Raw genomic sequence first — 57000 nt, forward strand, 5'->3', positions numbered from 1 at the left:
CCCCCCCCCCAGCTTGAGCAACCGGTGCCCCACGGTCGGTTGACGAAAAGACGTGTCTACCTCCACTTCGCTCGCTGACACCGTCAGCACCCTCGGTCCGATCCGACAGACGTACGCGCGCAAGGAAGACTTCCCCCCGGTCGCCCGTGCGTACACCCGCTTGGCCGAGGTGATCCGCGAGGCGGGCCTGCTACGGCGCAGCACCGGGTTCTACCTGCTCACGGGAGCGGCGATCGCGGTCGGTTTCGGCGGTGCGATCACCGGGTCCATCCTGCTCGGCGAGAGCTGGTTCCAGCTTCTGATGGCGGCGGCGTTCGGCATCCTGTTCACTCAGGTCGCGTTCTTCGCTCACGAGGCGGGACACCGTCAGATCCTCTCCAGCGGACTGACGAACGACCGCCTCGCGCGGGTCCTCGCCGCCTTCGTCGGCCTGAGCTATTCGTGGTGGGACTCCAAGCACAGCCGCCACCACGCGAACCCCAACCGTGTCGGCAAGGACCCGGACATCGAGGTCGACACGATCTCGTTCCTCGATGAGGACGCCGTCCAGGCGCGCGGACTGCGCCGCCTCATCACGCGCAAGCAAGGGTGGTTCTTCTTCCCGCTTCTGACCCTCGAAGGTCTGAACCTGCACATGCACTCATTCCGGCACCTGTTCTCCCGTGGTCCGGTGAAGGCGCGGTGGGCCGAGCTCGGCATGATCGTCGCCCGCTTCGCACTCGTCCTGACGCCGATGTTCCCGAGCATGGCTCGCCCGCAGCTCGCGCAGACCCGTGAGATCGTCCGCGAGTACTGCGCCACGCACGGCGTCCCCTACGCGGAGACCTCGCTGTGGCGCTCCTACGCCATCGTCATCGACTACCTGAACACCGTCGGTCTCACCGCCCGCGACCCGTTCGACTGCCCCATGGTCTCCGAGTACCGCCGCGCCTGACCCGCCGCCGAAGGCCACCGAACACTCCGATCACACGGATCGCGCACGCGCGGGCAGGAATTGCCGACCAAGTCTTGCGCTCGCCACACGTGAGTGCTTACAGTCACTTAATCGATTAAACGATCAAAGGAGATCGCATCGTGAAAAGAACAGCTCGAGCGCCACGGGGAGCCCAGGCCGCAGGCGCCTGCCGGACCTCACACCGTCGAGCCCGCGTCCCGGAACCGAGCCCGCAGTCCTCCTCCCCGCTCCTGAACTTCGTCCACTGACAACCCGAGAGATAGGAATCACCGTGAAGTACAAGGCCCTCGCAGCCGGCGCACTGACGCTCGCTGTCGCACTCGCCACCGCTGGTTGCTCATCAGGATCCGGCTCCTCCTCGTCGTCCGGCGGCGCGGGCGGTGGCGACGTGACGCTCACCTTCTCCATCTGGAACGATCTGCAGCAGCCCGCCATGCAGAAGATCGCTGACGCGTTCCACGCGGAGAACCCGAACGTCACCGTTCAGATCCAACTCACCCCGTGGGACAACTACTGGAACAAGCTGCAGACCACGGTCGCCGCCGGCAGCGGACCGGACGTCATCTGGTTCACCGGACAGTACTTCGGTCTCTATGCCTCGGAGGGCCAGCTCGCGCCGATCGAGGGCGTGGACCTCAGCAAGTTCCCGAAGGAATCCGTCTCGATGTACGAGTACGACGGCAAGCAGTACGCCGTCCCGAAGGACTTCGACACCGTGGCGCTCTGGTACAACAAGAAGCTCTTCGCCGACGCCGGCCTCCCCGTCCCGGGAAAGGGTTACACGTGGGAGCAGATGCAGAAGGACGCCAAGACCCTCACGAAGGGCGACGTCAAGGGGTTCGCGGCCTCGTCGGCGGCCCAGCAGAACTGGTACCCGGCGATCTACAGCGCCGGCGGCACGATCATCGATGACAAGGGCAACGCCGCCTACAACTCGCCCGAGGCGAAGGAAGGCGTCAGCTTTCTGAAGTCGTTCATCGACGACGGGAGCTCCCCGACGCTGCAGCAGATGACGGACACCCCGCCGTCCGATGCCTTCGGTTCCGGCAAGATCGCCATGCTCTGGACGCAGAACACCAATGCCCGAACGATGGCGATGAGCGCGGCGGCGAAGGACATCGATGTGGCCCCGGTGCCGGCCGGACCTGCGGGCAGCATCACGGTGCTGAACTCCATCGGTCTCGGCGTGAACGCCAAGAGCCAGCACCTGGAAGAGGCGCAGAAGTTCGTCGCGTTCGCGACCGGGCCGGAGGGTGCGAAGATCCAGGCCGAAGCCGGTAACGCCATCCCCTCCTATGAAGGCACGCAGGCCGAGTGGTTGAAGTCCTACCCGCAGTTCGACCTGCAGGTCTTCCTGGATGCGGCCAAGACCGCCAAGGGCTACCCGCAGTCGGTCGCGATGTCGAAGTGGGTCGATTCCGAGACCACGCAGCGCACCGCGATCTGGTCCGGTAAGGAAAGCGTCTCCGACGGCCTCGACAAGCTCAATTCCGAGGTGCAGGCAGCGATCGACGCGACGAAGAAGAAGTAGTCATGACCACCGTTTCCCGCCCCGCCGCCGTGGCCGCGTTGCCCGGCGCGCGGGGCCGGGGGGCAGCTTCCCGCGGCCGCAGGAAGTCCGCCCCCGGCCGCGGCCGCCCTCCCGGAGGGTCGAACGCGCTGTGGCCTGTGCTGTTCGTGGGGCCTCTGACACTCGGCCTGCTGATCTTCTACATCTGGCCGATCATCCGGACGCTGTACCTGTCTTTCACCGAAACGGGAGTCTTCGGCGGCTCGACCTGGGTGGGCGCCGCGAACTACGCCACCCTCTTCCAAGACCCCGAGCTTCCCCAGGCCCTCCTGAACACCGCGTTGTACACGGTGTTCTCGCTCATCGGCATTCCGCTCGCGATGATCGTGGCGTCGCTGCTGAACACCCCGAACCTGAAGTTCCGCAGCGCCTACCGGGTGCTGTTCTTCCTGCCGGTCGTGACCATGCCGGCCGCCGTCGCGCTCGTCTGGAAGATGATCTACAACGGTGACTACGGAATCCTGAATCAGTTGCTGGGCTACGTCGGGATCACCGGAACCTCGTGGCTGAACAACCCGGCCACGGCCCTGGTCGCGGTCGCTGTGGTCGGGATCTGGAGCAGTCTGGGATCGAACATCGTCATCTTCATGGCGGCGTTGCAGGGCGTCCCGCAGTCGCTGTATGAGGCGGCTGAGCTCGATGGGGCAGGACCCGTGCGGCGATTCGTCTCCGTCACGGTCCCGATGATCTCACCGAGCGTCTTCTTCATCACGGTGCTCTCCGTGATCGGTTCGCTGCAGATCTTCGACCTGGTCTACGTGATGGTGGGGCCGGACAGTTCGGCGTTGCCGTACGTGAAGACGATCGTCTTCCTCTTCTACCAGAAGGGCTTCATCCAGCATGACCAGGGTGCGGCGGCAGCGATCGCGTTCGTCCTCCTGATCATCATCCTGATCCTCACGGTCCTGCAGTTCTCGCTCCAGAAGAAGTGGGTGCACTATGAGTGACACGCGCACCGAAACGGAAGTCCTCGTGACGGCCGGAAACCAGCGAAGCGACCGTGGCAACGGCCGGCGGTCACACCGGCAGCCGATCCTGGTCCACGTGGTGCTGCTGCTCGGCGCCATCGTGATGGTGTTCCCGTTCATCTGGCAGGTGCTGTCTTCGCTGAAGAACTTCGCCGGGGCTACGGCGGTGCCACCGCAGTGGATCCCGAACCCGTTCGACTTCACGAACTTCGCCAAGGTCTTGGACTCGATGCCGTTCGCGCAGATGATGCTGAACAGCGTCATCATCACGGTCGTGACGACGATCGGCCATGTGGTGCTGTGCACCATGGCGGGCTACGCGTTCGCGCGCATGCACTTCCGCGGTCGCGGACCGCTGTTCATCCTCTTCCTGTCCGTGCTCATGGTGCCGAACCAGCTCTTCCTGCTGCCGCAGTACGAGATCGTGCAGGGGTTGGGGTGGTTGGACTCGGTGCAGGGCATCATCCTGCCGGGCCTGTTCTCCGCATTCGGGACCTTCCTCATGCGCCAGTTCTTCATGAGTCTCCCGGTCGAGCTCGAGGAGGCCGCCCGTCTGGATGGCGCCAATCAGTGGCAGATCTTCTACCGCGTCATGCTTCCGCTGGCCATTCCTGGGGTGATCGCGCTCACAGTGTTCTCGGTTCTGGGAGCATGGAACGCGATGCTCTGGCCCCTGATCGTGACGTCGACGCAGGAACGCATGCCTCTTTCGGTAGGCCTGTCTCAGATGGTGGGATTGAACTTCACGGACTTCCCGACCCTGATGGCCGGGTCGCTGATGGCGACGATTCCGATGATCCTGGTGTTCATGTTCCTGCAGAAGCAGTTCATCGCGGGCATCGCATTCACCGGAAGCAAGGGGTAGGGACATGGCGAACGACGCACCATCCAGGATCGCCTCCGGCACCGCACTCGTGGCGTGGCGCAGGGGAGCACTCTCCGTCGAAGGTGCCCGTTCGTGACCGCGGCGGCCGATCGCCCCTCGGCCAAGCGACCGACGATCCGCGCGGTGGCGGAGGCGGCGGGTGTCTCCACGGCGACCGTCTCGTACGTCCTGCGCGGATCGGACCAGCAGATCTCGGAGTCCACCGCGGACCGCGTGCGCGCCGCGGCCCGGAAGCTGGGGTACGTCGCCAATTCCGCGGCGCAGGCCATGCGGACGGGCCAGAACGGTCTCCTCGTCCTCAATGTGCGGGTGCCCAACGACCCGTGGAGCATCTCCTTGCAGGAGAGCGTCAGCCGGCGCGCGCACGCCGGCGGCCTGATCCCCCTCGTCCAGTCCTACGGCGACTGGTACGAGACGGCACTGCGCGTCCAGCCGAATCTGATGTTCGTCGACGAACCACCTCTGAGCGACGCGCCGCGGTTGGACTCCCTGGTGGCGGCCGGGCAGCGGGTGATCGTCTTCAGCGAGCGTCTGCCGGGCGGGGGGTATGGCGTGATCCGGTCCCCCGCGCTCTCCGGCGCTCGCCAGATCGTCCAGCATCTGGCCGAGTTGACCCCCGATGTGGCCTTCCTGTACCCGCGGGATCAGACCTCCCAGCAGCAGCGGCTGGACGCGTACCGCGAGGCCGTGGCAGACGGGCGCGTCCGGAGCGAGCGGGTCATCACGTACGACGGTTCCGCTTCCGGCGCCTTCCGCGCCGCGCACGAGTCTCTCGCCGCGTCCGACCGTCCGCGAGCGCTCTTCTGCAACACGGACTATGCCGCGATCGCCGCCACCCAGGCCGCCTACGCGGTGGGATTATCGGTTCCGCGGGACGTCTACGTGGCGGGGCTCGGCAACACACCGCAGGCGGCCAAGAACGATCCGTCCGTGACGAGCGCCGGTCCTCCGGACTTCTTCGAGAACATCGCGGAGATGCTCGTCACCGCCGCTCTCGATCCGGTCCCGCCGACCGCCGTGCATGAGTTCGAGTGGCGGGGCTTCCCCCCGCGCCCCCCGGCGCCTTCTGCCTTTCAAATATTCAGGCCACCGCCCCTACAGAGGGTGCACCCTCCTAGGCAGTGATGTCCATCTTAAAAGAAAACTAATCACCCTCGAACTTGGGGGGGCCGGCCACCCCCCCGCGGGGGGCCAAGACCGGCCCGCCGGGCGCGGCCCCCGGCCCCCCGGCTTTCTGGGGAACCCCGGGGGGAGCCGCGCCCCCGCCGCTCTCGATCCGGTCCCGCCGACCGCCGTGCATGAGTTCGAGTGGCGGGTCTTCCCGCGGCGCTCAACGGAGCAGGTGCCCCCGAGCTCGCCTCAGCCGTAGTGGCGGCGGTAGGCGCGCGCGGCGGCGGGGTGCAGCGGCACGGGCGCGGTGTCGATGAGATTCGAAGGCGTGAGGAACTGCACCCCGACGCTCGGCTGCGGCACGAGGGCGGCGGCGTCCTCGATGAGCCGGTCCACCAGGGCCGTCACGAAGGCGTCCGAGGCGTCCGGGCGCACCAGCAGCAGGTTCGAGACCCCGATGGCGGGTAACGACTCCATGAGGTCGTACACGCCGGCCGGGATCACGGTCGGCTGATAGACGCCCCGGTGGGCCAGGGTCAGAGCGGGCAGCGCCGCGGTGAGATCGATCAGCGTGAGACCGGTGGCCGGCTGCAGCCGTTCCATCTCCGGCAGGGCCACCCCACCGGACCAGAACACGGCGGACAGCTCGCCCGCCTCGAATCGATCGACGGCATCCGCCAGTCGCATCTCGTGGATCCGCACGCCGGTGTCGTCCAGCACCCCCGCGGCCTGCAGGAGTCGTCGCATCGTGAGCGCCGTGCCCGATCCGGTCGCCCCGATCGACACGTCACGTCCGCGGAGGGCGTCCAGCGTCGTCAACCCGCTGTCCCCACCCACGATGCACTGCAGGTAGTTCTGGTAGACCCGCCCGACCGCCACCACGTCGTCATCCGCGATCGCGTCGGCGAGGGAGATCGCCAGGTCCGCGTCGCCGTTCTGCAGCAGCCGGACGTTCTCCACGCTGCCCGCGGTCGTCATCACGTCCAATGATCCGGCCGCACCGGAGCGCACGAGAGCGGCGCCGAGCAACTCCCCGAAGCGGACGTAGGTTCCGCCGGGCTCACCGCCGGCCATCCGCAGCGACGGTGCCGGAACCGGCGTGCAACCCGTGATCGTCGACGCGGCGACGGCCGCGGTGCCGACCAGGGCGGCGCGCAACAGCGTGCGGCGAGTGATCGAGATCGTCACGAGTCCTCCGCCGGCCTGGACGCGGACGTCCCGACGATCGTGGTGCCGAACGTCCTGCTCGTGAAGGACGACATGGACGACGCCACCGCCTGCGCGATCACCACCGCCATCTGGTCCAACGCCGACCGCATCGAGGCCGTCCACCCGGCCGGCGCCTCGCTCACCCCGGACACCGCTGTCCAGACCCACCCCATCCCGCTCCACCCCGGCGCGAAGATGGCCCTGGACGAGCTGGGCTGATTCGCCGCCTGACGGGACGAAACCCCCGCGATCCCAAGGGATTGCGGGGGTTTCTCTGGCGGTGACGGTGGGATTTGAACCCACGGTAGGGGTGAACCTACACAACATTTCGAGTGTTGCACCTTCGGCCGCTCGGACACGTCACCGGGATCGAGTTTACGGTACGGCGACGGGAGCGCAAAACCGAGTCACACCTCCGGCGGCCCGGGCGCGTCCGGAGGCGTGGACAGAGCCACACGACGCGGGAGAAGAGACGTTCTGCACGCCCCTGGGTTCATAAGAACGGAGAATCTTGCCGAAATCGCCCAGGCACACATGATCTTTCCACCTGAAATGGCGGGGGACACCCCCGCGGGGTCCGCCACGATGGACATACCGCACGACGTCGTATCCACGCACGCATCCGCTCCACAAGGCTGGCCGCGCCCGTACCCGCACCGCCTCACTGGAGAGAGCACCCGCATGGCCATCCTCGATCTGCCGCGTTCTTCCGCGTCCGAGAACCCCACCGAGACCACCACCACCGAGACCGCCGGACACGCGATCGTCCGGACGCTGGAGGAGCACGGGATTCGCCGCGCCTTCGTGGTGCCGGGTGAGAGCTACCTCGAAGTGCTGGACGGACTGCACGAGTCGCAGATCGACACGATCGTGTGCCGCCACGAGGGCGGGGCGGCGTACATGGCCGAGGCCAACGGAAAGCTCGGCGAGCTGCCCGGCGTCGCGATGGTCACCCGCGGACCGGGCGCCGCGAACGCTCTCGTCGGAGTCCACACCGCGTGGCAGGACTCCACGCCGATGATCCTGTTCATCGGCCTGATCCCGCTGGATCACCGCGACCGGGAGGCGTTCCAGGAGTTCGACATCCGCGGCTGGTTCGAGGCCGGCGCGAAGCGCGTCATGGTCCTGGACACCGCCAAGCGCGCGGCCGAGACCGTCGCCGAGGCCGTCTTCGCGGCCCGATCCGGACGTCCGGGTCCCGTCGTCGTCGGCCTGCCCGAGGACGTGCTGCGCGAGGTCGTCCCGGTCGAGACGCACCCGATCATCCCGGTCGCCACCGGCGGCCTCGTCAGCGACGACGGCGAGCGCCTGCGCGCCGCGCTGCAGAACTCCGAGCGGCCGCTGTTCGTCACCGGCGGCAACGACTGGACCCCGGAGGCCTCCGCCGAGTTCACCGCATGGCTGGAGCGAAACGGCATCGCAGCCGCCGCCGAGTGGCGCACCGAGGGTGTGGTCGGCTTCGACTCCCCCAGCTACGTCGGTCCGATCGGCTACGGCCGCCCCCGTCCGACGTACGACCTCCTGGAGGAGACCGACCTGCTGATCTTCGTCGGCACGCTCCCGGGCGACGTCCTCACCGGCGGCTACATCGCCCGCCAGGGTTGGAATCGCGAGAACTTCCTGGTCAGTATGGACACGGGCATGCGCGGACGTTCCGGTGCCGTCTCGCACCAGATCGTCGCCAAGCCGGCGGCGTTCGTCCGCGGCCTCGCCGAGCTCGACCTCGAACCGCGTCCGGAATGGGCGGCGTGGACCGCGCGCATGCGCGGGCAGCAGGAGGAATTCGCCGCACTGCCGGACGCCGGCACCGAGGGTCAGGCGCGCATGAACACGCTCATGGCGACGCTCGTCCCGCAGCTGGACGATGATGCGATCGTCACCTTCGGCGCGGGCGAGCACACGAACTGGGCGCACCGCTACTTCCCGACGCGCGCGTACCCGTCCATGGTCAGCTGCGGCAACGGGTCGATGGGCTACTCGGTTCCCGCGGCCGTCACCTCAACGCTGCGCTATCCCGGCCGCCAGGTCGTCACCGTCGCCGGCGACGGGGAGTTCCTGATGAACGGTCAGGAGCTCGCCACGCTCGCGCAGTACGGGCTCGCGCCGCTGATCGTGGTGATGGACAACCAGGAGTACAGCACGATCCGCACCCACCAGGAGCGCCACCACCCCGGACGCATCTCCGGCACGCAGCTGCGCAACCCGGACTTCGCCCTCATGGCGCAGGCCTTCGGTGGCGTCGGCATCCGGGTCACGGACGACGCCGACGTCCCTGCCGCGGTCGCGCAGGCGCTGCAGGTCACCCGCGAGGAGGGCCGCTTCGCCCTCATCCACCTCATCGTCGACCAGCGCGAGCAGGCCTACTGACGCGGTCCCGACTGGGCGTCAGCGGAAGTAGACGGCCAGGGGGTAGGGACCGTCGGAGCGGACGTCCATCTCGGTGTCGAAGACGTCATGCAGCACGGACGGCGTCATGAACTCGGACGGCGTGCCGACGTGCACCACCTCACCGCCCCGCAGCGCGACGATCCGGTCGGCGTAGGCGGAGGCGAAGTTCACGTCGTGCAGGACGATGATGATCGTCTTGCCGAGCTCATCCGCCGCCCGCCGCAGCTGCTGCATCATGGCGACGGCGTGCTTGACGTCGAGGTTGTTCAGCGGCTCGTCCAGCAGCAGGTAGTCGGTGTCCTGAGCCAGCACCATCGCCACGTACGCGCGCTGGCGCTGCCCGCCGGAGAGCTCATCGAGCTGCCGGTCCGCGAGCGCCTCGAGACCGAGGAAGGACATCGCCTCCTCAACCGCCGCCCGGTCAGCGGGCGTCAGGCGCCCCTGCGAGTACGGGAACCGGCCGAAGCCGACCAGCTCGCGGACGGTGAGCCGCGTGATGAAGTGGTTCTCCTGCCGCAGGATCGACACCGTGCGAGCGAGGTCGCGACTGGGCGTCTTCGCGACATCGAGACCGCCGACGGTCGTGGACCCGGTCGTGGCATCGGCCAGGCGTCCGGCGATCGTCAGCAGCGTGGACTTGCCGGCACCGTTCGGTCCGACGAGGGCCGTGATGCCGCCGGCCGGAATCTCCAGGTTCACCGGGCCGAGCACCCGGTGTCCGTCGTACGTCTTGGTGACGTCGGTGAACGAGATCACAGCGTTCCCTTTCGGAGCAGGATGATGACGAACGCCAGTCCGCCGACGAATTCGATGATGACGGTGACGAGCCCCGCCGCGGAGAACACGTTGCGCAGCACGAAGTAGGCGGACAGCAGCGTGGCGATGCCGAGCAGCACCGCGAACGGCAGCACGCGGCGGTGCTCGGCCGACCCGCACAGCTGATACGACAGGGTCGCGACGATGAAGCCGAAGAACGTCATCGGACCGACCAGCGTGGTGGAGATCGAGATGAGCATCGCGACGAGGACGAACAGCGCCATCACCTCGCGCTTGTACGACAGCCCGAGGTTCGTCGCCGTATCGCGGCCGAGCGCGAGCACGTCCAGGCGGTGACGCCGGAAGAACACCACCACGGCCACGATGACGATGATCGCGCCAGCCCACGGCAGGTACTCGGCGTTGGAGTTCGCGATGCTGCCGAACAAGCGGGCGGAGAGGATGTCGAACTCCCCCGGGTCCAGCATCCGCTGCATGAACGTGGACAGCGTGCCGAAGCCGACGCCGAGAACGAGGCCGATCAGCAGCGTGATGTGCAGGTTGCCGCGCTTCCCGCCGAACAACCAGCCGTACAGCCCGGTCGCGAAGACGACCATCAGCGCGCTCTGCGCGAGCACCTTCGGGACGCCGTCCGTTGCGGTCAGCGACTGCGCACCGAAGAAGAACACCATGCTCGTCTGGATCACGACGTAGAGCGCGTCGAAGCCCATGATCGACGGCGTCAGGATGCGGTTTCCGGTCGCGGTGTGGAACAGCACGACGGCGATGGCCTGTGCTGTGGCGACGAGAGTGATGGTCACCACGGTGATGGCGCGCCGATTGACCAGCAACCAGAACGCGTTCGAGCCGGGTTCGGACGCGATCCCCCAGGTCAGCACGAGAACGGCGGCCACCACGGCGATCGCCGCGACGATGCCGAGACGCGCCGCGTACGGCAGACCGCGACGCGTGGGCGTGGCGACGGGGGCGGCGGTCAGGGTATCAACCACGAGCACGCATCCTCAGCAGCATGGTGATGAACACGGCGGCACCGATCACGCCGAGGATCATGGAGACGGGCACCTCGAACGGGAACCGGATGACTCGCCCGACGATGTCGCAGACGAGGATCAGCGCGGTTCCGGTGACGCACACCCACGGGATGTTCGAGCGCAGATTGTCACCGCGGATCATGGAGACGAGGTTCGGCACGACGAGGCCGAGGAACGGCAGCGCACCCACCACGACGGTGGTGACACCGGTGGCGACCGCGACCAGCGCGGTGCCGAAGAACACCACGCGCTCGTAGTTCATGCCGACGGAGGTGGCGATGTCCTTGCCGAGGCCGGCGACCGTGAAACGGTCCGCGACGATCCACGCGAGGACCACGATGATCGCGATCACCCAGAGCGTCTCGTAGCGTCCGCGCATCACCATGGAGAACGAGCCCATGAACCACGTCCCGAGCATCTGCAGCATGCTCGTGGACACCGCCAGGAACGTGGAGAACGCCGAGACGACGGCCCCGAGCATCATCCCGATCAGCGGCACGACGAGCGAGGAGCGCAGGCGAATGCGTCGCAGGACCGTGAGGAAGATCATGGTGCCGACGAAGGCCGCGATCGAGGCGGCGACCATCTTCACCGAGGTCGTCGCAGTCGGGATCAGCAGGGTGACGGCGAGGAGACCGAGACCGGCCCACTCGGTGGTTCCGGTGGTGGTCGGCTCGACGAAGCGGTTCTGGGTCAGCAGCTGCATGATCATGCCGCTGACGCACATCGCGCAGGCGGCGAGGACCAGGGCGAGCGTGCGCGGCACGCGGGTGATCCAGAACATCTCGGCACCGAAGTCATCGGAGCCGAGGTCGTAGGCGCCCACGGAGAGCGAGAGCGCCATGAGCCCGAGAACGCCGATGAGCGCCAGGGCAAGAAGCAGCCCGGACGACACACGCCGGCGCACGGGGGCGGACGGAAGGAGAGTCTGAGTCATGAACGGAGCGCCGGCCGGACCCGATGCGGGTCCGGCCGGTCAGAGGTCACTTGGCGGCTGCGAACGCGTCGGCGAGGCTCTGGTACAGCTCGGTGTACGCCTGGATGCCCTCGGTCAGGTAGAAGTTCGAGTTCAGGTAGATGATCTGGTTCTTCTTCACCGCCGGGACGTTCTTCAGCGCCTCGTTGGCGGCGACGATGTCGGCGGCCGGGACGTACTCGGCGGTGTCCGAGGCGACGGCACCGTCGCGGTCCAGGACGATCAGCCACTCCGGGTTCGCGGCGGCGATGGCCTCGACACCGATCTCGTCACCCTTGTGGTCGGCGGACTCGCCCTCGATCTCGCGGTCGATGCCCGGGACCAGCTTCAGCTCCGTGTACAGGGAGCCGATGCCACGGCCCTCGCCGGGAGCGGAGAAGCCGAGCTTGCCGCCGGACGCGATCAGGCCGATGACGGTCGACTCGCCGTCGTAGTTCTTCTTGGCGGCGGCGATCGCGTCATCCAGAGCGCTGTTCAGCGCGGCGGCGTCGTCCTCGCGGGCGAAGATCTGTCCGAGGGCCGTCGTCTGACGCTTGAGCTCGGCCGAGATGGCCTCACCGTCGCGCGGGTCCAGCTCGATGACCGGGTCGGCGAGCGTCTTGATCTCGTCGTAGTGGGAGGCGAAGCGGTAACCGCCGATGACGAGGTCCGGCTCGGCCTCGACGATCTTCTCCAGGTCGGGCTCGCGGTGGCTGCCGACGTTCAGCACGGCCTCGTCGTCGATGTACTTCGGCCACACCTTGCCCATGACGGGCTTCGGGGCGGCGACCAGCGTGACGTCCCAGTCGTTCAGCGTCTGCAGTGCCGTGTTGTCCAGCGCGACGACACGCTCCGGGTTCACCGGAACGGTCACCTCGCCGTGGTTGTCCGTGAAGGTCACCTCGGTGGCGGCGGGGGCGTCGGTCGTGGCCGCGGCGTCGGGCTCGGCGTTCGCGGAGCCGGCGCAACCGGTGGCGAGGAGAGCCAGGGCGGTGAGGGCCGCTCCGGCCACGAGCGGACGGCGGATGGAAGGTCGTGCGGACACGGTGGCTCCTGTCGTCAGGGGGAGGTCGGGAAAAGCGGGGAGGTCCCGCTCTTCCAACCTAGGTAAGCCTTACCTAAGAAGCAAATCCACCTCGCGCGGCGTCACGTCGCAACCCCAGCCGTGCTTCCGCCCCGAGCACGACGGCGGGGATCACGCTCGGCACGCCGGAGGAGCCGCAGGGCGACACGGCGTGTCCGGTGCGCGCCCCGCCGCTGTGCCCGACGACGTCACCAGGCGGCGGAGACCTCGGCGTGGATGCGGAGCAGCGGCTCGGTCGCGTCCTGAGGCGAACGACCGCAGCCGCACTCCGTCGCGACGCCGAACACGTCGGCGTGCGCAAGCGCGGCGGCGATCCGGCGACGCGCTCCCTCGGCTCCGTCCTCGCGGTGCACCAGGCCGAGGTAGAGCTCCGTCTGGGCACCAAGCTCAAGCATGTCCAACGGCGCGAAGTACGCGTCATCGTCGCGCTCGATCGGCACCGGGAGGTGCAGGAACGTCAGCGGACGACGCGCACCGGACTGCAATGCGTTCGCCATCCGCACCAGGTTGCCGGTGTCCGCCGGCTCCACGAAGTGCTTCTCCGCGACGTCGCCGTAGCAGAGGTGAACGCCGACTTCGACGTCGTCCGGGACGGCGTCGACCAGACGCGATACCCGCGCGGCGAGCTCCGGCAGCGGATCGCCATCCCACCACGCGACCATCGGCTGGCCCCAGATCTCGGCGCCCTCGATGATGCCCATCTCGGGTGCCACATCCCACTGGATCGCCAGGTCGGCGTGCGGGACAGCAGCGAGGATGCGCTCCAACTCCTCGCCCAGCGCCGCCGTGTACACCGGGTCGATCGCGGCCCGATCTGCCAGGGGGAAGAAGGAGTTGACCACGGCGAGAGGCGTCGGCAGGGCGACGAGGAAGCGGACACCGGCCGGGACCGCGCCCTCCTCACGCAGGCGCGTGAACACGCCGTACGACGCGATCGCGGCGTCCGCGTAGCCGAGCGACGGCAGCACGATGGAGGCGGCGTCGACACCGTCCGCGAGGCGCAGGGGACGCGCGTCGATCCCGGCCGGGAACGGCACCGGCTCGTCACCGACGCGCTCGATGCCCTCCGCCTGCCCGAGGATGTCCGGCTGGAACATGATCCAGTGGAATCGCTTGCCGACCTCGCCGTCCGGAACGCGACGCAATCGTCCGTCGAGCACGGACAGAGCCGTGCGCATCGTGGTCTCGGCGTCCGGGTAATTGACGCTGCCGACGAGGTGGGCGCCCTGGGGCTCGGTCATGACGATCCTCTCCGCCCGCCGGGATGTACGGGACACCTCCATGATCCCACCCGGCCTAGGGTGGAGTCGTGATCGATGGTCTGGAACTCCCCACCGAACTGGCTGCCGCGTCCGGGACTCTCACGCTCCGGCGAGCCACGGACGATGATCTCGATGAGCTGATGCGGTTGCTCTCGGACGACCCCATCAGCGCCGGCCGTGGGGACCGGGCACGGCCCGAGGACCGTGAGGCCTACGCCAACGGACTGCGCGATGTGACGACCACCCCGGGCAACGACCTCTTCGTGGCCGTGGACGATTCCGGCGTGATCGGCACGTTCCAGCTGACCGTCCTGCCGGGCATGGCCCGACGCGGCGCGCGGCGAATGCAAGTGGAGGCCGTCCGGGTCGCCTCCGCCCGCCGTTCGAGCGGCGCCGGAACGGCGATGATGCGCTGGGTGTCCGATGTCGCCGCGCCCGCGAGCGGATGCGCGCTGATCCAGCTCACCTCGGACAGCGCTCGCGAGGACGCGCATCGGTTCTACGATCGGCTCGGGTACGTCGCATCGCACGTCGGCTTCAAGCTGTCCCTCCCCCGCGCGCGCTGACGACGGCGGTGTCGGCGCTCGCGCCTAGGCTTGACCCATGCCCACCAAGCGTCCCGTCTCCGCCGGCTACCGGTGCACCGAGTGCGGCTGGACCGCTCTGAAGTGGGTGGGTCGCTGCGGCGAATGCCAGCAATGGGGCACGGTGGTCGAGGTGACCGAGCAGACCGGGATCGCCCGACCGCAGGTGGCCCCCGTCGCACCGCGTGACGAGCGCGCGGCGCGTCCGATCACCCACGTCGACACCCGGGAGTCCCCGCGTCGGTCCACGGGGGTGGCCGAGTTCGATCGCGTCCTCGGGGGCGGACTCGTCCCCGGCGCCGTGATCCTGCTCTCCGGCGAGCCGGGCGTGGGTAAATCGACGCTGCTGCTGGAGGTCGCCGCACAATCGGCGCGCAGCGGCGGCCGGGTCCTGTACGCCAGTGGCGAGGAGTCCACGTCCCAAGTGCGGCTGCGCGCGGAGCGCACCGGTGCCCTGCACGACGAGCTCTACCTCGCCAGTGAGACCGACCTCGGCACGATCCTCGGTCACGTCGATCAGGTGAAGCCGGACCTGCTGATCGTCGACTCCGTGCAGACGGTGTCCTCCGCGCTGTCCGAGGGCGCCGCCGGACTCCCGGGACAGGTGCGTGAGGTCGCCGCAACGCTCGTGCGGCTCGCCAAGGACCGCAACCTGCCGGTGATCCTGGTCGGTCACGTGACCAAGGACGGTCAGGTCGCCGGACCTCGCCTGCTCGAGCACCTCGTCGACGTGGTGTGCCAATTCGAGGGTGACCGGCAGACCACCCTGCGCTTCGTTCGGGCGCTGAAGAATCGCTTCGGCCCCACGGATGAGACGGGCTGCTTCGAGATGCACGGCGACGGCATCGTCGAGGTTCCGGACCCGTCTGCGCTGTTCCTCTCCGGCGGCGAGCCGCAGCCGGGCACCTGCATCATGATCGCGCTCGAGGGTCGCCGCGCGATGCCGGTGGAGGTCCAGGCTCTGGCCGTGAAGACCACCGCCCCCAACCCCCGCCGCATCGTGCACGGTGTGGACGCGGCCCGGGTGGCCATGGTGCTCGCGGTCCTGGAGAAGCACGTCGGGCTTCGCATGAGCGAGCATGACGTCTACGTGTCCACCCTCGGCGGCGTCAGCGTCACCGAACCCGCGGCGGACCTCGCGATCGCCGTCGCCGTCGCGGGCTCGGTCATGAACTGGGCTCCGGGCGCGGTCACCGCCGCCATGGGCGAGCTCAGCCTCGCCGGCGAAGTGCGAGCGGTGACGCAGGCGGACCGCCGGCGCAACGAAGCGCGTCGCCTCGGCTACCGTCACGTCGTCGACGACGGGAGCAAGAAGATCACCGACGCGATCACCGAGATCCGCGCGCGCGTGACCCCGCGCCGCGACGAGGAACCGCCGGCCTTCTGACCGGGTCAGCCGGCGAGCGGTGCCATGAAGAACGTCCGGCCGTGGTCGCAGTCCGCGGGGATGTACGTGACCGGACCGGTCAGTCCGTTGTCGACGTAGGAGCCCGTGAGGGTGATCGGGTCGCCGTCGCCGTAGTGCTCGTCGCCGAAGGTGATCGCGCTGCCGTCCCACGCCACCTGACTGACCGGGAAGACCGGCAGCACCCGCGCCCCGTCCTCGAGTGTCACTACGACGCACCCGCCGGTCGTGGTCAGCGTGCCCTCGAGCGTGTCCTCGCCACCCTCGGAGGGAGTCGGGTAGAACGCTACGGGTCCGTCCGTGGGCACCAGCTGATCGGTGTCCGAGCCGTCCACCATCGAGCAGCCACCGAGCGCACCCGCCAGGAGCACGACGGCGAGGGACGCCGCCGCCCGCCGCGGACTCACAGCTCCAACGCCTTGATCAGCTCGGCCGGGGAGGCCTGCATCGGATGGGGGCCCGCGATGTCGAAGAACACCGTGGTGATCGTGTCCCGGTGAGAGATCAGGAAGTCCCGCAGCCAGAGCGGAGAGAACACCCCGACCGCCGGCGGGAGATTCGTCGGCTTGTTCTTCGCGTCGCTGAACAGCAGCAGCGCGACGTCCCCGGTGCTGCCGTCCCGGTACGTCCAGACCTCGCCGCCGTCGAGGGGATCGTCCTTCGCGCCGGGCTTGAGCAGGGGCACCACGGTGTTGCCGTTGCGCAGCGCCAGCGCGAGCGCGGCCATGTCCTGCTTCTCCAGCGCGAGCGCCAACGCCTCCGACCGGAAGTCCTTCGCGACCATCTTCTTGCGTCCACCCGCCATGTCTCCAGCGTACCGAGCGCGCATCCCCCGGGTGAACGAGGGCGGGCCCTCTCGGACGGCCCAGTGGGGGCTGGGTGGTTCGAGAGGGCCCTCATGCTCGCCACCGCGCCGGGAGCCGCGCCGTGCTGGGGACTGACGGCTCTATGCGGCGGACACCGTGGGGACGGCCCGGATCGGCGGGAGCTGCACTCAGCATAACCGCACGATGCACATCAGAACACGCGTGGAGGGAATGGGCCGCAGGAAGCAGTAGTCCGTCGTCGATCGGCCTCAGTAGAGCATGAAGGAGGCGTTCGCGGCGGAGCTGATTCCGGCGATCTCGACCGACAGGTTGTACGTCGCGCCGCCGCCCGGAGCGACCGGACGGTCCTTGGCGTCGCAGGTGTCCGGCGAGGAGCGCGTGCGATCCCACACCAGCGGTGCCTGACTGGTGACGCTCTGCGCGGCGGTCAGGGTGACGATCTGGTTCGTGGGGTTCTTCTGGCAGTCGGTGGATCGCCACCACACGTCACTGCCGCTGGTGATCGTGAACACCTGCTGAGCGGTGCCCACATCCAGCGTGCAATCGACGGCGGACGTGTTGGTCAGGGAGATCGACAGCTGCGGCTTCTGCCCGGCCGAGTAGGTCTCCTTGTCCGTGCGTGCCTCCACGGTGATGGCGTCCGGATCGCACGCGGTGATCTCCGGGGTACCGCTGGGTGCCGCGGTCGCCACGGGCGATGAGGTCGGCGCCACGGTGGGCCCCTCCCCCGGCAGTGGAGTGATCACGGCGTTCTCCGACGGCCCCGTCGACGGGGTCACGGGAGCGGCGCCGGGGTCTCCGATCGTCCGCCAGGGCTGCCAGATCGCGACGGCGATGCCGGCCCCGATCACGAGCAGCGCGATCAGGACGACCGCGAGCCGACGCCGACGGTAGACGGCGGCCGAGTGGCGGCGACGACGGGGTGCGGTGGACATCTCCCCCAGGCTACGACGCGCGGCGTCGCGCCGGGCGAGGGCGCACCGGAGGAGCCGTCACGGGAGGGCGATCAGTCGACCGCGAGCCGCTTCAGCATGCGCGTATTGCCCAGCGTGTTCGGCTTGACGTGCGCGAGGTCGAGGAACTCGGCGACACCGGCGTCCGGGCTGCGCAACAGTTGCGCGTAGACCTCGTCGCTGACCACGCGCTTCTCCCCGATCGGCTCGAAGCCGTGGCGCGCGAAGAACTCGACCTCGAACGTGAGACAGAACAGGCGCCGCAGTCCCAGATCGACCGCACGACCCTCGAGCGCGGCGACGATGCGTCCGCCGATCCCGTGTCGCAACCAGTCCGCACGGATCAACAGCGTGCGGATCTCGCCGAGGCCCTTCCACATCACATGCAGGGCACCGCAGCCGATGACCTCCCCGTCCGCCTCGGCGACGACGAACTCCTGGACGGCCTCGTAGAGGTACACGAGTTCCTTGCCGAGCAGGATGCGCTGTCCGACGAGGGGCTCGAGGAGCCCGTGGATGGCACGCACGTCGGAGGTGCGCGCGGGGCGGATGGCGATCTCGGGCACGACACCAGCGTATTGCGCGCAGTCGCCCCCGTCCGCTCGCCGCCCGGTGTTCCGCCGGGAATGACGAAGGCCCCGCCACAGGGCGGGGCCTTCGTCGGATGCGGTGTCAGTCACCGAGGAGCATGTCCGGGGTGGACGCGATCTCCGGCGTCGTGTTCGCGCCGATCGCGACCTTCTCGCCACGCGGCTTCGCGTCGAACGTGAACTTGCCGCCGTCGATGTCCACCTTCACGTGGTCGCCGGGGTTCAGCTCACCGTGCAGGATGGCCTCGGACAGCTGGTCCTCGACCTCGCGCTGCATCGCACGACGCAGCGGACGTGCACCGAGCGTCGGGTCGAAGCCGAGGTCGATGAGGCGGTCCTTCGCGGCGTCGGAGAGCTCGACGGTCATGTCCCGGTCCAGCAGGCGGTCGCTGAGGCGCTTCGTGAACAGGTCCACGATCTGGCGCAGCTCTTCCTTGTTCAGCTGCGGGAAGACGATGATGTCGTCCACGCGGTTCAGGAACTCGGGCTTGAAGTGGCGCTTCAGCTCCTCATCGACCTTGCCCTTCATCCGCTCGTAGGTGGTCTGGCTGTTGCCCTCCACCTGGAAGCCGACGGGGCCACCGGCGATCGCCGACGAACCGAGGTTCGTCGTCATGATGATCACGGTGTTCTTGAAGTCGATGACGCGTCCCTGACCGTCGGTCAGACGACCCTCCTCGAGGATCTGCAGCAGCGAGTTGAAGATGTCCGGGTGGGCCTTCTCGATCTCGTCGAACAGGACGACGGAGAACGGCTTGCGACGGACCTTCTCGGTGAGCTGGCCGCCCTCCTCGAAGCCGACGAACCCGGGAGGGGCACCGAACAGGCGCGAGACGGTGTGCTTCTCACCGAACTCGCTCATGTCGAGCGAGATCAGCGCGGCCTCGTCGTCGAACAGGAACTCCGCGAGCGCCTTGGCGAGCTCGGTCTTACCGACACCGGTGGGGCCGGCGAAGATGAACGAACCGGACGGACGCTTCGGGTCCTTCAGGCCGGCGCGCTGGCGGCGGATCGTGCGGGACAGGGCCGCGATGGCCTCGTCCTGACCGATGACACGCTGGTGCAGGGCCTTCTCCATGAAGACGAGTCGGCTCGACTCCTCCTCGGTGAGCTTGAACACCGGGATGCCGGTGGCCTGCGCCAGAACCTCGGCGATCAGACCCTCGTCGACGACGGCGTGCGTGGCGACGTCACCCGAGCGCCACTGCTTCTCCAGGCGCAGACGCTCGGCGAGCAGGGACTTCTCCTCGTCACGCAGCGACGCGGCCTTCTCGAAGTCCTGGTCCTCGGACGCCTTCTCCTTGTCCTCGCGGACCTTGGCGATCTTCTCGTCGAACTCGCGCAGCTCCGGCGGGGACGACAGGATCGACAGGCGCAGGCGGGCGCCGGCCTCATCGATCAGGTCGATGGCCTTGTCCGGCAGGAAGCGGTCGCTGACGTAGCGGTCGGCGAGGTTCGCGGCGGCGACGATGGCGCCGTCCGTGATCTGCACCTTGTGGTGCGCCTCGTACCGGTCGCGCAGACCCTTGAGGATGTTGATGGCGTGCGGCAGCGACGGCTCGGCGACCTGGATCGGCTGGAAGCGGCGCTCGAGCGCGGCGTCCTTCTCGAAGTGCTTGCGGTACTCGTCCAGCGTCGTGGCACCGATGGTCTGCAGCTCACCGCGGGCGAGCAGCGGCTTCAGGATCGACGCGGCGTCGATGGCGCCCTCGGCGGCGCCGGCACCCACGAGCGTGTGGATCTCGTCGATGAAGACGATGATGTCGCCGCGCGTGCGGATCTCCTTGGTGACCTTCTTCAGGCGCTCCTCGAAGTCACCGCGGTAGCGGGAACCGGCGATGAGCGAACCGAGGTCGAGCGAGTAGACCTGCTTGTCCTTCAGCGTCTCCGGGACCTCGCCCTTGACGATCGCCTGCGCGAGGCCCTCGACGACGGCGGTCTTGCCGACGCCGGGCTCACCGATCAGGACCGGGTTGTTCTTGGAGCGACGGGAGAGGATCTGCATGACCCGCTCGATCTCCTTCTCGCGCCCGATCACCGGGTCGAGCTTGTTCTCTCGCGCGGCCTGCGTGAGGTTGCGGCCGAACTGGTCCAGCACCGCCGAACCGCCCTGCGGTGCTTGCGCGTTCTCCTGCGCGGCACCGGACACCCCGACGGGCTCCTTGCCCTGGTAGCCGGACAGCAGCTGAATGACCTGCTGGCGCACCTTGTTCAGGTCCGCGCCGAGCTTGACGAGCACCTGGGCGGCGACGCCCTCGCCCTCGCGGATGAGGCCGAGCAGGATGTGCTCGGTACCGATGTAGTTGTGGCCGAGCTGCAGCGCCTCGCGCAGGGACAGCTCCAGCACCTTCTTCGCACGCGGCGTGAAGGGGATGTGTCCGGTGGGCTGCTGCTGACCCTGGCCGATGATGTCCTGAACCTGCTCGCGGACGGCGTCCAGCGAGATGCCCAGCGACTCCAGCGCCTTGGCTGCGACGCCCTCACCCTCGTGGATGAGGCCGAGCAGAATGTGCTCCGTGCCGATGTAGTTGTGGTTGAGCATCTTCGCCTCTTCTTGGGCGAGCACAACCACGCGACGGGCTCGGTCGGTGAATCTCTCGAACATCGTTCACTCCTCGGGGCGCGAGGGAATGCGCCTTACGTCGAGGGTAACCAGGCCTGCGGGCCCGAACGGCGGTGTTCGCCGTCGGCATACGGATCCAGCCTGCCGCGACCCCCTTGACAACGAAAAACGATATGCATATCGTTTTTCGATAACAACGATCTTCGATATGGTTCGGGATCGGAAGGGGATCGAGATGGACATCATGCTGATCGTGCTGATCGCAGCGGTGCTGCTGACCTTCGTGATCGCGATCGCCGTGATCCTGCGTCGGGCCCGGCCCGCCGCGGAACTCGGGCTCACGCCGGGCGACCGCGTCGGCGCGGTGCTGACGGGGGCCGGCGCGGTCGCCGTGGCCGCGGGCGCGCTGGTGACCAGCGTCGTCGCCGTGATCGGCTGGTCCCCCTCGCGGAACCTCGTGGTCCCGGACGTGCCGCTCCAGACCACGCACGCCGTCGAGGGGATCACGGGCACGGGCGTGACCGCCGCGATGACGGAGACCGTGAACCTGGCCCTCACCGAGGCTCCCGCCCACATCGGCACGCTGCTGCTGCTGGCCGGACTGATGACGCCGGTCGCCACGATCGCCCTCGCCGGCGTGACCGCCTGGCTCGCCATCGGTCTCCTGCAGGGTCAGCCGTTCGGTCGCCGGTTCGTGATCGCGCTGACCGTGTCGGCGGCGACGCTCGTGCTGACCTCCGGCGTGCAGACGTTCGCGAACGCGATCGCGCGCGGCGATGCGGCGTCCTTCGCGGACCCGCAATTCACCACCTTCCAACCGCTGGTCATTCCGCTGGATCTCGCGCCCTGGGGCGTGGCGTTCCTCCTCGGCCTGATCGCCGTCGCGTTCTCGATGGCCGGACGCATGCAGAAAGACGTCGCCGGGCTCGTCTGAGTCTGCCGAACACGGAGTCACGATGAACACAACCGAGAAATCCCAGCAGCTGGACCTGACCGCGACCCTCGTGGTCGGCCCGGCCGCCGCCCTCATCGCCCTCCTGGTCGCCGGATTCCGCTTCGCCGCGGCGTTCACCGCGGACGGGGTACGCGTCGCCGTCCCGCTGACGAACGCGCGAGCCGACACCACGCTGGCGGGCGGCGAGGTCGTCGTCGGATCTCCGGACGTTCTGACGCTGACGGTCCCTGACCTGAACCCGACCTCGTCGATCGCGCTGGGCGTGTCCATCGCGCTCACCGCGGCGACCTGGATCGCGGTCTCCCTGCTGATGGTCGTGCTCGCGCGCGAGCTGTTCGCCGGACGCCCCTTCAGCCGCCGCGCCACGCGCGCCGTGGTCAGCGCGTCCTGGATCACCTTCGCCGCCACGTGCGTGATCATGTTGGCTGACCGGTTCGCGCAGAACGGGGCCCTGGCCGCCGTCGCCCCGGAAGCCACGCTGGACACCGGTTATTCGTCGCTGCTGCCGTACGTCCTGGGCTGGGCGTTCGCGTTCTGCCTCGGCCTGCTCGGCCTCGCGTTCACGCGCGGAGCCCGACTGCAGAAGGACACGGAAGGACTGATCTGATGAACACCGCAGACTCCACCGCCGAGCGCGCCGACCGGCGCGACATCATCACCACGCTGATCACCTGCGGAGCCGTCGCGATCGGCGTCGTGATCGCGACCGTCAACCGCTTCTTCGCCCTGTTCGACGCCTCCGGACTCACCATGGAAGTGCAGGTGCCGCTGCAGGACGGGAACGTCGCGGGAGAGTCCGGCGATGTCCCGGTCGGCGTCTGGCATGCGTTCGTGACGGTCCCGGATCCCTCCGTGAAGCTCGTCGTCTTCGCGGTGCTGGCCGTGCTCGCCGGAACCATCGGCTGGCTCTCGGCTCTCGGATGTGTGACCGTGCTGGCGTTGGACTTCAGCCGCGGTCGGGTCTTCGGGTCGCGCTCCGTCCGGATGCTGTCACTGCTGACCACGTCCATCGCCGTCGGAGTGATCGCCAGCTACGTCCTGACCGTGTTCGCCACGAACGTGCTGCGAACCGAGGCCGGGATCGGTGCGGTGAACATGTCCCTACCGCCGGAGTACTGGCTCGGCATCGTCGCGGCGGTGCTCGCCGGCGTGCTGGCCGTCGCGTTCCGTCGCGGCGCGAAGCTGCAGAAGGACACGGAGGGTCTGGTGTGACTCCCCCGAACGAGGACGGACCCACCGGGGTCCACTGTCGCCTCGACGAACTGCTCGCGCAACGCGGGATGACCCTCACCGCGCTCAGCGAGATGGTCGGGGTCAGCGTGGTGAACCTGTCCGTGCTGAAGAACGACCGCGCCAAGGCGATCCGCTACTCGACGCTCTCCGCGATCTGTCGTGCCCTGGACTGCGAGATCGGCGACCTCCTGGTCCGTGCGGACTGAGCGGGGAATGAACCGGCGGCGACGGTGTTGGATGAAGACATGACTGACGCCACTGCGACCGAGCCCACCACCGACAGCAAGCGCCTGAAGGTCGACGTCTGGCTCGACGTCGCGTGCCCGTTCTGCCTCCTGGGTGACAAGCGCCTGGAGAACGTCCGCAAGGAGCTGCCCTTCGGCGACGACATCGACGTGGTCTACCACTCGTACCAGCTCGACCCGTCCGCTCCGGAGCACGCCGAGCCGGGATCGCAGGAGGCCATGCTCCTCGCCCGCGGCTACGACCCGGCCCAGCTGGAAGCGTCGCACCGCAACCTCAGCGAGCAGGCCGTGGCCGAGGGCTTCCGCTTCGACTTCGACGCCGTCGCCCCGTCGAACACCTACACCGCGCACCGCTTCATCCAGGCCGCCGCGTCCGAGCGCGTGCAGCAGCAGGTGCTGGACGCCATCTTCGCGGCCTACTTCACCGACGGCGTCGATGTCGGTGACACGGCGGCCCTCGTCGAGCTCGCCGTCGGTGCCGGCCTCAGCCGTGAGCTCGCCGAGCGCGTCGCCGCGGATGAGCGCACGTTCGACACCGAGGTGCGCCAGGACATCGCTCAGGCCGCGGCCTACGGCATCCAGGGAGTGCCCTTCTTCGTCCTCGACGGTCGGTACGGCGTCTCCGGCGCGCAGCCGTCCGACGCTTTCCGCCAGGCACTGACCCAGGTTCACACGGAGCTCAACGCGTGACGACCGCGCTCTCGGTCCTGGACCTGGTGCCGGTGCGCACCGGGCAGACGAGTGCACAGGCGGTCAGCGCTTCCCTGGCGCTGACCGAACTCGCCGACCAGCTCGGCTATCGGCGGTACTGGTTCGCCGAGCACCACAACATGCCGGCCGTGGCATCCACGTCCCCCGCGGTGCTGATCGCTGCGGCGGCGAGCCGGACGCAGCGCATCCGCGTCGGTTCCGGCGGCGTCATGCTCCCGAACCACGCCGCGCTCATCGTGGCGGAGCAGTTCGCGGCGCTCGAGGCTATGGCCCCCGGACGCGTCGATCTCGGCCTCGGCCGGGCACCGGGCAGCGACCCGGTCATCACCCAGTTGCTGCGGCATAGCGGCACCACCGGGGATGTCGAACGCTTCCCCGAGCACGTGCGCGACATCATCGCGATGCTCGGCGCGGAAGGTGCCACGGTCCGCTTCACGAGCGGCGGCGAATACGCGGTGCGCGCCACCCCGGTGGCAGCCGACCGCCCTGAGGTGTGGTTGCTCGGTTCCAGCGACTACTCCGCGCAGCTCGCGGCGTCATTCGGCCTGCCGTACGTCTTCGCGAACCACTTCTCCGGCCAGGGCCTGGAACGGGCGCTCGAGCTGTACCGCACCCAGTTCCACCCGTCCGAGTTCGCCGACGCCCCACGGACCTTCGTCACCGCGAACGCGATCGTCGCCCCGACCGCCGCCGAGGCGGAGGAGCGCGCGCTGCCGCAACTGCGGATGTTCGCCAAGATGCGCACCGGCAAGCCGCTCGGCCCGCTGGAGAGCGTGGAAGACGCCCTGGCCGCGCAGGCGGCCGAGGCGGACCCGATGGCCGCGGAGTTCATCGCGTCCGCACGTTCGCGCTGGTTCGTCGGCGAGCCCGCCACGGTCCGGGCGGACTTGGACGCCTTCGCCGCCGCACACGGTGTGGACGAGATCATGATCTCCCCCGTCGCCGGTGCCTACGCCGCCGAGGACCCCACCACGTCGCCGGGACGAACGCAGACGCTGAGCCTCCTGACCCCCTGATCGCGAGACACCCAGGCACGTCCGAAACTCCCCGCATCGCGCGGTGTCTCGGACGTGCCTGGGTGTTTCGCGGAGAAGGTCAGCCCTTGACGGCGCCGCCCATGCCGGCGGAGCGGAGGAAGACGGACTGGAACGCCAGGAACATCGCGATCGGGATGAGCGTGGCGATCGCCAGGGCGGCCAGGAACACATCCAGCTCGGTCTGCGACTGCACGGCGGGCAGGCGGACCGACAGCGGCTGCACGGCCGGGTCCGGCAGCACCAGCATCGGCCAGAGGTAGTCCTTCCACGCCGCGATGATCGCGAAGATGCTGACCACGCCGAGGATGGGCTTGGACATCGGCAGAACGATCGACCAGAACAACCGGAACGGCCCCGCGCCGTCGGTCTTCGCGGCCTCGAACACCTCGCGCGGCAGCGAGTCGAAGAAGCGCTTCACCAGCAGGATGTTGAACGCGTTCGCGGCCATCGGCAGCCACACCGCGAGGTAGTTGTTCAGCAGCGAGTGCCCGATCAACGGCGGATGCACGATCGTCAGGTACAGCGGCACGAGCAGCACGACGCCGGGGATGAACAGGGTCGCCAGGACCAGGCCGTTCAGGATCGGCGCGTACTTCGGCTTCAGCACGCTCAGGCCGAAGCCGGCGGTCGTGGCGATGAACAGCTGGAAGAACCACGCGCCCAGCGCGATCAGGATCGTGTTGAAGAAGTAGTGCGAGATGCCGATGTCGTTCCACGCCGTGGACAGGTTCTCCCAGTCCACCCCGTTCGGGAACAGCGCGAACGGCTGCGACAGGGTGTCCTGCGTCGGCGTTATCGCCGCCTTCGCGAGCCACAGGATCGGACCGAGCCCGGCGATGATCAGGGTGATCAGCAGGAAGACGTGGGTCAGGCTCATTCCGAGCCGGACGGAGGGCTTGCGCCGATCGGCGGCGGAGACGATGGTGCGGTCGTCGGCCTCGACGGGCTTGCGACGCCGACGGGTCGGGACGGTGTCCGCGCTCATCACTGGCTCCATCGGTTCGTGAGTTTGAAATACAGCCAGCTCAGGACGCCGAGGGCGATCGCCAGGATCACCGACACCGCGGTCGCCTCCCCGTACGCGCCACCGAGACTGTTCGTGAAGGCCTTGTTGTAGATGTAGAGCAGGATCGTCGTCGTCGACCCCGCGGGTCCACCCTTGGTGAACAGGAACGGTTCCAGGAACACCTGCGCGGTGGCGATCACCTGCAGGATCAGCATGATGAAGAGGATCCCGCGCAACTGCGGGAGGGTGACGTGCCAGATCTTGCGCCAGATGGACGCGCCGTCCACCTCGGCCGCGTCATAGAGCTCCGGCGGAACCCCGAGTAGAGCCGCCAGGTAGATGATGATCGATCCGCCGGCGCCGGCCCACGTCGCCTCCAGGACGAGCGAGGGCATCGCCTGGATCGCGTCCTGGATCCAGGGTTGCGGGGGGATGCCGACCCAGCCCAGCACGGTGTTGAACACGCCGTTCGCGTCCGCCGAGTAGAAGAACTTCCACAGCAGCACCGCGACCACCGGCGGGATCACGACCGGGAGATACGCGAGGGCCGAGTACAGCCCCTTCATCCGGCGCACCTCGCTCATCAGCACCGCCATCAGCAGCGGGATGGGGAAGCCGAAGATCAGGGCGAGCAGCGCGAAGTACAGCGTGTTCAGGACCGCCGCGCCCAGGGCCGGGTCGGTGAGGACCTTGGCGTAGTTGTCCAGCCCCACCCACTGCGCGGTGATGAGGTTGGTCTTCTGCAGACTCATCACGACCGACTGCACGATCGGCGACCAGCTGAACACCGCGAACACGATGATCATCGGCAGCAGGAAGAGCAGGTTCCACAGTCCCCCGCCGCGATACCAGGTCAGCGGGGTGCGACGTGGCCGGCGCCGGGTGGGCGATGCGGTCGGCCGCGGGAGCGTGTCGGTCATGGTTCGTTTCTTTCCGAGGGGAACGATCGGGGCCGCCGGGACACAGGCGACCCCGACCGGGTCTCACTGGTCCAGGAGCGCCTGGGCGTCGGTCTGCGCCTGCTTCAGCAGGGCCGGGATGTCGGCGTCCTTCTTGGTCAGGACGGTCTGCACCACGTTGTCCAGCAGCGCGTAGACCTCCTGCGTCTTGGCCTTCGGCTCGCCGACCGGGGTCTGCTCCCAGATCGTGTCGATGAACGGCGCCATCTGGTCGCGCGGCACGTTGATGTACTGCTCGATCCAGGTCAGCGACTCCTCGTACTGCTCACGGGAGAGCACCGGCAGCAGCGGCGTGCCGACAGCCTGGCCGGACTCGTTCAGCGTCTTCGCGTCGGCGACGGCGGCGTCCTTGTCCATGAGCTTCTGCATGTAGTACCAGTCGATCCACTCGACGGCCGCGTCCGCGACCTCCTTCGAGGCGGTCGGGCTGATCACGGCGACGTCGCCGCCGCCGAGGGTGCCGGGGTCCTTGCCCTCCGTCGGCACGACGCCGAGGCCGTACGTCTCCGGCTTCATGCCGAAGTCGCGCACCAGCGCGGTGTAGACGTCCGATCCGGACACGTACATGCCGACGTTTCCGGCGGCGAACTCCTGGTTGATCGAGCCCCAGTCCAGGTCGAACTTGGAGCCGAACGAGTTGTCCTCCCAGCGCACGTCGTGCAGGAACTGCAGCGCGGCCGCGGTGGCGTCGTTGTCCACGGTCGAGGTGGCGCCGCCGTCCTCGTTGTCGGTCTGCGTCCGGCCGCCGCGTGCGACGGTCGCCGCGGTCAGCTGCCAGCCACCGGTGTTGCCGGCGGCCATCTCCGCGAAGCCGGCCTTACCGGTCTTCTCGGTGATCTGCTTGGCGAACTTCCGGACCTCGTCCCACGTGGTCGGCGGCGTGTTCGGGTCGAGGCCCGCGGCGGTGAACAGGTCGCGGTTGTAGTGCAGACCCATCGCGTAGGCCTGGCGCGGGAAGCCGTACAGCTTGCCGTCCGACCCGGTCACGCCGTCCAGGATCACCGGGTTGAACTTGTCCGCGTACCCGAGCTTCTTGATGGCGTCGGTGACGTCGGTGAGCTGACCGTTCTCGAGCAGCGTCTTGGTGTCCGTGAACGGGACGGTGAACACGTCCGGCAGGCTGCCGCCGGCGAGCTGCACGGCGAAGGTCGGACCCTTCCACTCGTACTCGACACCGATGATGTCGATGTTCTTGTGCTCGCTCTCGAACTGCTTCTCCTGCTCGGCGAACGCCTTGTAGGCGGCCTCGTCCGCACCGGGCGGGAACGTGGCCACGCGCAGCTCGATCTTTCCGTCCGCATTCGTGGTGGACCCGCCACCAGACGTGCATCCGGCGAGCATGCCCGCCGTGGCGATCGTCGCCGCAGTGGCAAGCAGGACCTTGCGTGATGACTTCATCGTCTTTCCTTTCGTGGTGACGGCGCGAGTGCGCGTGCCGTCAACCTGCTGTGGGTGCGTCGGCGGACGCGGTTTCGAGTCGGAGCCACGCGGAGGTTCCGCCGGGCAGCGACTCCCCCTCCAGCGCAGCGCTGGAGAGAAGGACACGGGTGTGCGGGGGGAGATCGATCGGCCGGGTGCCGACGTTGACGACACAGGCGAGATCGTCCCCGCGTCGGAAGGCGAGCACGTCGTCACCGAGCCCGTCGATCCAGGCGAAGTCCGGACCGTGCAGCTCGGGCAGCTCCCGGCGCAGCGCGAGCGTGCGGCGGTAGAGCGAGAGCGTCGAGTCCGGGTCCGACGCCTGCGTCTCGGCGGTGCGGGCGGACCATGCCGCCGGCTGCGGCAGCCAGCTCGCGACGCCCTCCGGGCTGAAACCGAACGGCGCGTGATCGCCGGACCACGGCAGCGGCACGCGACACCCGTCACGCCCGGGGTCCACACCCTCGGAGCGGAAGTGCATCGGGTCTTCGATCAGTTCGAGCGGCAGGTCCTCGACCTCCGGCAGGCCGAGCTCGTCGCCCTGGTAGATGTACAGACTGCCGGGCAGTGCCGCCACCAGGAGAGAGGCCGCGCGGGCTCGACGCAGGCCGAGCTCGAGGTCCGTCGGTGTGCCGAAGCGCTTGTCCAGGAACGCGAAGCCGCTCTTCTCCCGGCCATAACGGGTGACAGGACGCGTGACGTCGTGGTTGGAGAGCACCCATGTGGAGGGCGCCCCGACCGGTGCGTGCGCGTTGAGCGTCATGTCGATCGAGGCACGCAGCTCGTCGGCCTGCCAGGGACGGGCGAGGAAGTCGAAGTTGAACGCCGTGTGCATCTCGTCCGGGCGGAGGTACGCGGTGAAGCGGTCGATGTCCTCCAGCCACAGCTCGCCGACCAGGATGCGCGTGTCCGGGTACTCGTCCGCGATCGACCGCCAGGAACGATAGACGTCGTGCAGCTCGTCGCGATCCTGGGTGGGATGCTCTCCGGCGCCGGGGTTCTCCGGCACCTCGGGCAGCGCCGGGTCCTTGATCACGAGGGCGGCGGAGTCGATCCGAACACCGGCGACGCCGCGGTCGAACCAGAAGCGCAGCACGTCGTCGTGCTCGGCGCGGACGTCCGGATGGTTCCAGTTCCAGTCCGGCTGCTCCGGCGTGAACAGGTGCAGGTACCACTCCCCCGGGGTTCCGTCCGGGTTCGTCGTGCGGGTCCAGGTCTCACCCTGGAAGCTGGACACCCAGTGCGTCGGGATCTCGTCGCCGTTCTCGCCTGCTCCGGGATGGAACCAGAACCGCTCCCGTTCCGGGGACCCGGGTGCGGCGGCGAGCGCCGCCTGGAACCAGGGGTGTGCCTCGCTGATGTGATTCGGGACGATGTCGATGATCGTCCGGATCCCGAGGGCCGCGGCCTCCGCGATCACGGCCTCCGCATCCGCGAGCGTGCCGAAGCGGGGATCGATGCCGCGGTAGTCGGCGACGTCATAGCCGCCGTCGGCCAGCGGCGAGGGATACCAGGGGTTGAACCACAGCGCATCCACGCCGAGGTCGGCGAGGTAGGGCAGGCGCGCGCGGACTCCGGCGAGATCGCCCGTGCCGTCGCCGTTTCCGTCCGCGAAGCTGCGCACGTACACCTGGTAGATGACCGCTGAGCGCCACCAGTCCGTGTCGTCCGGGTGGAAGAGGGCGGCGGCGTCCATGGTGCTCCAGTTCGTGCTGGAGCGGGTCGACGCTCCTCACCAGAGAACGTAATTCAGTTCGTTCGAATCTGCAAGATAGAAACGATCCTTTGCAAAAACGTAACTTTGCAGCGAAGGGCAGGTCGGAGTCCGGCTGATCTCCGGTCGGCCGCTCAGGCCACCGGGGCCGTGGAGGATCGCAGCACGAGCTCGGGCTCGAACAGCAGCTCCCCCTCGGAGTCGGCCGTGCCGTTGATCTGGGCGAGCATCAGGTCCACCGCCGCGCGTCCCATCGCATCGATCGGCTGGCGGACCGTCGTCAACGGCGGTTCGGTGCAGCTCATCAGCGCGGAATCATCGAAGCCGATGACCGAGACATCCTCCGGGACGCGTCGACCGGCGCGCCGAACGGCCCGGATCGCTCCGAGTGCGAGCGGGTCGCTCGCGCAGACGATCGCGGTCGCTCCGCTCTCGATCAGTCGTGCGGCGCCGGCTTGACCGGATTCCAGGGCGTACAGGCCGCGCACGACGAGCGCGGGATCCAGCGGCGCACCCAGCGCGGCGAGCGCACGCTCCGCGGCCGCGAGCTTGCGCCCGGACGGAACGTGATCGGTCGGGCCGAGCACGAGACCGATCCGCCGGTGCCCGAGGTGGTACAGGTGGGTCACCGCCTGTTCCGCAGCCGCGGCGTCATCGGTCGCGACGGTGATCAGCCCGAGTCCCGGTACGGACGCACTGACCAGCACCGCGGGCAGGTGCACGCGCTGCAACCGCGCGTAGTGATCGTGCGCCGCCTCGCCCTGCGTGTAGTTGCCGCCGAGGAAGATCACTCCGGACACCTGCTGCGCCAGCAGCAGGTCGACGTACTCCGCCTCCGTCACGCCACCGGCATTCTGCGTGCACAGCACCGGGGTGTAGCCACTCTGGGCGAGAGCCCCGCCGACCACCTCGGCCAGAGCCGGAAAGATCGGGTTCGTCAGCTCGGGCAGGACCAACCCGACCAGCCGCGCGCGCTCGCCGCGCAACTTGCTCGGCCGCTCGTACCCGAGCACGTCCAGCGCCGTGAGCACGGCCTGCCTCGTCGCCTCGGAGACGCCCGGTTTGTCATTGAGCACGCGGGAAACAGTCGCTTCACTGACGCCGACCTTGCGTGCGACCTCGACCAACCTCTTCGCCATGCGGACAATCCTACGCAAGAGCTTGCGCGATTGTGCAAGCTCTTGCGCAGGATGTCGACGTCTCGCGAGTGACGCTTCGGGTGCGGCACTCGCGATCGCGGGGGCGACCTTCAGGAGGGCGGGGAGGAGTGACGCTTCGGGTGCGGCACTCGCGATCGCGGGGGCGACCTTCAGGAGGGCGGGGAGGGAGGGGGCGGGTGCCCATCGGGCACCCGCCATGCGATCTCGCGGATCGCGGTCTCCCCGCGTCCGCGGAGCGGCCGTGCGTTCGTCGGGGGATGACGTCGGCATCGAGGAGACGGTATCTGCGCGGCGTGGGGCACGCGCACAGTCAGACGATCTTCGGGGGGATCGATCGCCGGACCAGTTGTTTCGAAGGCCGGGGAGACCCTCTTGACCTCGAGTCAACACCCCGATGAGGGGATCCGCCGGCCGGGTGGGTGAAACTACCCGACCGGACTACCCGGAACGGCCGTGACTCAGTCGCGCGTGGAGCGGTGCCCGAACGGGAGGGCGGCCGCCTCGTCCCGTGACGCGACCCCCAACCGGCGCAGGATGTTCGCGACGTGGAACTTCACCGTGTTCGGGGAGATGAACATCCGGTTGGCGATCTGCGCGTTCGTCAGTCCCTGCTGGACGTGCCGCAGCACCTGCCGCTCCCGGTCAGTCAGTTCCACGATCGGCGTGGTCGCGACCAGCGGAGTGTGCTCCGGCAGCGACTCGAGCAGGCGATCACGACGCGCGCCGATGGCGAGCGCGCGCAGCGTCTCGATGTCCTCATCCGGCAGCAGGAGAGCCCAGGCGGCGACACCGGTCGCCTCTCGCACGGAGGCGAATTCGTCCAGTGCCTCAAGGGCCGCCGTCTCGTTCCCGGTGCGCGCGTATGCGGCGGCACGGACGGTGATGTCGACGGTGCGGTGGCGTTCGCCGGATGGTTCCACGGTCGTCTCATCCAGCGCTCCCGCGGCATCCCGGTCGCCCTGCAGCAGCCGCGAGTACCCGACCATCGACGCGCGGAGCCCCGGATCGGTCGCCAACGCCGGCGCCTCGAGCAGGTCCGAGACGGACACGCCGGCCGCGGCCGAAGCCGCCGTCCGGATACAGGCTCGCCACGTGCGCTCGGCGTCATCCGCGGTGGGAAGGTCCTGCTCCAGACCCTTCAACCACTCGACCGCCGCGGACGCACGCCCTGCGGCGATCAACGCGAGCGCGTGCACGGTTCCCAGGGGGCCGAGCAACCAGGGCGCCGGAACCGTCGCGACAGCGCGACGGGTGATCTGCAGCGCCCCATCCGGATCGAAGTCGTCCAGGGCGCTCCACGCACGTGCGGTCTCGACGAGACCCCACCACGGGTCATGGGCCGGGACCGCGTCATCGACGTAGGAGGTGGACAGGACGCCACGTGTCGACGGCGCGATCCAGGATCGCCGACCGGCGATGACGCCGACGATGGTCAGCCCCCAGTCCGCCTGCATCAGGGCGGGATCGCGCGGGTCGACCGTCCGGGTGCGCACCCAGCGCCACAGCGCGGCGGCCGGTTCGGTCTGTTCCACCATGAGCAGCGCGAAGGCCAGATCACAGGCGGCGGCGACGAGCTCCGCGTCATCGGCGCGCCCGACGGTCGGTTCGATGTCGAGCACGAGCTCCGCACCGCGGCGGGCCACGCGGCTCGCGGTCGCGGAATCGCCCGCGTACAGATGGCACAGTGCGGCGAAGGACAGGTTGCGGGCACGCTCGTCGACGTTCGCCGCACGCGCGGCGGCCGCGGTGCCGGCGGCGGTGCGCAGAGCGGCGGTCAGACCCTCCACGCTGCCTGCGGACTGCAACCGCGCGACGGCCAGAACGAGCAGGACGCCCGGACGCTCCGGAACCGCGAAGGGTGCGCCGCCGATGACCGGGGCCGCGGCGAGCGCCGCGTGGAGCTGGTCGCCGCGCATCACGATCTCCGCGAGCGCAGTGGCGCGAACCGTGTTCTCGGCGGCCTCGTGCTGACCGGTCTGCAGAGCGGCCGTGAACGTCGCGGTGAACGAGGCCAGCGCGCGATCACGATCGATCAGCTGCTGGGCCCAGCCTTCTCCCCGACGGCGTTCCACGCTTTCACCTTATGGGATCGCGCGGTCGCCACGAGTCATGTGTCGGGCGCTCCGGAGATGAGATCGCGGAGCCAGTCGCGCGCTTCGACGAAGACCTCGTCCGAATAGTGGTCGGAGTAGCGGATGATCGTGCGGTCCGCGCGGGGATACGAGCCCAGGTAGACGATGCGCGGGCTGAATCGGCGCAGCCCCATCAGCGCGTCCGCCATCCGTTCGTCGTGCACGTGGCCGTCCGCGTCGATGAAGAACCGGTACCGCCCGAGCTCGTCGCCGATCGGACGGGACTGGATCAGGCTCAGGTTGATCCCGCGCGTGGAGAACTGCTCGAGCATCTCCAGCAGGCTGCCGGGGCGGTCGTCCGGGAGTTCGATGATGACCGTGGTCTTGTCCGCGCCGGTGGCCGGCGCGGGAACGGTCGTGCGGGCGACCAGGACGAAGCGGGTGACGGCGTTGGCGTTGTCACCGATGTCGGCGGCCAGCACGTCCACGTCGTAGTGGTCGGTGATGCCGGGCGGGGCGATGGCCGCATCCACCGGCAGGGACCCGTCGAGCATGCCGATCGCGCTGGCGACGTTGCTCGCGGCCGGCACGTGGGCGTGCGTGGGAATGTTCTCGCGCAGCCACCGCGTCGACTGCCCGTACGCGACGGGATGGGCGGCGATCAGGCGGACATCGCTGAGCGCGGTGCCGCGCGGCGCGACGAGCACGAACGTGACGGGGACGAGGTACTCCCCGAGAATCCGCAGTCCGGGCACGGTCGCCAGTGCGTCCTGCGTGGCGGACACGCCGCCGTCCACGGAGTTCTCGATCGCGATCATCGCGGCGTCGCTGCGCCCCTCCACGACATCCGCGAGCGCCTCCGGGACGTTGTGCACCGGACGCCAGATCTGACCGCGCGCCTCCGGGACCTGCGCCAGCGCCGCCTCCGTGAACGTCCCGGCCGGGCCCAGGTAGCTGTACGTGCGGCGATCGGCGCCGAGGGGAAGCGACATTCCGCCAGCCTAGTTGCCGCGCGCGAGCCCCTTGTCCGCGATCTGCGAAAAGGATGTGCGTCCCGGGCCCCGGCGGGGCAGACTGAGGTCATGACTCGTGCCGGACAGCCCGCTGAAGCCGCAGACCTCGTCGACGTCGACGTTCTCATCGAGGCGTACTACGACCGCAAGCCCGATCCGGCCGTTCCGGGCCAGCGCGTGGCGTTCGGCACCAGCGGCCACCGCGGCTCGTCGCTGAACACGAGCTTCAATGAGAATCACATCCTCGCCACCACGCAGGCGATCGTCGACTACCGCCGGGCGCAGGGCATCACCGGTCCGCTGTTCCTCGGCCGCGACACGCATGGCCTGTCCCTGCCGGCCGAGCGCACCGCCCTGGAGGTCCTGGTCGCGAACGGCATCGACGTGCGCACCGATTCCCGTGACTCCTGGGTCCCGACGCCGGCGCTCAGCCACGCCATCCTGACCTACAACAAGGGCCGGGCCGCGGATGATGCGGGACGCTCGGACGGCATCGTCGTCACGCCGTCGCACAATCCGCCCACCGACGGCGGCTTCAAGTACAACCCCCCGCACGGTGGTCCGGCCGACACGGACGCCACCGGGTGGATCGCGCAGCGCGCGAACGAGCTGATCGCGGCGAACCTCGAGGGCGTCACCCGCGTGCGCTACGCGGACATCGACCGGCGCGCCCTGCAGACGTACGACTTCCGCGATGCGTACGTCCGGGATCTGCCGACGATCATCGACATCGACGCGATCCGCACCGCGGGCGTGCGGATCGGTGCCGACCCGCTCGGCGGCGCATCCGTGGAGTACTGGGCCCTGATCGGCGAGATGCACGACATCGACGTCACGGTGGTCAACCCGGACGTGGACCCGACCTGGCGCTTCATGACGCTGGACTGGGACGAGAAGATCCGCATGGATCCGTCCTCGCCCTCCGCGATGGCCGCGCTCGTGGCCCGTCGCGATGAGTTCGACGTGCTGACCGGCAACGACGCGGACGCGGACCGGCACGGCATCGTGACGCCGGACGCCGGGCTGATGAACCCGAACCACTACCTCGCCGTGGCGATCGCCTACCTCTACTCGCACCGCCCCGGTTGGAGCACGGACGCCGCGGTCGGCAAGACGCTCGTCTCATCGATGATGATCGATCGCGTCGCCGAGTCCCTGGGGCGGCGGCTGCTGGAGGTTCCGGTCGGCTTCAAGTGGTTCGTGCCCGGACTGCTGGACGGCTCGGTGGCGTTCGGCGGCGAGGAGTCCGCCGGAGCGTCCTTCCTCCGGCACGACGGTTCGGTGTGGACCACGGACAAGGACGGCATCCTGCTGGCTCTGCTCGCGGCCGAGATCATCGCCGTGCTGAAGCGCTCCCCCTCGCAGCTGTACGCCGACATCGAGGCGCAGTTCGGTGCGTCCTCGTACCAGCGCGTGGACGCGAAGGCGACGCCGGAGCAGAAGGCCGCGCTGTCGAAGCTGTCGCCGGACGCGGTCACGGCCACGGAACTCGCCGGCGAGCCGATCACCGCGAAGCTCTCGCACGCGCCCGGCAACGGTGCCCCGATCGGCGGCCTGAAGGTGCAGACCGAGCACGCGTGGTTCGCCGCACGGCCGTCCGGAACCGAGGACGTCTACAAGCTCTACGCCGAGTCCCTGTTGGGCCCGGACCACCTCGCCCGCGTGCAGGATGAGGCGCGCGCGGTCATCGACGCTGCCCTCGGCGAGTGAGCGCGCCCGATCTCGCGTTCACCGAGTACGACACCCGCGTGGCGGCGTACGCGGTGATCGTCGATGAGCGCGGCATGCTGCTGAGCTGGTGGAACGGCGGTGCCACGCCGGAGCGGGCATCGTGGACACTGCCCGGGGGCGGCGTCGACTTCGCTGAGCAGATCGAGGACGCCGTCATCCGCGAGGTCCGCGAGGAGACCGGCTACGACGCCGAACTGACCGGCTTCCTGTTCACCCACTCCTGGTGGGACCGGAACGAACGGAACCGCCCGTTCAAGGCCGTGCGCATCGTGTACTCCGCCCGGATCACCGGTGGGACGCTCGGCACGCTGGAGGTGGGTGGGTCCACGGACCGGGCCGCGTGGCTTCCGCTGGCGGAACTGGACGAGCTCACGCCGCAGGTCCGGCTGCTCACCCTCGCCCTGGACGCGTGGCGCGCCGCCCAGGACTGACGCTCAGTGGCGGGCGAGCGTCCGCGCGAGCTGCGCCCCGGCGTCGGCGAGGAACATCTCCGGCAGCGTCATCGCAGCCTGAGCTGACCCGGCGACCTCGGTGAGCGAGATCGCCGCAGCGAATGCCGAGGTGTCCGCATCCGGCGCGATCCGTCCGGCCACGAGGGCGACCGGGACGCCGCGCTCGGCGGCGAAGCGCGCGACCTCGACGGGCACCTTGCCGGCGGTCGAGGAGGCGTCGTAGGAGCCCTCGCCCGTGACCACGAGGTCGGCATCAGCGAGCACGTCCGCCAGCCCGATCAGGTCGGCGATCGCCGCCGCACCGGGACGGATCACCGCGCCCCAGGCCTGCAGCGCGAACCCGGTCCCGCCCGCCGCACCCGCTCCCGCGGCAGCGGCGTCCGCCGCGGGCACGGCCGCGTTCAGGAGTTCGGACCAGTGCGTCAACGTCCGCTCCAGGCGCTCGATCTGGCCCGGATCGGCGCCCTTCTGCGGTGCGAACACGGCGGCGGAGCCGGTCTGGCCGAGCAGGGGGTTGGTGACGTCGGTCAGCACCGTGACGCCGCCCGGCGGAAGGGGACGCAGACCCGTCAGGTCCACCGTCATGGCGCGCGCCAGGTCATCGGCGGTCGCGGACAGGGCGACGCCGTCGGCATCGAGGATCCGCGCGCCGAGGGCGCGGAGGACACCGGCGCCCCCGTCCGTGGATGCGCTGGAGCCGATGCCCAGCACGAGGCGCGTGACGCCGGAATCCAGTGCGGCCGCGATGGCCTGCCCGAACCCGTCGGTGGTCGCGGTCATCGGGCGGCGGTCCGCCCCCAGCAGTTCGATGCCGCAGCACAGACCGAGCTCCACCACGGCCGTGCCGTCGCCGAGGTCGACCCAACCCGCGTCGACCGGTTCCCCGTGGGGTCCCGTCACCGACACGTCCTCGAACTCGGCGTCCGCGACCGCGGCGAGGAACGCTGCGATCGTCCCCTCGCCGCCATCGGCCATCGGCATGAGCACGACATCGTCCTCGGGCCGCTCATTCAGCCAGCCCGCGGCGAGCGCGCCGGCGACATCGTGCGCGGCGGCGGTCCCCTTCAGGCTGTCCGGGGCGACGACGATCTGCATGGTTGCTCCGATTCCGGGCGCTGTGGCCGGTCACGCGCCCGCTCCGAGACTACGTCGTCGCGGGCGCGTGACCGCCGCCGCGGCGGGGTCAGATCCCCTGCGCGAGCCGGTGGTAGGCCTGGTTCCAGCGCACCTGCTTCTGGAACTCCCCGAGCACCGTGGACTCGTCGATGACGAGGAGCTCGACCTCCGCCATCTCCGCGAAATCGCGGAACGCCTCGATCCCGACGGCGGTGGACATCACCGTGTGGTGCGCGCCACCGGCGATCAGCCACGCCGCGGCGCTGGTGTGGAAGTCCGGCGCCGGCTTCCACACGGCGCGACCGACCGGAAGCTTCGGCAGGGCCGCACGGGGTTCGACGTTCTCGACGACGTTCGCGGTGAGGCGGAACCGATCGCGCATGTCGGTCAGCGCGACCACGACGGCCGGTCCGGGGTCCGCCGTGAACACGAGGCGGACCGGGTCCGCCTTGCCGCCGATCCCGAGCGGGTGGACTTCCAGCGTCGGCTTCGTCGAGGTCAGCGACGGCGAGACCTCGAGCATGTGCGCACCCAGGATCAGCTCCTCGCCCGGGGTCATGTCGTAGGTGTAGTCCTCCATGAGGCTCGCGCCGCCGGGCAGGCCGGCCCCCATCACGTTGGCGACGCGGACCAGGACGGCGGTCTTCCAATCGCCCTCCGCCCCGAACCCGTAGCCCTCCGCCATCAGTCGCTGGACGGCGAGACCCGGCAGCTGGGTGAGCTCGCCGAGGTCCTCGAACGAGGTCGTGAAGGCGCCGAAGCCACCCTCCTCGAGGAAGGAGCGCAGACCGATCTCGATCGCGGCGCCGTCCCGCAGGGACGCGTGGCGCTCGCCGCCCTTGCGCAACTCCGGGGCGACGTCGTAAAGCTCCTCGTATTCGGCCACGAGCGCGTCCACGGCGTCGTCGGAGGCTGCGGCGACCGCCGCGGCGAGGTCGTTGACGCCCCAGGTGTTCACCTGCACTCCGAACCGCAGCTCGGCCTCGGTCTTGTCCCCCTCCGTCACGGCGACGTAACGCATGTTGTCGCCGAAGCGCGCGAGCTTGAGGTCACGAACGGCCGCGAGGCCGGCCGCGGCGCGCTGCCACGTGCCGAGCTCGGAGCGGACGCGCGGGTCCGAGACGTGACCGACGATCGTCTTGCGCGGCACCCCGAGGCGCGTCTGGATGTAGCCGAACTCCCGGTCGCCGTGCGCGGCCTGGTTCAGGTTCATGAAGTCGAAGTCGATCTCCGCCCAGGGCAGTTCGACGTTCGCCTGCGTGTGCAGGTGAGCGAGCGGCTTGCGCAGCGCGTCCAGCCCGGTGATCCACATCTTGGCCGGGCTGAACGTGTGCATCCACGCGATCACACCGATCACGGAATCGTCGGCATTGGCCTCGAGCATCGTGCGCTTGATCGAGGCGGTGTCGGTCAGGACCGGCTTCCACACGATGCGCACCGGCACGTCGGCGGACGCGTTCAGTTCCGCGGCGATCGCACCGGACTGTTCCGCCACCTGAGCCAGAGTTTCCGGGCCGTAGAGGTGCTGGCTGCCGGTGAGGAACCAGACCTCGTAGCCGTCGAGGGAGGTGGTGAGCTGGGGCATGTCCGTCCTTAGAGAGAATCGATCGCGGCGGCCTCGACGGCCAGTCCCGCGCGGTAGCGGTCGAGGTAGGTCGCGAATCCGGCGACGTCGGCCGGATCGGGAGTGAGGGTGGTCAGGGACGCGGACGCGAAGACCACGTCGTCCAGGTAGGCGGCGAGGGAACGCTGGTCCGCGCGCGCCGCGAAGGACGCCAGCACGGCCATCCCCCAGGCCCCGCCCTCGGCGGCGAGATCTCCCACGGCGACCGGGGCGTCCAGGGCGGCGGCCAGGAAACGCTGCGCGACGCCGGCGGTGCGGAACAGGCCGCCGTGCGCGAACATCCGATCCAGTTCCACGCCCTCGCGCGCGAGGACGCGCATGCCGATCGCCAGGGCGCCGAACACGCCGTACACCTGTGCGCGCATGACGTTGGCCAGCGAGAGCGAGCTGTCCGCGGTGCGCACGAAGAGCGGACGACCCTCGGTCAGCCCGAGGATGTGCTCGCCGGCCAGGTGGTTGTACGCCAGCAGCCCGCCGGCGTCGGCTTCTCCGGCGAGCGCCTCGGACAGCAGCGCGGCGAACGCCTCGTCCTCGCCGACCGGATGACCGGACACCTCGGCGAACCGCCGGAAGAGTCCGACCCAGGCCGCCAGTTCGCTGGCGCCGTTGTTGCAGTGCACCATCGCCACGGCGTCGCCGACCGGAGTGGTGACCAGATCGATCTCCCGGTGCAGGTCGCCCAGGGCCTTCTCCAGCACGACCATCGCGAAGATGCTCGTGCCGGCCGAGACGTTGCCGGTGCGCGGCGCGACCGAGTTGGTCGCGACCATGCCGGTCCCGGCGTCCCCCTCCGGCGGACACATCGGCACGCCGGGGCGAAGCTCTCCGGTCGCATCGAGTCGTGCGGCACCTGCCGCGGTGAGCGTTCCGGCTGCTGCGCCCGCCGTCCGAACCTCGGGCAGCAGGCGGGCGACCGGCCCCGCCAGGCGCCCCACCACCGACGCGTCGTACGCGGCGAGCATGCGCCGGTCGTACTCCCCCGCCTCGATCGGGAACATCCCGGAGGCATCGCCCACCCCGAGCACGCGCTCGCCGGTCAGCTGCCAGTGCACGTAGCCGGCCAGCGTGGTGATGAAGTCGAGTCGCTCGACGTGCGGTTCGGCGTCGAGGATCGCCTGGTGCAGGTGCGCGATCGACCAGCGCAACGGAATGTTGACGCCGAACAGCCTGGTGAGCTCCTCGGCCGCGACGCCGGTGCTGGTGTTGCGCCAGGTCCGGAACGGCACCAGCTGTTCGCCGGCGGCGTCGAAGGCGAGGTAACCGTGCATCATCGCCGAGACACCCAGAGCGGCGTACGTGTCCGGACGCACCCCGTGGCGTTGCTCCGCATCGGACACCAGGGCCGCGTACGCCGCCCGGATGCCGTCCCAGACCTCGTCCAGCCCGTAGGTCCAGACGCCGTCCTCCAGGCGGTTCTCCCACGCGAACGTCCCCGTGGCCAGGACGTCCGTGGCCTCCTCGCCGATCAGGCAGGCCTTGATCCGCGTCGATCCCAGTTCGATGCCGAGGCTCGCTCGCCCGTCACGGAGCTGCCGTGCGGCCTCCGTCGTTCCCGCCGCGCTCATCGGCGGGTGTCCGAGTTCTGTCCGTAGACGTTCTGGTAGCGGTCGTACAGGCTGTCGATCGCCTCCTGCGGGATCGGGATGAGCTCCCCCGCCTCCCGCGCGTGGTGCACCGTGCGCGCGACGTCCTCGACCATGACCGCGGCCTTGACGGCGTCCTTGGCGTCGGCACCGATCGTGAACGGTCCGTGATTCTGCATCAGGACGGCGCGGGAACGGTGGCCGGTGAGCGTGTCCACGATGCCGCGACCGATCGAGTCATCTCCGATGATCGCGAACGGGCCGACCGGAATCGGGCCGCCGAACTCGTCCGCCATCGCGGTGATCACGCACGGGATCTCCTCGCCGCGGGCCGCCCAGGCCACCGCGAAGGTGGAGTGGGTGTGCACCACGCCGCCGACCTCGGGCATGTGCCGGTAGACGTAGGCGTGCGCGGCGGTGTCGCTGGAGGGGGAACGGTCGCTGCCCGGAGTTCCGGGGACGACCACGCCGTCGAGATCGCAGAGGATCATGTTCTCCGGCGTGAGGTCGTCGTAGGAGACGCCGGAGGGCTTGATGACGAACAGATCGGTGCCGGGAACTCGGCCGGAGACATTGCCGCCGGTCCAGACGACGAGGCCATAGCGCACGAGCTCCTGATGCAGCCGCGCGACCTCCGCCCGGACGGCGCGCACCGCATCATCGAACTCGGACGGGGGAACGGGTGCTTCTTCGCTCACGGAGACCTCGCGTGCCGGGGTGACGGATCCGGTCACTGTGACCGGTCACAGAAGTCTACACAGCGGGCAGGCCCCGGGGAAGGGCGGTCAGCGCGGGCGAGCGACGGACCGGCGCTCGACGAGCGTCGGCACGACCGGCTCGTCCATGACCGGAACCCCCGGTTCGCCGACGAGAGCCCGCACGGCGCGTTCGGCGAGCTCATCGAAGTCCTGGCGAACGGTCGTCAGCGGCGGCCAGTAGTAGGCGGCGTCCGGGATGTCGTCGAAACCGACGATGCTGATGTCCTCCGGAACCGCGACGCCGAGCTCGCGCAGACCGCCGATGAGGCCGAGCGCCATCTGGTCGTTCGCCGCGAAGACGGCTGTCACACCGGCATCCGCGATCCCCGCAGCGGCCGCGTGCCCGGAGGCCGCGGACCAGTCCCCCGGCACCGTCGGCCCCGGAGTGAGACCGCGAGCGGCGAGCTCCGCCGCGAATCCCTCCGCACGCGACTCCGCCTCCAGCCAGTCGGCGGGGCCGGCCAGGTGAGCGATGCGGGTGTGCCCGACCTCCGCGAGCGCAGCCACCGCGAGACGCGCCCCGGCGACCTGATCCACCGACAGCCCCGGCGCGCCCTGGCGGGACGAGTGCAGCGTCACCACGGGCACAGTGACCGTGACATCGCCGAGCGTGGTGAGCGTGCGCGCGTGCGGCGCGAGAGCGACGATGCCCTCCACGTTCTGAGCCAGCAGGTGATCGATTCCGGCACGGACGGATGCGGCGTCCCCGGCGTCGCTGAACGCCGCGATGACCCAGTACCCCGCCGCACGCGCCGACGACTCAATCGCGGCGATGCTGCGCGCCGGCCCCTGCTGCTCGGCGTTGGAGGCGAGCACCCCCAGGGTTCGCGAACGTCGCGTTCCGAGTGCCCGGGCGGCGTAGTTGACGCGATACCCCAGGTCCGCCATGGCGGCGAGCACCCGGGCACGGGTCTCCTCCGCGACCTCCGGATGGTCGTTGAGCACGCGCGACACGGTCTGTCGTGACACTCCCGCCCGCGTCGCGACCTCGCGCACACCCACGGGCCGGGCGCGGGGGCTGGGGCTCGTGCTCACGCCGTCGAGTGTAGGGCGTGATCGGACGCGGCACTCACCGTCGGGTGCTCGCTCGCGCCAGAAGGTGCACGGGCAGAACGACGTGGCGGGCAGGACCGGCAGGCTCCTCAGCCGCGAGGATTGCGGTGGCCACGCGCGCCAAGCCACGGAAGTCCTGAGCGACGGTGGTCAGCGCGGGCCAGAATCGTGCCGCGTCCGCGGTGCCGTCGAATCCGGCGACCATCACCTCCTCCGGGATCGCGCGACCGGCCTCGTGCAGGGCGGACATCACGCCGAGCGCGGTCTGGTCGTTCGCGCAGAACACCGCACGGACGTCGGAGCTCCCGGCCAGCAGTCCCCCGAGGGCGGCGCCGGACTCGGCGGTCCAGTCGCCCCGCAGCAGCGCCGGCGGCTCCAGCTCAGCCTCGGCGTGCGCGCGCCGCCACCCGGCCGTGCGACTCTCCGCAGCGAAGGACCCGTCCGGCCCCGCGACGTGGTGCACCGGAGCGCCGGAGGCGGCGATGAGGTGCGCGGTCACGGCGTGCGCTCCCGCCTCGTGGTCGGACGAGACGGTGTCGAACCGGTCGTCATCGGCGTCCACGAGCACCAGCCGCAGGGCGGGTGGCTCCGCCAACGCCACCGCGAAACGGGACGCCTCGTTCACCACGACCGCCCCGTCAACCTCGCGGTCGGTGAGCGTCTCGATCGCTGCGGCGAAGGAGGCCGGATCGGTGGGATCGACGAGCGCGAGCACGAGCGAGTACCCGCTGTCCGCCGCCGTGGCGGTCAGGCTCTCCAGCATGAGCGAGTTGCCGACGGTGCTCAGCGTGGTCACGACGACGCCGAGGGAGAGCGTGCGTCCGGTCCGCAGCGCGCGCGCCGCCGCGTGCGGCCGGTACCCGAGTCGGGTCATCGCCGCTTCGACGCGCTCGCGCGTGGCGTCGGTCACGTTGCCCGCACCGTTGACGACCCGGGACACAGTCTGCCCGGACACACCGGCGAGAGCCGCCACGTCGCTCATCGACGCCCGCCGCTCACGCTCCGTCATGCGTCCATGCTGGCACGGACGATGACCGCCGCGCGGATCACGTCAGCCGACGTATCGCACCTCCGCCGCGCCCCGCGGATCGAACTGCGCCGCGAAGTCCCGCTCGTTCGGCACCCACACCTCCCGCCAGAGCGCGGTGTGGTCCCGGCCGAGCGCCGCGTCCCGCGCCAGACCCCGCGCTGTCGCGGTGTCCAGGTCCACGTCGCACCACACGCGCAGATCGAGATCGTCCGCGAGGGCGGGATGGAACAGACCGATGAGGTCGACGATGAGGATCTCCCCGGCCGGAACGGGCTCCGGGTCGGCGAGCGACCGCGTGCTCCAATCGAAACGGCGGAACGTGCTCGGGCGACGCTCGCGGAACGGCCGCAGCACCTCGCGGGCCAATCGATCACGCTCGACGCCGTCCCAGTCCGTCGAGCGGCGATGAGAGCGGGTGGGATCGAGGAAATCGTCGCCGCGGAGGCGGAGCGCGCCGTCCCAGCGCTCGACGAGCTTCCTCGTCAGCGTCGATTTCCCGGAACCGCCGAAGCCGGACACCCCCACGACGATCGGATGACCGGCGGTGGTCCGAACGCGCTCGATCGTGTCGATCGTCTCCGTGAGCGTGGTCATCGCGCCGTCGCCGGATTCGTGAAACCGACGGCGGTGTCCGCCGCCAGCGAGCCGGCTCGGAGGCCGTCCAGGACGAGTCGCTCGTACTCCGGGATCTCGACCGGCAGTCCCCCGAGCGGCCACCAGCGCAGTGCGGCGGTCTTCGCGGGCTCGCGAATCTCCGGAGCACCCTTCCAGTCGCGCGCCGTCCAGAACCAGTCGACGCGCTGCTCGCGGGCGTTCTCCGTGCCGTCGGTGCGCTGCATGACGGTCACCAGCGTCAGGTCGTCGCGCGCGACGCTGACACCCAACTCCTCCGCCGCCTCCCGCACGGCCGCGTCGCGTGCCGTCTCTCCCGGTTCGACGTGGCCGGCGGCCCCGGCGGTCCAGCAGCCGTCCATGTAGCCGGTGTTCTGCCGCAGCTGCAGCAGAACCTCCTCGCCACGGCGCAGCAGGAGATACGAGGCGGGCACGAGCGCGAGTGTGTGGGCCATCGCCCCACCCTAGGGCGTCGCACGCTCCGCTGGCGCGTGGAGCTATGTTGACGTAAACATTCCTGTCGTCGTACGATGCCGGAGGCGCGCGGCGCCAGCTGGAGGAGCCATGTCCGTGGAGCAGACCGCGACCACCCTGGAGGGCGGCGTCATCAAGCGCAGCACCCGTCTCGCCGACGGTCGCGAGTTGATGTACTTCGATGATCCGGACACCACGCTCCGCGCCGATCGCGCGATCGACGCCCGAACGCTGGACGGCCGCCCGGAGACCGCGACGATGCGTCAGGACGTGCTCACCGGCGAGTGGATCTCCTTCGCCGCCTCCCGGCAGAACCGCGTCGTCATGCCGCCGGCGGACCTCGACCCGCTCGCACCGCAGACACCGACCAACCCCTCCGAGGTGCCGTCCGTCTACGATGTCGCAGTCTTCGAGAACCGTTCACCCTCGTTCGGTCCCGCTCTGGCCGAAGCGACCGGCGATGCTCCGCGGGCCGTCGACGCGCCGCGCGGCACGGCGGACCTCGACGAGATCGGCTTCGGGCGCAGCCGGACCTCGGTCGGTCGCTGCGAGGTCGTCTGCTTCAGCCCGGAAGCGACCGGATCCTTCGGCTCCCAGTCGGTCACCCGCGCGCGCACGATCATCGAGGCCTGGGCCGACCGCACGGCTGCGCTGTCCGCGCTGCCCGGGGTGGAGCAGGTGTTCGTCTTCGAGAACCGCGGCGCCGCCATCGGCGTGACCCTGCCCCACCCGCACGGTCAGATCTACGCCTACCCCTACGTCGCCCCGCGGACGCAGCGCCTGCTGGCGTCGATCGACGAGGTCGGACCGGACCTGTTCGACCGCATTCTCGCCTTCGAGGGTGACAGCGACCGCGTCGTGCTGCGTGGCGAGCACTGGACGGCGTTCGTGCCGTTCGCGGCGCGCTGGCCGATCGAGGTGCACCTGGTCCCCCACCGCCACGTCGCCGACTTCGCCGAGACCGACGCCGCCCAGCGCGACGAACTCGCCGTGCTCTACCGCACGCTGCTGCGCGGCGTCGACGCCCTCTACGACGATCCCACGCCCTACATCGCCGCCTGGCACGCGGCTCCGGTGCATGCGGCCCGGGACTCGGCTCGACTGCACCTCCAGCTGACGAGCCCCCGCCGTGGCGCCGACAAGCTGAAGTACCTGGCCGGCAGTGAAGCCGCCCTCGGCGCGTGGATCGGCGATGTCCCGCCCGAGACCACCGCTGCGCGTCTGCGCGCCGCCATTGAAGGAGTCACCGCGTGAGCGCCACCGCAGCCCGTGCCCTGTTCGAGTCCGCGTTCGGACGTCCGTCCGAGGCCCTGTTCTCGGCGCCGGGACGCGCGAACCTGATCGGCGAGCACACCGACTACAACGACGGCTACGTGCTGCCGTTCGCGATCCCCTCCCGCACGTTCGCCGCCGTCGGCGTTCGCCCGGACGAGCGGATCCGGGTCACCTCCACGTTCTCCCCCGAGCCCGTCGAGGTCGCGCTGTCGGAACTGGCGGACCTGTTCCCGAGCGAGGGCACTCCGCGCGTTCCGGAGTGGGCCGCGTACCCGCTCGGTGTCGCGTGGGCCCTGCGCGAGCGGTTCCCGGACGCCGTCACACCGGGGCTGGACATCGCGTTCGCCTCCGAGGTGCCGGTGGGTGCCGGGCTGTCTTCGTCGGCGGCCATCGAGGGCGCCGCGGCTTCCGCGATGAACGCCCTGTGGGCACTCGGTGCCGACGCCACGACGCTGGCGCTGGCCGGCCGTCGCGCTGAGAACGAGGCCGTCGGTGCCCCCACCGGCATCATGGACCAGATGGCCGTGATGCACGGTCACCCCGACGCCGCCACGTTCCTGGACTGCCGCACACTCGAGGTCGCCGCGATTCCGGTCGGGTTCGTCGATGCGGACCTGGAGCTGCTCGTGATCGACACGCGCACCACCCACGCGCACTCGACGGGAGGTTACCGCGAGCGCCGCGCGTCCTGTGAACTCGGTGCCGCGGAGATGGGCGTTCCCGCCCTCCGCGACCTCACCGTGGCCGACCTGGCCCGCGCCGAAGAGCGCTTCGATGACGTGACGTTCCGTCGGGTCCGGCACATCGTCACGGAGAACCAGCGGGTCCTGGACACCGTGGCGACGCTGCGCAGCGCCGGACCGACCGCGATCGGCGATCTTCTGGTGGCCTCGCACGTGTCCATGCGCGACGACTTCGAGATCTCGACGATCGAGCTGGACACCGCGGTCGAATCCGCCCTCGCCGCCGGGGCCCTCGGCGCCCGGATGACCGGGGGTGGCTTCGGGGGCGCCGCGGTCGCGCTGGTGCGGGTGGCCGACGCGGAGGCGGTCGAGGCCGCGGTCCGCGCCACGTTCGCCGAGCGCGGGTTCCGGGAACCGAACGTCTTCGCGATCTGGCCCGCCGACGGCGCCCACCGCGACGCCTGACCGCGGCGCCCGTGCGCGTCGTATGACCGCAGCACCGGCGGCGGTCAGTCAGCCTTCCCCGCGAGCCCGTCGGGGTACGACTGTTCTGACTCAGCGCGTGAACCAGAACCGCATGCCGCTGCCGGGAGTCGTCGTCGCCGGCTGGCAGACTCGGGACATGCCCTCCGGAGGCTCGAACGCGAGCGACCCCGCCCGAGCCGAGCTGTTCTCGCGGACGGTGATCGCTTGACCGACGCGATGACCTCCGAGGATGTCCGCCGCCACAACCTCGGCCTGGTGATGGCCGCGCTCGCGCGGCAGCCCCTCTCCCGCAGCGAGCTGGCCGACACGACGGGGCTCGTCCGCGGATCGATCACGTCGCTGAGCGCGGAACTGCTCGCCGCGGGCCTCATCCGTGAGGCCGACGTCATCGCCCCGGCCGGACGCGGTCGTCCGCGCACCCTGCTGGAGATCGCCGCAGACGAGGTCGCCACCGTGACCGCGATGCTGGACGCGGAGCACGCCGTCGTCGCGGTCTCCACGCTCGGCGGCGATGATCTGCTCCGCATCGGACGTTCGCACGGCGGCCCCTCCGTCCCCGCCGCAGAGGTCCTGGACACACTGGCCGCGGTGATCGACGAGGCGCTCGATGCCGCCGGAGGACTCGGACGCACACTGATCGACCTGGCCGTCGTGGTGTGGGCGCCGGTCGCCGGTGATCCGCCCGTCGTCCTCGCCGGAAACGACTTCGCCTGGCCGCAGACCGACGTGCCGGCGCTGCTCGGCGAACGCATCCCCCGATTGGCCGGACGCCCGCTCGGCCTGGTCTCGAACACCGCCGCCGCCGCGCGTGCGGAGCATGTGGCGGCGGGCGCTCCGTCGGAGTTCGTCCACCTCTCCGCCGACCCCGACCTGGACGGCGTGATCTTCGCCGGTGGCGAGCCGTTGCCGGCGGCTGCTCGCTTCGGTGGACTGGGGCATCTGCCCGCGGTCCCGGACGGCGACCCGTGCACGTGCGGGGGACGCGGCTGTCTGCTCACCGTGGCCGGCCCGGACGCGCTCCTCGCCGCCGCCGGTCTGGCCGCGCGGGCCGAGTCCGAGGGCACGGACGCCGCATGGGAGGCGTTCGTCGCCGCCACCGCCGCCGGTGAGCCGCGCGCCCGCCAGGCGTGGGAGCGAGCGTGCACCCACCTGGTGCGTGCCGTGCAGACCGTCGCGATGACGACCGGGACCACCGAGGTCGTCCTGGGCGGCTGCCTGGCGTCCTTCACCGACGACGTCACGGCGGAACTCGTGCGGGAGTTCGAAGCGCGGCGGAGCGGCGTGCCGGCACCGCACGTTCGCGGTAGTGAGCTCGGTGCGGATGCGGCGCTGCGTGGGGCGGAATGGGCGGCGCGCGCCCGCGTCATCGACCTGTTGCTCGGGTGATGCACGTCGTGCGCCGGTGCCGGTGCGCATTCGCTTCGTCACTGCCCGCGCGCTTGGCAGAATCATCAGGGCGGACCCGAAGGCGGGCCCGACGAATGAGATGAGCCGCATGTCCGAGCGCGAGACCGTCGAGGTCACCACGACCACCGGTGTCGTGCGCGGACTCGGGCGTGCCGAACCGACCCGGTCCGCCGCGTTCCTCGGTATCCCGTTCGCTCAGGCCCCGATCGGCGCGCGCCGCTTCGCCGCCCCTGTTCCGATGGAGCCGTGGATGGGCGTCCGGGATGCGCTGCGCTTCGGGGCCACGGCACAGCGGGGCGACCCCGGTGCGACCCTCATCCCGGAGCCGTCCGTTCCGGGCCGGTCGACGCTGAATGTCAATGTGTTCACCCCGGACCCCTCGCGACGCGCGCAGCCGCTACCGGTGCTGGTGTTCTTCCACGGCGGGGGCTATGTCGCCGGCTCCCCCGCGAGCCCCTGGTACGACGGCCGCGCTTTCGCCCGCGACGGCGTCGTGACCGTCACCCTCGGATACCGGCTCGGCTTCGACGGTTTCGGACACATCCCGGGTGCTCCGAGCAACCGCGGCGTCCGCGACTGGCTCGCGGGGCTCGAATGGGTGCGGGACAACATCGCCGCCTTCGGTGGCGACCCGAACCGGGTGACGATCGCGGGCCAGTCCGCCGGTGGCGGCGCGGTGCTCACCCTGCTCGGTATGGAGCGTGCGCAGCACCTGTTCCACGGGGCGTACTCTCTGTCCGGGGCACTCGCCGACATCGCGCCGGACCGTGCCGCACGGTACACGCGACGCCTCGCACGGCGTCTGCGTGTGCCGCCCACGCGTGCGGGATTCACCACGGTGCCGGAGGAGAGGGTGCTCGCGGCTCAGCGGCGGTCGGGCGCGGCGGCCCTCAGCGAGCTGGTGACGGCGGGCCTCCCCCTGGGGCCGATCCTCGACGGCGAACTCCTGGTGCGACCGACGATCGACTCCCTGGCTCGGGGCGTGGGCGCGGACAAGCCGCTCGTGCTCGGCGCCGCGGACGACGAGTTCGTGGTGGTGACGGCCCGGTGCGCCGGCCCGCTGGCGGTCGTGCCGCTGCGTCTGCTGCTGCGTCCGTTCCGACTGCCTCCGACCGCCCGGCGCGCCTACCTCGACGCGAACCCGGACGTCCTGGCGCGGGGTCACGCCCGCGTGCTCGGACGACTGATCGGCGACCGAGTGTTCCGCCGCACGGTACTCGCCGTCGCGCGAGCACGGGGCAATGCTCCGACGTGGATCTATCGGACCGCCTTCCGTTCGCCACGCTTCGACGCCGCCGTGCACTGCGTCGACGTGCCGTTCTTCTTCGACTGTCTGGACGGCCCGTCCCTGACGCCGCTGGTCGGGGAACATCCGCCGCAGGACCTCGCGGACGCGATCCACGGGGCCGCGGTGTCCTTCATCCGTGACGGCGCACCGGGGTGGCCCGTCGGCCCCGTGATGAATGCGGTCTTCGGCGGTCCGGACGGCCCGCTCGTCACGGAGGCGGACGGCTACGCCGTGGTGAGCGCCCTGCTGCCCGAAGCCCACCGTTGACGGCAGACCCCACCGCTGTTCGAGAACTCCGGTCCCTGTCCGCGGGTGGCCGCAGGCTCAGGCCTCGGCGACCGTGGTGACGTTCGCCACCGTCTTGTTGTCGGAGGCGAACGTGATGGTGGAGTTCAGCGGCCGGCCGGCGAGCGTCTCTTGGAGCCAATAGCGCGCGTCGTCCCACATCTCGTCCAGCGGCAGATCGTCAAGCGGGTACCACCGAGGCGTGATCTCCGCCGTCGGTGCGGGCGTGCCGGACCAGGCGGTCGTGACGAACACGTCGACGTCTTGATCCCAGTTCGGCTTTGCGGGAAAGCGAAACCGGATCTGACCGGCATGATCGATCTGCGCGCTGTCGAGGCGGATCAATGCCTCTTCACGCGCTTCGCGGACGGCCGCTTCCATCGCGGTCTCACCGGGGTCGACGTGGCCTCCCAGCCCGACGATGTTCGACGATCCGATACCGCGGTGCTTCATCCCCAGGAGCACCTCACGGCTCTGGGTGTCGACAACGAACACGAGACACATCGGCGTCACCGGCATGGTCACAGTCTAGGTATGACGCGATCGAGCTGACGCGCGGCCTCCGCCAGCACACGTCAGCCGAGCGCCGGGATGACCTCGCGCTCGAAGAGCTCGACGCCGGAGCGGTCGTAGGCCATCTCCGGGAAGTAGTGGATCGCATAGCCGAGGCCCGCGGCCCGCCGTTCCGCCAAACGCTCGGCGATCTGCTCCGGGGTGCCGAAGCCGGGTGACGTGCGGTAGTCGTGTTCGATCGTGGCCGCGCGCTCGTCACCGATGTGCGGGCGCAGGCGGTCCAGCACGGCCGCAAGACGGTCGGACGCCTCCGCCTCGGTGGCACCGACGATCGTGTTGAAGTTGGAGGAGCGGGTGATCTCGTCGAACTCGCGACCGGCGCGATCGCAGTGCGCGGCGAGCACGTCACTCTTGTGCCGGAACTCCTCGAGCGTGCCGGTGAAGTTCGTGTAGTCCGCAACCTGCGCGGCGAGCTTCAGCGTGACCTTCTCCCCGCCACCGGCGATCCACAGCGGGATACCGTCCGGCTGGAGGGGCTGCGGCCGGACGATCGCACCCTCGACCTGGTAGTACTTCCCGGGCAGGGAGGCCTCGCCGGTGCGCCACGCCTGCCGCATGATCTCGACGCCCTCGCGGAGCATGCCGAGTCGGTCCGGGATCGGCGGGAACCCGTAGCCGTACGCGCGCCACTCGTGCTCGTACCAGCCGCCGCCGATGCCCATCTCAGTGCGTCCGCCCGAGACGACGTCCACGGTGGCGGCGACCTTCGCCAGGTACGCGGGATTGCGATAGCCCATGCACGTGCACATCTGACCCAGGCGGATGCGGGCGGTGGACGCGGCGAACGCCGCCATCAGCGTCCACGCCTCGTGCGTGGCCTCCCGACTCGGCACCGGCGTGGTGTGGAAGTGGTCGTAGACCCAGAGCGACTCCCACGCCCCGGACTCCAGGTGCCCGGCGATGTCGCTCATCGCGTGCCACTGCTCGGCGGGGTCGATGCCCACCAGGTCGAAACGCCAGCCCTGCGGTACGAATGCGCCGAATCTCATGCCGCACACGCTACCGGTCGTTCGGGAGCCTCAGAAGAGATCGCCGTAGCCCATCGCGTGGAGGTTGCGCCGTGAGGTCTCCAGCGCTTCCCAGACCGTGCGGCCGTACAGTTCGTCCTGCTCCACGAGCAGGAATTCCGCCCCCGCGGCGATGCTGTGCTCGATGATCGCCGGCCAGTCCAGGTTTCCCTCGCCGACCTCCGCGAACTGCACGGCGCCGTTCCAGGCCGCCCGCCACGCGTCGCCGTCTCCGCTCTCGCGAGCCGCGTGCGCGGCGTCGTCCGGCAGCGCGATGCGGTAGTCCTTCAGATGCACCATCCGGACACGGCCGGCGTACTGGTCGATGACGCGCACCGGGTCGCGACCCCCGCGTGCGATCCAGTGCACATCCAGCTCCAGGCCCAGGTGCGGTGCGCGCTCGGCGATGACCTCCAGCAGCGTGCGGCCGCCGACCTTCGCGAACTCGAGGTGATGGTTGTGGTACGACAGGCGCAGTCCGTGCTCGGCCAAGCGCACCGCCGCAGCGTCCGCCGCGGCGCAGAAGTCCGCGATGCTCTCCGGTGAACGCAGCATCGCCGGAGGCAGCATGCCGATGCGGACCATCGTCGCGCCGAGGCGCTGTGCGTCGGCGACGATCTTGGCGGTGTCCGCCAGCGAATCGTTCGCGGTCGTGGCATCGAGCGCCGCCGAGGTGGCGCACACCTGCAGTCCGAAATCCGCCTGCGCCCGGACGATCTGATCCACCGTCTCGGCAGTCATCGGCACCTGGGAGAGCTCGAGAACGCGGTATCCGAGATCGGCCACGCGTCGCAGTGTCTCGTACGCTCCGTCCCGCGCGATCTCCGGCACGAGCATCATCGCCTGCACGCCGATCCGCACCATCGAACTCACCTCACCAGTCGTGCACGGTGCCGTCGGCCAGGCGGTTGTAGGGCAGGTACGCCCGCTCGTAGGGGTGAGCGCGCGCCGCCTCCAGGTCGATCTCCACACCGAGCCCGGGCTTGTCCCCCGGGTGCAGCAACCCGTTCGACCACGTGAACGACTGCTGGAAGACCTCGTCCGTGCGCTGCCCGTGCTTCATGTACTCCTGGATGCCGAAGTTGTGGATCGCCAACCCCAGGTGCAGGGCGGCCGCCATGCCGACCGGGGAGATGTCGGTCGGACCGTGCATACCGGATTTGATCTGGTACATCGCGGCGTAATCGAGGGTCTTGCGCAGAGCCGTGATTCCGCCCATGTGCGTGACCGCGCCCCGGACGTAGTCGATGAGTTGATCGCGGATCAGGTCCTTGAAGTCCCAGGCGGTGTTGAACACCTCGCCGATCGCCAGCGGGGTCGTGGTGTGCGAGCGGACCAGGCGCAGCGCCTCCTGGTTCTCCGCAGGCGTGCAGTCCTCGAGCCAGAACAGGTCGTACGGCTCCAGGTCCTTGCCCAACCGCGCCGCCTGGATCGGCGTCGACCGATGGTGCGCGTCATGCAGCAACGGCAGCTCCGGACCGAACTCGTTCCGGACCGCCTCGAAGACCCCGGGGAGGTGGCGCAGGTAGGCGCGGGTGTCCCAGTCCTCCTGCACCGGCCGCGCGCCGCGGCGGGCGGGCTCGTGGTCGTACCGTGCGGTGCCGCCGCCGGTGTCGGCGGACTGGGACGCGATGCCGTAGATCGCGTGCAGTCCCGGGACCCCCGTCTGGATCCGGATCGCGCGATAGCCCTGTTCCAGGTGCGCACGCACACTGTCGAACAGCTCCGGGAGCTCCTTGCCCGATGCGTGGCCGTAGGCGAGCAGTCCGGTGCGGGACGCGCCGCCGAGGAGCTGGTACACCGGCAGCCCGGCGACCTTGCCCTTGATGTCCCACAGTGCCATGTCGACCGCGGCGATGGCGGCCATCGTCACGGGTCCCCGACGCCAGTACGCGCCGCGGTAGAGGAACTGCCAGGTGTCCTCGATCCGCGCCTCATCGGCTCCGATCAGCAGCGGCACGACGTGCTCACTGAGGTAGGCGACCACGGCGAGCTCCCGTCCGTTCAGAGTCGCGTCGCCGAGACCGGTGACGCCGTCCTCGGTCGTGATCTTGAGCGTGACGAAATTGCGGTCGGGGCTGGTGACGATGACCTCGGCATCTCGAATGGTCATGAGAGTTCGCCTTTCCTGATTCGTGCGATGAGAGTGCGGAGTTCGGCCTCGTCCCCGTCCGCACCGTGCGCGTGCAGCATGGTCCGGGCGAGGGTCACGGGGTCCTGCCCGCGGTGGCGCTGTTCCGGCAGGACGCCGTCGGATGCGGCGACGGCCCAGGCCGCGACGGCGAAGACCTGACCGGATCCGGCGCCGAGCCCCGCGTCCACGCGCGCACGCATCGGCGCGCCGATCCGGACGTTCATCTTCAGTTCGGCGTCACGGCCGATCTGCGCCAAGCGGTGCTCGATGACGGTGTCCTCGAACCGCGTCAGCAGGCGCGCGCACTCGGCCGCGACCTCGGCGGCGGGCAACGGCAGCACCGCGGCCGCGTCCGCCCACAGGCGTTCGACGGCGGTGCGGCACGCGGGGTCGCGGATCGCCTCGGCGACGGTGGCGTGTCCGCGCAGAACACCCCAGCACGACAGCAGCGTGTGCGCGCCGTTGAGCAGCCAGAGTTTGCGCATCTCGAACGGTTCGATCGCGTCGACGAAGACCGCCCCGGCCCGCTCCCAGGCCGGTCGCCCGGCCGGAAAATCGCCCTGCAGGATCCACGAGCTGTACGTCTCGGCCAGCACCGCGCACCGATCCGGTTGCCCGTCGATCCGCCGCCCGAGGGCCTCGGAATCGACCGCCGGAGTGATCCGGTCCACCACCGTGCACACGAACGAAACGCTCCGCTCCAACCAGTCCCCGAGGTCCGGGTCCACGGCGTCCGCGAGGGCGCGGACCGATCCGGCGAGCGCGCGCCCATTGCCGGGCAAGTTGTCGCACGCGACCACGGCGATCGGGCCGCCGCCGCTCGCGCGCCGCGCGAGCAGTCCGTCCAGCAGCCGCCCGACGGCGGTGCTGGGGAACGCACCGGCGCGGATCGCCGCCGCTTCGGACTCGGCACGGTCCGCGTCCAGGATGTAGGCGGCCTCGGTGATCGTGACGGTGAGGACGCCGACCTCACGCAACGCCGCGCGCCAGGCCACCGCGTCGGCACCATCGTGGGCCGCGACGATCGCCGCGATCGTCTCGTCCGTCGCCGGATCCGACGGATCGGTGACGAGCGTGTATCGACAGTTCTGCGCGGCGAGGCGGCGGGCCTGGTCCGGTCGGGTTCCGGTGAAGGCCACGATCCCCCAGGGTTCGCCGCCGGCCGCCGTCGCGCGTTCGGTGTACCACGCCTGGTGGGCGCGGTGGAAGGCACCGAGACCCAGGTGAGCGGCCCGGACCGGCGCGCGATCGCCCGTCCGATCAGTCGGTGTGCTGCTCACGAACGCTCACCACGACCTCGTCGTGCCGGCCGGCGATCACATCGGCCACGCTCACTCGCTCGCCGAGCTGAGCCGACACGTACACCGCACGGATCGTCGCGAGGGCGAGGAAAGCGTCATCCACCGTCACCACCGGACGGGATCCCGTCGTGATCGCGGCGACCACGTCCCGGTACTGACGCATGTGTCCCTCGGTGAATTCGGTGGCATCGCGCGGATCCTCGGGGGCGGCCAGGCCGAACGTCCCCGCCTGGTTTCCCTGCCCCTGCAGACCGAGGTCCGTCTCCTCGTCGCCGCCGGACTGATGGATGTAGTCCAGGCGGTCGCCGTCGATCACGGCCGTCCCGCGGGTGCCCATCACCTGCAGCCGCGCGGTCATCCCGGGGAAGGCCGCCGTGGTGGCGTGCAGGACCGCGAGCGCACCGCTTTCGAAGGTCAGCGTCGCCGCCGCGGTGTCCTCGACCTCGACGCCCTCGTGGGCGAGCAGAGCGATCTCCGCGCTGACCGTTCGCGGCGTGCCGAGGAACCAGAGCAGGAGATCCAGCGTGTGCACGCCCTGGTTCATGAGTGCCCCGCCGCCGTCCAGCGCCCAGGTGCCTCGCCAGTCGCCGGAGTCGTAGTACTTCTGCGATCGCCACCAGGCCAGCGACGCGACGGCGGAGGTGATCCGTCCGAGTCCGCCGGCGGCGATCGCGTCGTGCACGATCTCGCTCGCCGGGTCCAGGCGGTGCTGGCTGATCACCGAGCAGACCTGACCGCGTTCGGCGGCCGCGTGCGCCGCCTCGACCAGCCGTCGGGCCCGGCCGAGATCGACATCCAGCGGCTTCTCGATGATGACGTGCGCGCCGTTCTCCAGCGCCGTCACCGCCTGCTCCACGTGCAGTCCGCTCGGCGTGGCGACGACCACGAGGTCGGGACCGGAACCGTCGGCGAACAACTCGGCCACCGTGGCGTACACGACCGGGCGGGGGGAACCCTCCGCCGCGACGCGGTCGGCGAGAGCGTCCGCCCGCTCGCGGCTGACGTCCACGACGGCGGTCAGAGTGAGACCGTCGGTCGCCGCCACGGCATCGGCGTGCAGCCGGCCGATCACGCCGCATCCGACGATGGCGGTGCGCAACACCTCGGTGGTCATACGAGCTCCACTCCTGCCTGGTCCGTGAGCGATCGGAACGCCCGAGCCGCCACGCCGAAGGCGGACGGACCGGTGAACCCGCCGAGATCGTAGCTCGCAGCCAGGTGCGGCTCGAGCGACGCGAAGCCGTCGAAACCGCGGTCACGGAGCGCGGCGATGGTCTCCGCGAGCTCCCCGTCGCCCGCTCCCGCCGGCACTACGGTGCCGTCGGAGAGACGGGCATCCTTGACCTGCAGGTAGTCGACGTACTCCCCCAGAAGGCCCCAGCCGTCGGTGAACGGCGACACTCCGACCTGGACGAAGTTGGCGTTGTCCCAGGCGAGGCGGTACGCGGGTGAGTCGACGCTCGTGACGAGGTCGTGCACGCGCTCCG

Annotated in this window: 55 protein-coding genes and 1 tRNA gene (1 of these 56 only partly in view); 22 read left to right on the top strand and 34 right to left on the bottom strand. The window is 69.8% G+C overall.

Annotated features, from left to right (window positions below; all coding sequences use genetic code 11):
- Positions 1 to 52: 52 nt before the first annotated feature.
- The 5 genes from BN1193_RS08945 to BN1193_RS08965 all read left to right on the top strand — a co-directional run bounded on the left by BN1193_RS08945 (position 53) and on the right by BN1193_RS08965 (position 5504).
- Entirely contained in the window at positions 53 to 934 is an 882-nt protein-coding gene (locus BN1193_RS08945) for a fatty acid desaturase family protein (RefSeq protein WP_040165812.1), read from the top strand.
- A 292-nt stretch (positions 935 to 1226) separates the two neighbouring features.
- Positions 1227 to 2486 carry an ABC transporter substrate-binding protein gene (locus tag BN1193_RS08950; protein WP_040165814.1) on the top strand — a complete coding sequence of 420 codons (1260 nt, stop codon included), beginning with the start codon at positions 1227 to 1229 and terminating at the stop codon, positions 2484 to 2486.
- Between the two features lie 146 nt (positions 2487 to 2632).
- Entirely contained in the window at positions 2633 to 3472 is an 840-nt protein-coding gene (locus BN1193_RS08955; protein WP_230206458.1) for a carbohydrate ABC transporter permease, read from the top strand.
- The gene (locus BN1193_RS08960; RefSeq protein ID WP_040165816.1) at positions 3465 to 4358 is read left to right on the top strand and encodes a carbohydrate ABC transporter permease; all 894 of its coding nucleotides are present in this window, start codon (positions 3465 to 3467) and stop codon (positions 4356 to 4358) included. Before BN1193_RS08955 ends, BN1193_RS08960 begins: the two co-directional genes overlap by 8 nt.
- 93 nt (positions 4359 to 4451) lie before the next feature.
- Positions 4452 to 5504 carry a LacI family DNA-binding transcriptional regulator gene (locus tag BN1193_RS08965; protein ID WP_154670786.1) on the top strand — a complete coding sequence of 351 codons (1053 nt, stop codon included), beginning with the start codon at positions 4452 to 4454 and terminating at the stop codon, positions 5502 to 5504.
- A 234-nt stretch (positions 5505 to 5738) separates the two neighbouring features.
- Here BN1193_RS08965 and BN1193_RS08970 read toward each other — a convergent pair whose 3' ends face one another.
- Positions 5739 to 6677, bottom strand: coding sequence for a TAXI family TRAP transporter solute-binding subunit (locus BN1193_RS08970; RefSeq protein ID WP_052460601.1), 939 nt, complete (start codon positions 6675 to 6677; stop codon positions 5739 to 5741).
- A 15-nt stretch (positions 6678 to 6692) separates the two neighbouring features.
- Between BN1193_RS08970 and BN1193_RS08975 the strand changes: the two genes are divergently transcribed.
- The gene (locus BN1193_RS08975) at positions 6693 to 6917 is read left to right on the top strand and encodes a TAXI family TRAP transporter solute-binding subunit (RefSeq protein WP_094770395.1); all 225 of its coding nucleotides are present in this window, start codon (positions 6693 to 6695) and stop codon (positions 6915 to 6917) included.
- Between the two features lie 56 nt (positions 6918 to 6973).
- Here BN1193_RS08975 and BN1193_RS08980 read toward each other — a convergent pair.
- Positions 6974 to 7063 (bottom strand) — tRNA-Ser (locus BN1193_RS08980).
- Between the two features lie 316 nt (positions 7064 to 7379).
- Between BN1193_RS08980 and BN1193_RS08985 the strand changes: the two genes are divergently transcribed.
- Positions 7380 to 9065, top strand: coding sequence for a thiamine pyrophosphate-dependent enzyme (locus BN1193_RS08985; RefSeq protein WP_094770396.1), 1686 nt, complete (start codon positions 7380 to 7382; stop codon positions 9063 to 9065).
- An 18-nt stretch (positions 9066 to 9083) separates the two neighbouring features.
- On the opposite strand, the gene BN1193_RS08990 is transcribed toward BN1193_RS08985, so the two are convergent.
- The 5 genes from BN1193_RS08990 to BN1193_RS09010 form a co-directional block, all read right to left on the bottom strand.
- On the bottom strand, positions 9084 to 9842 hold the full coding sequence (locus tag BN1193_RS08990; RefSeq protein WP_040165819.1) for an iron ABC transporter ATP-binding protein: 759 nt from the start codon (positions 9840 to 9842) through the stop codon (positions 9084 to 9086).
- Entirely contained in the window at positions 9839 to 10852 is a 1014-nt protein-coding gene (locus BN1193_RS08995) for an iron chelate uptake ABC transporter family permease subunit (protein WP_094770406.1), read from the bottom strand. Before BN1193_RS08995 ends, BN1193_RS08990 begins: the two co-directional genes overlap by 4 nt.
- The gene (locus tag BN1193_RS09000; RefSeq protein ID WP_040165822.1) at positions 10845 to 11831 is read right to left on the bottom strand and encodes an ABC transporter permease; all 987 of its coding nucleotides are present in this window, start codon (positions 11829 to 11831) and stop codon (positions 10845 to 10847) included. Before BN1193_RS09000 ends, BN1193_RS08995 begins: the two co-directional genes overlap by 8 nt.
- A gap of 46 nt (positions 11832 to 11877) precedes the next feature.
- A complete protein-coding gene (locus BN1193_RS09005) occupies positions 11878 to 12894 on the bottom strand; it encodes a siderophore ABC transporter substrate-binding protein (RefSeq protein ID WP_040165824.1) in 1017 nt (338 codons plus the stop codon).
- A 227-nt stretch (positions 12895 to 13121) separates the two neighbouring features.
- Positions 13122 to 14174, bottom strand: coding sequence for a hypothetical protein (locus BN1193_RS09010; protein WP_040165826.1), 1053 nt, complete (start codon positions 14172 to 14174; stop codon positions 13122 to 13124).
- A 68-nt stretch (positions 14175 to 14242) separates the two neighbouring features.
- On the opposite strand from BN1193_RS09010, the gene BN1193_RS09015 reads away from it, so the two are divergent.
- Positions 14243 to 14761, top strand: coding sequence for a GNAT family N-acetyltransferase (locus BN1193_RS09015; RefSeq protein ID WP_040165827.1), 519 nt, complete (start codon positions 14243 to 14245; stop codon positions 14759 to 14761).
- 37 nt (positions 14762 to 14798) lie between these two features.
- Positions 14799 to 16166, top strand: coding sequence for a DNA repair protein RadA (gene radA / locus BN1193_RS09020; protein WP_040165829.1), 1368 nt, complete (start codon positions 14799 to 14801; stop codon positions 16164 to 16166).
- A gap of 5 nt (positions 16167 to 16171) precedes the next feature.
- Here radA and BN1193_RS09025 read toward each other — a convergent pair whose 3' ends face one another.
- The 5 genes from BN1193_RS09025 to BN1193_RS09045 form a co-directional block, all read right to left on the bottom strand.
- On the bottom strand, positions 16172 to 16591 hold the full coding sequence (locus BN1193_RS09025) for a hypothetical protein (protein ID WP_040165830.1): 420 nt from the start codon (positions 16589 to 16591) through the stop codon (positions 16172 to 16174).
- Entirely contained in the window at positions 16588 to 16989 is a 402-nt protein-coding gene (locus BN1193_RS09030; RefSeq protein WP_040165831.1) for a hypothetical protein, read from the bottom strand. The genes BN1193_RS09025 and BN1193_RS09030 overlap by 4 nt, the downstream gene beginning before the upstream one ends.
- 270 nt (positions 16990 to 17259) lie before the next feature.
- Positions 17260 to 17946, bottom strand: coding sequence for a hypothetical protein (locus BN1193_RS09035; protein ID WP_052460602.1), 687 nt, complete (start codon positions 17944 to 17946; stop codon positions 17260 to 17262).
- 71 nt (positions 17947 to 18017) lie between these two features.
- Positions 18018 to 18530 carry an amino-acid N-acetyltransferase gene (locus BN1193_RS09040; protein ID WP_040165833.1) on the bottom strand — a complete coding sequence of 171 codons (513 nt, stop codon included), beginning with the start codon at positions 18528 to 18530 and terminating at the stop codon, positions 18018 to 18020.
- Positions 18531 to 18636: 106 nt separating this feature from the next.
- A complete protein-coding gene (locus BN1193_RS09045; RefSeq protein WP_040165834.1) occupies positions 18637 to 21159 on the bottom strand; it encodes an ATP-dependent Clp protease ATP-binding subunit in 2523 nt (840 codons plus the stop codon).
- Positions 21160 to 21352: 193 nt separating this feature from the next.
- Between BN1193_RS09045 and BN1193_RS09050 the strand changes: the two genes are divergently transcribed.
- The 6 genes from BN1193_RS09050 to BN1193_RS09075 are packed head-to-tail and all read left to right on the top strand — an operon-like array spanning position 21353 to position 25277.
- Complete coding sequence (locus tag BN1193_RS09050) at positions 21353 to 22051, top strand: hypothetical protein (RefSeq protein ID WP_141396661.1); 699 nt, start codon at positions 21353 to 21355, stop codon at positions 22049 to 22051.
- 22 nt (positions 22052 to 22073) lie between these two features.
- A complete protein-coding gene (locus BN1193_RS09055; protein ID WP_040165836.1) occupies positions 22074 to 22679 on the top strand; it encodes a hypothetical protein in 606 nt (201 codons plus the stop codon).
- A complete protein-coding gene (locus BN1193_RS09060; protein WP_040165837.1) occupies positions 22679 to 23284 on the top strand; it encodes a hypothetical protein in 606 nt (201 codons plus the stop codon). Before BN1193_RS09055 ends, BN1193_RS09060 begins: the two co-directional genes overlap by 1 nt.
- Positions 23281 to 23511, top strand: coding sequence for a helix-turn-helix domain-containing protein (locus BN1193_RS09065; RefSeq protein ID WP_040165839.1), 231 nt, complete (start codon positions 23281 to 23283; stop codon positions 23509 to 23511). Before BN1193_RS09060 ends, BN1193_RS09065 begins: the two co-directional genes overlap by 4 nt.
- A 39-nt stretch (positions 23512 to 23550) precedes the next feature.
- The gene (locus BN1193_RS09070; protein ID WP_094770397.1) at positions 23551 to 24240 is read left to right on the top strand and encodes a DsbA family oxidoreductase; all 690 of its coding nucleotides are present in this window, start codon (positions 23551 to 23553) and stop codon (positions 24238 to 24240) included.
- Complete coding sequence (locus BN1193_RS09075; RefSeq protein WP_040165840.1) at positions 24237 to 25277, top strand: LLM class flavin-dependent oxidoreductase; 1041 nt, start codon at positions 24237 to 24239, stop codon at positions 25275 to 25277. The genes BN1193_RS09070 and BN1193_RS09075 overlap by 4 nt, the downstream gene beginning before the upstream one ends.
- A gap of 79 nt (positions 25278 to 25356) precedes the next feature.
- On the opposite strand, the gene BN1193_RS09080 is transcribed toward BN1193_RS09075, so the two are convergent.
- The 7 genes from BN1193_RS09080 to pheA all read right to left on the bottom strand — a co-directional run bounded on the left by BN1193_RS09080 (position 25357) and on the right by pheA (position 34620).
- Positions 25357 to 26283, bottom strand: a complete 927-nt coding sequence (locus BN1193_RS09080) for a carbohydrate ABC transporter permease (RefSeq protein WP_040165841.1) — start codon at positions 26281 to 26283, stop codon at positions 25357 to 25359.
- Positions 26283 to 27224, bottom strand: coding sequence for a carbohydrate ABC transporter permease (locus BN1193_RS09085; protein WP_094770399.1), 942 nt, complete (start codon positions 27222 to 27224; stop codon positions 26283 to 26285). Before BN1193_RS09085 ends, BN1193_RS09080 begins: the two co-directional genes overlap by 1 nt.
- Before the next feature lie 63 nt (positions 27225 to 27287).
- Positions 27288 to 28661, bottom strand: a complete 1374-nt coding sequence (locus BN1193_RS09090; protein WP_040165842.1) for an ABC transporter substrate-binding protein — start codon at positions 28659 to 28661, stop codon at positions 27288 to 27290.
- A 40-nt stretch (positions 28662 to 28701) separates the two neighbouring features.
- Positions 28702 to 30378: a glycoside hydrolase family 13 protein gene (locus BN1193_RS09095; RefSeq protein WP_040165843.1), complete on the bottom strand. Its 1677-nt coding sequence runs from the start codon at positions 30376 to 30378 to the stop codon at positions 28702 to 28704.
- Positions 30379 to 30530: 152 nt separating this feature from the next.
- Complete coding sequence (locus BN1193_RS09100; protein ID WP_040165844.1) at positions 30531 to 31535, bottom strand: LacI family DNA-binding transcriptional regulator; 1005 nt, start codon at positions 31533 to 31535, stop codon at positions 30531 to 30533.
- A gap of 479 nt (positions 31536 to 32014) precedes the next feature.
- Positions 32015 to 33628: a response regulator transcription factor gene (locus BN1193_RS18285; protein ID WP_052460603.1), complete on the bottom strand. Its 1614-nt coding sequence runs from the start codon at positions 33626 to 33628 to the stop codon at positions 32015 to 32017.
- Between the two features lie 35 nt (positions 33629 to 33663).
- On the bottom strand, positions 33664 to 34620 hold the full coding sequence (gene pheA, locus BN1193_RS09110) for a prephenate dehydratase (RefSeq protein WP_040165845.1): 957 nt from the start codon (positions 34618 to 34620) through the stop codon (positions 33664 to 33666).
- Between the two features lie 90 nt (positions 34621 to 34710).
- On the opposite strand from pheA, the gene pgm reads away from it, so the two are divergent.
- Both pgm and BN1193_RS09120 read left to right on the top strand, forming a co-directional pair.
- Positions 34711 to 36351, top strand: a complete 1641-nt coding sequence (pgm, locus tag BN1193_RS09115; RefSeq protein WP_040165846.1) for a phosphoglucomutase (alpha-D-glucose-1,6-bisphosphate-dependent) — start codon at positions 34711 to 34713, stop codon at positions 36349 to 36351.
- The gene (locus BN1193_RS09120; RefSeq protein WP_040165847.1) at positions 36348 to 36803 is read left to right on the top strand and encodes an NUDIX hydrolase; all 456 of its coding nucleotides are present in this window, start codon (positions 36348 to 36350) and stop codon (positions 36801 to 36803) included. The genes pgm and BN1193_RS09120 overlap by 4 nt, the downstream gene beginning before the upstream one ends.
- A 3-nt stretch (positions 36804 to 36806) precedes the next feature.
- On the opposite strand, the gene BN1193_RS09125 is transcribed toward BN1193_RS09120, so the two are convergent.
- The 8 genes from BN1193_RS09125 to BN1193_RS09160 all read right to left on the bottom strand — a co-directional run bounded on the left by BN1193_RS09125 (position 36807) and on the right by BN1193_RS09160 (position 45055).
- The gene (locus tag BN1193_RS09125; protein ID WP_040165849.1) at positions 36807 to 37919 is read right to left on the bottom strand and encodes a glycerate kinase; all 1113 of its coding nucleotides are present in this window, start codon (positions 37917 to 37919) and stop codon (positions 36807 to 36809) included.
- A gap of 88 nt (positions 37920 to 38007) precedes the next feature.
- On the bottom strand, positions 38008 to 39525 hold the full coding sequence (araA, locus tag BN1193_RS09130) for an L-arabinose isomerase (protein ID WP_040165851.1): 1518 nt from the start codon (positions 39523 to 39525) through the stop codon (positions 38008 to 38010).
- A gap of 8 nt (positions 39526 to 39533) precedes the next feature.
- Positions 39534 to 41129 carry a xylulokinase gene (locus tag BN1193_RS09135; RefSeq protein ID WP_040165853.1) on the bottom strand — a complete coding sequence of 532 codons (1596 nt, stop codon included), beginning with the start codon at positions 41127 to 41129 and terminating at the stop codon, positions 39534 to 39536.
- Positions 41126 to 41845, bottom strand: coding sequence for an L-ribulose-5-phosphate 4-epimerase (locus BN1193_RS09140; protein WP_040165955.1), 720 nt, complete (start codon positions 41843 to 41845; stop codon positions 41126 to 41128). Before BN1193_RS09140 ends, BN1193_RS09135 begins: the two co-directional genes overlap by 4 nt.
- 87 nt (positions 41846 to 41932) lie before the next feature.
- Entirely contained in the window at positions 41933 to 42940 is a 1008-nt protein-coding gene (locus tag BN1193_RS09145) for a LacI family DNA-binding transcriptional regulator (protein ID WP_052460604.1), read from the bottom strand.
- A gap of 34 nt (positions 42941 to 42974) precedes the next feature.
- The gene (locus tag BN1193_RS09150) at positions 42975 to 43967 is read right to left on the bottom strand and encodes a LacI family DNA-binding transcriptional regulator (protein ID WP_230206459.1); all 993 of its coding nucleotides are present in this window, start codon (positions 43965 to 43967) and stop codon (positions 42975 to 42977) included.
- 42 nt (positions 43968 to 44009) lie between these two features.
- A complete protein-coding gene (locus BN1193_RS09155; RefSeq protein ID WP_040165857.1) occupies positions 44010 to 44582 on the bottom strand; it encodes a uridine kinase family protein in 573 nt (190 codons plus the stop codon).
- Positions 44579 to 45055, bottom strand: a complete 477-nt coding sequence (locus BN1193_RS09160; protein WP_040165859.1) for an NUDIX hydrolase — start codon at positions 45053 to 45055, stop codon at positions 44579 to 44581. Before BN1193_RS09160 ends, BN1193_RS09155 begins: the two co-directional genes overlap by 4 nt.
- Positions 45056 to 45164: 109 nt before the next feature.
- Between BN1193_RS09160 and galT the strand changes: the two genes are divergently transcribed.
- The 5 genes from galT to BN1193_RS09180 all read left to right on the top strand — a co-directional run bounded on the left by galT (position 45165) and on the right by BN1193_RS09180 (position 50480).
- Entirely contained in the window at positions 45165 to 46328 is a 1164-nt protein-coding gene (galT, locus tag BN1193_RS09165; protein ID WP_040165860.1) for a galactose-1-phosphate uridylyltransferase, read from the top strand.
- Entirely contained in the window at positions 46325 to 47497 is a 1173-nt protein-coding gene (gene galK / locus BN1193_RS09170) for a galactokinase (protein WP_052460605.1), read from the top strand. The genes galT and galK overlap by 4 nt, the downstream gene beginning before the upstream one ends.
- A 97-nt stretch (positions 47498 to 47594) precedes the next feature.
- Positions 47595 to 47726, top strand: a complete 132-nt coding sequence (locus BN1193_RS18420; protein WP_268259555.1) for a hypothetical protein — start codon at positions 47595 to 47597, stop codon at positions 47724 to 47726.
- Complete coding sequence (locus BN1193_RS09175) at positions 47723 to 48904, top strand: ROK family transcriptional regulator (protein WP_141396662.1); 1182 nt, start codon at positions 47723 to 47725, stop codon at positions 48902 to 48904. Before BN1193_RS18420 ends, BN1193_RS09175 begins: the two co-directional genes overlap by 4 nt.
- Positions 48905 to 49013: 109 nt before the next feature.
- Positions 49014 to 50480, top strand: a complete 1467-nt coding sequence (locus BN1193_RS09180) for a carboxylesterase/lipase family protein (RefSeq protein WP_230206460.1) — start codon at positions 49014 to 49016, stop codon at positions 50478 to 50480.
- Positions 50481 to 50537: 57 nt separating this feature from the next.
- On the opposite strand, the gene BN1193_RS09185 is transcribed toward BN1193_RS09180, so the two are convergent.
- The 7 genes in view from BN1193_RS09185 to BN1193_RS09215 are tightly spaced (at most 56 nt apart) and all read right to left on the bottom strand, a layout consistent with a single transcriptional unit that may run on beyond the window.
- Complete coding sequence (locus BN1193_RS09185) at positions 50538 to 51017, bottom strand: 8-oxo-dGTP diphosphatase (RefSeq protein WP_052460606.1); 480 nt, start codon at positions 51015 to 51017, stop codon at positions 50538 to 50540.
- Positions 51018 to 51073: 56 nt separating this feature from the next.
- Complete coding sequence (locus BN1193_RS09190) at positions 51074 to 52060, bottom strand: LLM class F420-dependent oxidoreductase (protein ID WP_040165866.1); 987 nt, start codon at positions 52058 to 52060, stop codon at positions 51074 to 51076.
- 30 nt (positions 52061 to 52090) lie between these two features.
- A complete protein-coding gene (locus BN1193_RS09195) occupies positions 52091 to 52942 on the bottom strand; it encodes a sugar phosphate isomerase/epimerase family protein (protein WP_230206474.1) in 852 nt (283 codons plus the stop codon).
- A gap of 10 nt (positions 52943 to 52952) precedes the next feature.
- Positions 52953 to 54191 (bottom strand): D-mannonate dehydratase ManD, encoded by a 1239-nt coding sequence (gene manD / locus BN1193_RS09200; protein ID WP_040165868.1) that lies wholly within the window; start codon positions 54189 to 54191, stop codon positions 52953 to 52955.
- Positions 54188 to 55492 carry a mannitol dehydrogenase family protein gene (locus tag BN1193_RS09205; protein ID WP_052460607.1) on the bottom strand — a complete coding sequence of 435 codons (1305 nt, stop codon included), beginning with the start codon at positions 55490 to 55492 and terminating at the stop codon, positions 54188 to 54190. Before BN1193_RS09205 ends, manD begins: the two co-directional genes overlap by 4 nt.
- Positions 55473 to 56627 (bottom strand): Gfo/Idh/MocA family protein, encoded by a 1155-nt coding sequence (locus BN1193_RS09210; protein WP_040165870.1) that lies wholly within the window; start codon positions 56625 to 56627, stop codon positions 55473 to 55475. The genes BN1193_RS09205 and BN1193_RS09210 overlap by 20 nt, the downstream gene beginning before the upstream one ends.
- Positions 56624 to 57000, bottom strand: the 3' portion of a protein-coding gene (locus tag BN1193_RS09215) for a sugar phosphate isomerase/epimerase family protein (RefSeq protein ID WP_040165872.1). It continues 475 nt past the right edge of the window; 377 of the gene's 852 nt are visible here — the last part of the coding sequence; its start codon lies beyond the right edge, outside the window; the stop codon is at positions 56624 to 56626. The genes BN1193_RS09210 and BN1193_RS09215 overlap by 4 nt, the downstream gene beginning before the upstream one ends.

The organism is Microbacterium gorillae (genome assembly GCF_000826185.2).
Classification (GTDB): Bacteria; Actinomycetota; Actinomycetes; order Actinomycetales; family Microbacteriaceae; genus Microbacterium; species Microbacterium gorillae.

Bases quoted from the DNA above. Each gene is read 5' to 3' on its own strand.
- BN1193_RS08960 (WP_040165816.1), top strand. From the start codon at position 3,465: ATGAGTGACACGCGCACCGAAACGGAAGTCCTCGTGACGGCCGGAAAC.
- BN1193_RS08985 (WP_094770396.1), top strand. From the start codon at position 7,380: ATGGCCATCCTCGATCTGCCGCGTTCTTCCGCGTCCGAGAACCCCACC.
- BN1193_RS09000 (WP_040165822.1), bottom strand. From the start codon at position 11,831: ATGACTCAGACTCTCCTTCCGTCCGCCCCCGTGCGCCGGCGTGTGTCG.
- BN1193_RS09010 (WP_040165826.1), bottom strand. From the start codon at position 14,174: ATGACCGAGCCCCAGGGCGCCCACCTCGTCGGCAGCGTCAATTACCCG.
- radA (WP_040165829.1), top strand. From the start codon at position 14,799: ATGCCCACCAAGCGTCCCGTCTCCGCCGGCTACCGGTGCACCGAGTGC.
- BN1193_RS09030 (WP_040165831.1), bottom strand. From the start codon at position 16,989: ATGGCGGGTGGACGCAAGAAGATGGTCGCGAAGGACTTCCGGTCGGAG.
- BN1193_RS09035 (WP_052460602.1), bottom strand. From the start codon at position 17,946: ATGTCCACCGCACCCCGTCGTCGCCGCCACTCGGCCGCCGTCTACCGT.
- BN1193_RS09045 (WP_040165834.1), bottom strand. From the start codon at position 21,159: ATGTTCGAGAGATTCACCGACCGAGCCCGTCGCGTGGTTGTGCTCGCC.
- BN1193_RS09050 (WP_141396661.1), top strand. From the start codon at position 21,353: ATGGACATCATGCTGATCGTGCTGATCGCAGCGGTGCTGCTGACCTTC.
- BN1193_RS09055 (WP_040165836.1), top strand. From the start codon at position 22,074: ATGAACACAACCGAGAAATCCCAGCAGCTGGACCTGACCGCGACCCTC.
- BN1193_RS09060 (WP_040165837.1), top strand. From the start codon at position 22,679: ATGAACACCGCAGACTCCACCGCCGAGCGCGCCGACCGGCGCGACATC.
- BN1193_RS09070 (WP_094770397.1), top strand. From the start codon at position 23,551: ATGACTGACGCCACTGCGACCGAGCCCACCACCGACAGCAAGCGCCTG.
- BN1193_RS09080 (WP_040165841.1), bottom strand. From the start codon at position 26,283: ATGAGCGCGGACACCGTCCCGACCCGTCGGCGTCGCAAGCCCGTCGAG.
- BN1193_RS09085 (WP_094770399.1), bottom strand. From the start codon at position 27,224: ATGACCGACACGCTCCCGCGGCCGACCGCATCGCCCACCCGGCGCCGG.
- BN1193_RS09090 (WP_040165842.1), bottom strand. From the start codon at position 28,661: ATGAAGTCATCACGCAAGGTCCTGCTTGCCACTGCGGCGACGATCGCC.
- BN1193_RS09095 (WP_040165843.1), bottom strand. From the start codon at position 30,378: ATGGACGCCGCCGCCCTCTTCCACCCGGACGACACGGACTGGTGGCGC.
- BN1193_RS09100 (WP_040165844.1), bottom strand. From the start codon at position 31,535: ATGGCGAAGAGGTTGGTCGAGGTCGCACGCAAGGTCGGCGTCAGTGAA.
- pheA (WP_040165845.1), bottom strand. From the start codon at position 34,620: ATGTCGCTTCCCCTCGGCGCCGATCGCCGCACGTACAGCTACCTGGGC.
- pgm (WP_040165846.1), top strand. From the start codon at position 34,711: ATGACTCGTGCCGGACAGCCCGCTGAAGCCGCAGACCTCGTCGACGTC.
- BN1193_RS09125 (WP_040165849.1), bottom strand. From the start codon at position 37,919: ATGCAGATCGTCGTCGCCCCGGACAGCCTGAAGGGGACCGCCGCCGCG.
- araA (WP_040165851.1), bottom strand. From the start codon at position 39,525: ATGCCCCAGCTCACCACCTCCCTCGACGGCTACGAGGTCTGGTTCCTC.
- BN1193_RS09135 (WP_040165853.1), bottom strand. From the start codon at position 41,129: ATGAGCGCGGCGGGAACGACGGAGGCCGCACGGCAGCTCCGTGACGGG.
- BN1193_RS09150 (WP_230206459.1), bottom strand. From the start codon at position 43,967: ATGACGGAGCGTGAGCGGCGGGCGTCGATGAGCGACGTGGCGGCTCTC.
- BN1193_RS09155 (WP_040165857.1), bottom strand. From the start codon at position 44,582: ATGACCACGCTCACGGAGACGATCGACACGATCGAGCGCGTTCGGACC.
- BN1193_RS09160 (WP_040165859.1), bottom strand. From the start codon at position 45,055: ATGGCCCACACACTCGCGCTCGTGCCCGCCTCGTATCTCCTGCTGCGC.
- galT (WP_040165860.1), top strand. From the start codon at position 45,165: ATGTCCGTGGAGCAGACCGCGACCACCCTGGAGGGCGGCGTCATCAAG.
- BN1193_RS09180 (WP_230206460.1), top strand. From the start codon at position 49,014: ATGTCCGAGCGCGAGACCGTCGAGGTCACCACGACCACCGGTGTCGTG.
- BN1193_RS09185 (WP_052460606.1), bottom strand. From the start codon at position 51,017: ATGCCGGTGACGCCGATGTGTCTCGTGTTCGTTGTCGACACCCAGAGC.
- BN1193_RS09190 (WP_040165866.1), bottom strand. From the start codon at position 52,060: ATGAGATTCGGCGCATTCGTACCGCAGGGCTGGCGTTTCGACCTGGTG.
- BN1193_RS09195 (WP_230206474.1), bottom strand. From the start codon at position 52,942: ATGGTGCGGATCGGCGTGCAGGCGATGATGCTCGTGCCGGAGATCGCG.
- manD (WP_040165868.1), bottom strand. From the start codon at position 54,191: ATGACCATTCGAGATGCCGAGGTCATCGTCACCAGCCCCGACCGCAAT.
- BN1193_RS09210 (WP_040165870.1), bottom strand. From the start codon at position 56,627: ATGACCACCGAGGTGTTGCGCACCGCCATCGTCGGATGCGGCGTGATC.